Annotated in this window: 55 protein-coding genes (1 of these 55 running past the window's edge); 22 read left to right on the top strand and 33 right to left on the bottom strand. The window is 57.6% G+C overall.

What is annotated here, in order from left to right; all coding sequences use genetic code 11:
* Nucleotides 1-191 precede the first annotated feature (191 nt).
* The 6 genes from AC2FLE_RS11915 to AC2FLE_RS11940 all read right to left on the bottom strand — a co-directional run bounded on the left by AC2FLE_RS11915 (nt 192) and on the right by AC2FLE_RS11940 (nt 3,703).
* Nucleotides 192-854 carry a DUF2461 domain-containing protein gene (locus AC2FLE_RS11915; RefSeq protein WP_496697257.1) on the bottom strand — a complete coding sequence of 221 codons (663 nt, stop codon included), beginning with the start codon at nt 852-854 and terminating at the stop codon, nt 192-194.
* Nucleotides 855-870: 16 nt separating this feature from the next.
* Entirely contained in the window at nt 871-1,215 is a 345-nt protein-coding gene (locus tag AC2FLE_RS11920) for a TfoX/Sxy family protein (RefSeq protein WP_496679459.1), read from the bottom strand.
* On the bottom strand, nt 1,215-1,613 hold the full coding sequence (locus AC2FLE_RS11925; protein WP_496697259.1) for an MAPEG family protein: 399 nt from the start codon (nt 1,611-1,613) through the stop codon (nt 1,215-1,217). The genes AC2FLE_RS11920 and AC2FLE_RS11925 overlap by 1 nt, the downstream gene beginning before the upstream one ends.
* 24 nt (nt 1,614-1,637) lie before the next feature.
* Nucleotides 1,638-2,024: a VOC family protein gene (locus AC2FLE_RS11930; RefSeq protein ID WP_496697260.1), complete on the bottom strand. Its 387-nt coding sequence runs from the start codon at nt 2,022-2,024 to the stop codon at nt 1,638-1,640.
* A 67-nt stretch (nt 2,025-2,091) separates the two neighbouring features.
* Nucleotides 2,092-3,327, bottom strand: a complete 1,236-nt coding sequence (locus AC2FLE_RS11935; protein WP_496697262.1) for an RNA polymerase sigma factor — start codon at nt 3,325-3,327, stop codon at nt 2,092-2,094.
* Between the two features lie 4 nt (nt 3,328-3,331).
* Complete coding sequence (locus AC2FLE_RS11940; RefSeq protein WP_142638441.1) at nt 3,332-3,703, bottom strand: YciI family protein; 372 nt, start codon at nt 3,701-3,703, stop codon at nt 3,332-3,334.
* A 158-nt stretch (nt 3,704-3,861) separates the two neighbouring features.
* Here AC2FLE_RS11940 and AC2FLE_RS11945 point away from each other — a divergent pair, with 158 nt between their 5' ends.
* The 3 genes from AC2FLE_RS11945 to AC2FLE_RS11955 are packed head-to-tail and all read left to right on the top strand — an operon-like array spanning nt 3,862 to nt 6,973.
* A complete protein-coding gene (locus AC2FLE_RS11945; RefSeq protein ID WP_496697263.1) occupies nt 3,862-5,343 on the top strand; it encodes a DUF4153 domain-containing protein in 1,482 nt (493 codons plus the stop codon).
* On the top strand, nt 5,340-6,017 hold the full coding sequence (locus tag AC2FLE_RS11950) for a response regulator transcription factor (protein ID WP_271950973.1): 678 nt from the start codon (nt 5,340-5,342) through the stop codon (nt 6,015-6,017). The genes AC2FLE_RS11945 and AC2FLE_RS11950 overlap by 4 nt, the downstream gene beginning before the upstream one ends.
* On the top strand, nt 6,014-6,973 hold the full coding sequence (locus AC2FLE_RS11955; protein ID WP_496697265.1) for a sensor histidine kinase: 960 nt from the start codon (nt 6,014-6,016) through the stop codon (nt 6,971-6,973). The genes AC2FLE_RS11950 and AC2FLE_RS11955 overlap by 4 nt, the downstream gene beginning before the upstream one ends.
* A 16-nt stretch (nt 6,974-6,989) precedes the next feature.
* On the opposite strand, the gene AC2FLE_RS11960 is transcribed toward AC2FLE_RS11955, so the two are convergent.
* Genes AC2FLE_RS11960 through AC2FLE_RS11975 form a run of 4 tightly spaced genes read right to left on the bottom strand, consistent with a single transcriptional unit; the run spans nt 6,990 to nt 10,213 of the window.
* Entirely contained in the window at nt 6,990-7,280 is a 291-nt protein-coding gene (locus tag AC2FLE_RS11960) for a hypothetical protein (RefSeq protein WP_496697267.1), read from the bottom strand.
* Nucleotides 7,270-8,322 (bottom strand): hypothetical protein, encoded by a 1,053-nt coding sequence (locus AC2FLE_RS11965; RefSeq protein ID WP_496697269.1) that lies wholly within the window; start codon nt 8,320-8,322, stop codon nt 7,270-7,272. The genes AC2FLE_RS11960 and AC2FLE_RS11965 overlap by 11 nt, the downstream gene beginning before the upstream one ends.
* Nucleotides 8,319-8,729, bottom strand: a complete 411-nt coding sequence (locus tag AC2FLE_RS11970; protein WP_496697270.1) for a hypothetical protein — start codon at nt 8,727-8,729, stop codon at nt 8,319-8,321. The genes AC2FLE_RS11965 and AC2FLE_RS11970 overlap by 4 nt, the downstream gene beginning before the upstream one ends.
* Entirely contained in the window at nt 8,726-10,213 is a 1,488-nt protein-coding gene (locus AC2FLE_RS11975; RefSeq protein WP_496697272.1) for an FAD-binding oxidoreductase, read from the bottom strand. Before AC2FLE_RS11975 ends, AC2FLE_RS11970 begins: the two co-directional genes overlap by 4 nt.
* Nucleotides 10,214-10,780: 567 nt before the next feature.
* Between AC2FLE_RS11975 and AC2FLE_RS11980 the strand changes: the two genes are divergently transcribed.
* The 7 genes from AC2FLE_RS11980 (at nt 10,781) to amaB (ending at nt 20,527) form a co-directional block, all read left to right on the top strand.
* On the top strand, nt 10,781-12,361 hold the full coding sequence (locus tag AC2FLE_RS11980) for an ABC transporter substrate-binding protein (protein WP_496697273.1): 1,581 nt from the start codon (nt 10,781-10,783) through the stop codon (nt 12,359-12,361).
* Nucleotides 12,362-12,465: 104 nt separating this feature from the next.
* Nucleotides 12,466-14,031, top strand: coding sequence for an ABC transporter substrate-binding protein (locus tag AC2FLE_RS11985; protein ID WP_496697274.1), 1,566 nt, complete (start codon nt 12,466-12,468; stop codon nt 14,029-14,031).
* 96 nt (nt 14,032-14,127) lie between these two features.
* Entirely contained in the window at nt 14,128-15,105 is a 978-nt protein-coding gene (locus tag AC2FLE_RS11990) for an ABC transporter permease (RefSeq protein ID WP_142638424.1), read from the top strand.
* The gene (locus tag AC2FLE_RS11995) at nt 15,102-16,052 is read left to right on the top strand and encodes an ABC transporter permease (protein WP_271950952.1); all 951 of its coding nucleotides are present in this window, start codon (nt 15,102-15,104) and stop codon (nt 16,050-16,052) included. The genes AC2FLE_RS11990 and AC2FLE_RS11995 overlap by 4 nt, the downstream gene beginning before the upstream one ends.
* A gap of 4 nt (nt 16,053-16,056) precedes the next feature.
* On the top strand, nt 16,057-17,766 hold the full coding sequence (locus tag AC2FLE_RS12000; protein WP_271950949.1) for an ABC transporter ATP-binding protein: 1,710 nt from the start codon (nt 16,057-16,059) through the stop codon (nt 17,764-17,766).
* Between the two features lie 139 nt (nt 17,767-17,905).
* On the top strand, nt 17,906-19,012 hold the full coding sequence (locus AC2FLE_RS12005; RefSeq protein ID WP_496692672.1) for a saccharopine dehydrogenase family protein: 1,107 nt from the start codon (nt 17,906-17,908) through the stop codon (nt 19,010-19,012).
* An 18-nt stretch (nt 19,013-19,030) separates the two neighbouring features.
* A complete protein-coding gene (gene amaB, locus AC2FLE_RS12010; RefSeq protein WP_496697276.1) occupies nt 19,031-20,527 on the top strand; it encodes an L-piperidine-6-carboxylate dehydrogenase in 1,497 nt (498 codons plus the stop codon).
* A 38-nt stretch (nt 20,528-20,565) separates the two neighbouring features.
* Here amaB and AC2FLE_RS12015 read toward each other — a convergent pair whose 3' ends face one another.
* The gene (locus AC2FLE_RS12015; protein ID WP_496697278.1) at nt 20,566-22,143 is read right to left on the bottom strand and encodes a DUF5928 domain-containing protein; all 1,578 of its coding nucleotides are present in this window, start codon (nt 22,141-22,143) and stop codon (nt 20,566-20,568) included.
* A 142-nt stretch (nt 22,144-22,285) separates the two neighbouring features.
* Between AC2FLE_RS12015 and AC2FLE_RS12020 the strand changes: the two genes are divergently transcribed.
* A complete protein-coding gene (locus AC2FLE_RS12020; RefSeq protein WP_142638414.1) occupies nt 22,286-23,104 on the top strand; it encodes a sulfotransferase family protein in 819 nt (272 codons plus the stop codon).
* Nucleotides 23,105-23,289: 185 nt separating this feature from the next.
* On the opposite strand, the gene ilvD is transcribed toward AC2FLE_RS12020, so the two are convergent.
* Nucleotides 23,290-25,122: a dihydroxy-acid dehydratase gene (gene ilvD / locus AC2FLE_RS12025; protein WP_496692675.1), complete on the bottom strand. Its 1,833-nt coding sequence runs from the start codon at nt 25,120-25,122 to the stop codon at nt 23,290-23,292.
* A 107-nt stretch (nt 25,123-25,229) separates the two neighbouring features.
* On the opposite strand from ilvD, the gene AC2FLE_RS12030 reads away from it, so the two are divergent.
* The 4 genes from AC2FLE_RS12030 (at nt 25,230) to AC2FLE_RS12045 (ending at nt 28,178) form a co-directional block, all read left to right on the top strand.
* On the top strand, nt 25,230-25,787 hold the full coding sequence (locus AC2FLE_RS12030; RefSeq protein WP_496697281.1) for a helix-turn-helix domain-containing protein: 558 nt from the start codon (nt 25,230-25,232) through the stop codon (nt 25,785-25,787).
* A gap of 2 nt (nt 25,788-25,789) precedes the next feature.
* Nucleotides 25,790-26,059: a CBU_0592 family membrane protein gene (locus AC2FLE_RS12035; RefSeq protein WP_142638410.1), complete on the top strand. Its 270-nt coding sequence runs from the start codon at nt 25,790-25,792 to the stop codon at nt 26,057-26,059.
* Between the two features lie 80 nt (nt 26,060-26,139).
* Complete coding sequence (sseA, locus tag AC2FLE_RS12040; RefSeq protein ID WP_142638408.1) at nt 26,140-26,994, top strand: 3-mercaptopyruvate sulfurtransferase; 855 nt, start codon at nt 26,140-26,142, stop codon at nt 26,992-26,994.
* The gene (locus AC2FLE_RS12045; RefSeq protein WP_281973850.1) at nt 26,994-28,178 is read left to right on the top strand and encodes an amino acid aminotransferase; all 1,185 of its coding nucleotides are present in this window, start codon (nt 26,994-26,996) and stop codon (nt 28,176-28,178) included. Before sseA ends, AC2FLE_RS12045 begins: the two co-directional genes overlap by 1 nt.
* Before the next feature lie 64 nt (nt 28,179-28,242).
* Here the strand turns inward: AC2FLE_RS12045 and AC2FLE_RS12050 are convergent, their stop codons facing one another.
* Nucleotides 28,243-29,565, bottom strand: a complete 1,323-nt coding sequence (locus AC2FLE_RS12050; protein WP_281973849.1) for an ammonium transporter — start codon at nt 29,563-29,565, stop codon at nt 28,243-28,245.
* A gap of 33 nt (nt 29,566-29,598) precedes the next feature.
* On the bottom strand, nt 29,599-29,937 hold the full coding sequence (locus AC2FLE_RS12055) for a P-II family nitrogen regulator (RefSeq protein ID WP_496694078.1): 339 nt from the start codon (nt 29,935-29,937) through the stop codon (nt 29,599-29,601).
* A gap of 258 nt (nt 29,938-30,195) precedes the next feature.
* On the opposite strand from AC2FLE_RS12055, the gene AC2FLE_RS12060 reads away from it, so the two are divergent.
* Complete coding sequence (locus AC2FLE_RS12060; RefSeq protein ID WP_496697285.1) at nt 30,196-32,379, top strand: transglycosylase domain-containing protein; 2,184 nt, start codon at nt 30,196-30,198, stop codon at nt 32,377-32,379.
* Nucleotides 32,380-32,653: 274 nt separating this feature from the next.
* Here AC2FLE_RS12060 and AC2FLE_RS12065 read toward each other — a convergent pair whose 3' ends face one another.
* From AC2FLE_RS12065 to AC2FLE_RS12100, 8 genes are all read right to left on the bottom strand, one after another.
* A complete protein-coding gene (locus tag AC2FLE_RS12065; RefSeq protein ID WP_496697287.1) occupies nt 32,654-33,586 on the bottom strand; it encodes a DMT family transporter in 933 nt (310 codons plus the stop codon).
* Nucleotides 33,587-33,717: 131 nt separating this feature from the next.
* Entirely contained in the window at nt 33,718-34,476 is a 759-nt protein-coding gene (locus tag AC2FLE_RS12070; protein ID WP_496697289.1) for an alpha/beta fold hydrolase, read from the bottom strand.
* Nucleotides 34,477-34,838: 362 nt separating this feature from the next.
* Complete coding sequence (locus AC2FLE_RS12075) at nt 34,839-35,855, bottom strand: D-cysteine desulfhydrase family protein (RefSeq protein ID WP_496697291.1); 1,017 nt, start codon at nt 35,853-35,855, stop codon at nt 34,839-34,841.
* A 16-nt stretch (nt 35,856-35,871) separates the two neighbouring features.
* Nucleotides 35,872-36,600 carry a TSUP family transporter gene (locus tag AC2FLE_RS12080; protein ID WP_496697293.1) on the bottom strand — a complete coding sequence of 243 codons (729 nt, stop codon included), beginning with the start codon at nt 36,598-36,600 and terminating at the stop codon, nt 35,872-35,874.
* A 100-nt stretch (nt 36,601-36,700) separates the two neighbouring features.
* Complete coding sequence (locus AC2FLE_RS12085; RefSeq protein ID WP_496697294.1) at nt 36,701-37,444, bottom strand: aspartate/glutamate racemase family protein; 744 nt, start codon at nt 37,442-37,444, stop codon at nt 36,701-36,703.
* 28 nt (nt 37,445-37,472) lie between these two features.
* A complete protein-coding gene (locus tag AC2FLE_RS12090) occupies nt 37,473-38,711 on the bottom strand; it encodes an NAD(P)/FAD-dependent oxidoreductase (RefSeq protein ID WP_496697295.1) in 1,239 nt (412 codons plus the stop codon).
* 4 nt (nt 38,712-38,715) lie between these two features.
* Nucleotides 38,716-40,929, bottom strand: a complete 2,214-nt coding sequence (locus tag AC2FLE_RS12095) for a TRAP transporter permease (protein ID WP_496697296.1) — start codon at nt 40,927-40,929, stop codon at nt 38,716-38,718.
* A gap of 80 nt (nt 40,930-41,009) precedes the next feature.
* Nucleotides 41,010-42,017, bottom strand: coding sequence for a TAXI family TRAP transporter solute-binding subunit (locus tag AC2FLE_RS12100; protein ID WP_496697298.1), 1,008 nt, complete (start codon nt 42,015-42,017; stop codon nt 41,010-41,012).
* Between the two features lie 129 nt (nt 42,018-42,146).
* Here AC2FLE_RS12100 and AC2FLE_RS12105 point away from each other — a divergent pair, with 129 nt between their 5' ends.
* Entirely contained in the window at nt 42,147-43,124 is a 978-nt protein-coding gene (locus tag AC2FLE_RS12105; protein WP_496697300.1) for a LysR family transcriptional regulator, read from the top strand.
* Nucleotides 43,125-43,338: 214 nt separating this feature from the next.
* On the opposite strand, the gene leuB is transcribed toward AC2FLE_RS12105, so the two are convergent.
* A complete protein-coding gene (leuB, locus tag AC2FLE_RS12110) occupies nt 43,339-44,442 on the bottom strand; it encodes a 3-isopropylmalate dehydrogenase (protein ID WP_496697302.1) in 1,104 nt (367 codons plus the stop codon).
* A gap of 141 nt (nt 44,443-44,583) precedes the next feature.
* Entirely contained in the window at nt 44,584-45,477 is an 894-nt protein-coding gene (locus AC2FLE_RS12115) for a LysR family transcriptional regulator (protein ID WP_142638394.1), read from the bottom strand.
* Nucleotides 45,478-45,563: 86 nt separating this feature from the next.
* Between AC2FLE_RS12115 and AC2FLE_RS12120 the strand changes: the two genes are divergently transcribed.
* Entirely contained in the window at nt 45,564-46,463 is a 900-nt protein-coding gene (locus AC2FLE_RS12120; RefSeq protein ID WP_496697304.1) for a sugar nucleotide-binding protein, read from the top strand.
* Between the two features lie 6 nt (nt 46,464-46,469).
* Here AC2FLE_RS12120 and AC2FLE_RS12125 read toward each other — a convergent pair whose 3' ends face one another.
* From AC2FLE_RS12125 to AC2FLE_RS12150, 6 genes are all read right to left on the bottom strand, one after another.
* Nucleotides 46,470-47,498 (bottom strand): endonuclease/exonuclease/phosphatase family protein, encoded by a 1,029-nt coding sequence (locus AC2FLE_RS12125; RefSeq protein ID WP_496697306.1) that lies wholly within the window; start codon nt 47,496-47,498, stop codon nt 46,470-46,472.
* Nucleotides 47,495-48,325, bottom strand: a complete 831-nt coding sequence (locus AC2FLE_RS12130; RefSeq protein WP_496692682.1) for a hypothetical protein — start codon at nt 48,323-48,325, stop codon at nt 47,495-47,497. Before AC2FLE_RS12130 ends, AC2FLE_RS12125 begins: the two co-directional genes overlap by 4 nt.
* A 362-nt stretch (nt 48,326-48,687) precedes the next feature.
* Nucleotides 48,688-49,293 carry a 3-isopropylmalate dehydratase small subunit gene (gene leuD, locus AC2FLE_RS12135; protein ID WP_142638386.1) on the bottom strand — a complete coding sequence of 202 codons (606 nt, stop codon included), beginning with the start codon at nt 49,291-49,293 and terminating at the stop codon, nt 48,688-48,690.
* Between the two features lie 42 nt (nt 49,294-49,335).
* Complete coding sequence (locus tag AC2FLE_RS12140) at nt 49,336-49,890, bottom strand: HdeD family acid-resistance protein (RefSeq protein ID WP_271950915.1); 555 nt, start codon at nt 49,888-49,890, stop codon at nt 49,336-49,338.
* A gap of 37 nt (nt 49,891-49,927) precedes the next feature.
* Complete coding sequence (gene leuC / locus AC2FLE_RS12145; RefSeq protein WP_496697309.1) at nt 49,928-51,331, bottom strand: 3-isopropylmalate dehydratase large subunit; 1,404 nt, start codon at nt 51,329-51,331, stop codon at nt 49,928-49,930.
* Between the two features lie 52 nt (nt 51,332-51,383).
* Nucleotides 51,384-51,488 (bottom strand): isopropylmalate isomerase, encoded by a 105-nt coding sequence (locus AC2FLE_RS12150; RefSeq protein ID WP_496697311.1) that lies wholly within the window; start codon nt 51,486-51,488, stop codon nt 51,384-51,386.
* A gap of 96 nt (nt 51,489-51,584) precedes the next feature.
* Between AC2FLE_RS12150 and AC2FLE_RS12155 the strand changes: the two genes are divergently transcribed.
* The 4 genes from AC2FLE_RS12155 (at nt 51,585) to AC2FLE_RS12170 (ending at nt 54,463) form a co-directional block, all read left to right on the top strand.
* Nucleotides 51,585-52,937, top strand: coding sequence for a mechanosensitive ion channel family protein (locus AC2FLE_RS12155; RefSeq protein WP_496697312.1), 1,353 nt, complete (start codon nt 51,585-51,587; stop codon nt 52,935-52,937).
* Nucleotides 52,938-53,098: 161 nt separating this feature from the next.
* On the top strand, nt 53,099-53,461 hold the full coding sequence (gene rsfS / locus AC2FLE_RS12160) for a ribosome silencing factor (protein WP_496692685.1): 363 nt from the start codon (nt 53,099-53,101) through the stop codon (nt 53,459-53,461).
* Between the two features lie 44 nt (nt 53,462-53,505).
* The gene (gene rlmH, locus AC2FLE_RS12165; protein WP_496689876.1) at nt 53,506-53,976 is read left to right on the top strand and encodes a 23S rRNA (pseudouridine(1915)-N(3))-methyltransferase RlmH; all 471 of its coding nucleotides are present in this window, start codon (nt 53,506-53,508) and stop codon (nt 53,974-53,976) included.
* 1 nt (nt 53,977) lies between these two features.
* Nucleotides 53,978-54,463, top strand: coding sequence for a flavodoxin family protein (locus tag AC2FLE_RS12170; RefSeq protein ID WP_496697314.1), 486 nt, complete (start codon nt 53,978-53,980; stop codon nt 54,461-54,463).
* Nucleotides 54,464-54,465: 2 nt separating this feature from the next.
* Here AC2FLE_RS12170 and AC2FLE_RS12175 read toward each other — a convergent pair whose 3' ends face one another.
* From AC2FLE_RS12175 to AC2FLE_RS12185, 3 genes are all read right to left on the bottom strand, one after another.
* Entirely contained in the window at nt 54,466-54,813 is a 348-nt protein-coding gene (locus AC2FLE_RS12175; RefSeq protein ID WP_496697316.1) for a hypothetical protein, read from the bottom strand.
* 237 nt (nt 54,814-55,050) lie between these two features.
* Nucleotides 55,051-56,529, bottom strand: coding sequence for a pyridoxal phosphate-dependent decarboxylase family protein (locus tag AC2FLE_RS12180; RefSeq protein ID WP_496697318.1), 1,479 nt, complete (start codon nt 56,527-56,529; stop codon nt 55,051-55,053).
* Nucleotides 56,529-57,230, bottom strand: partial view of a PLP-dependent cysteine synthase family protein gene (locus tag AC2FLE_RS12185; protein WP_496697320.1) — the 3' portion only. 345 nt of this gene lie beyond the right edge of the window; 702 of the gene's 1,047 nt are visible here — the last part of the coding sequence; its start codon lies off the right edge, out of view — the gene reads right to left on this strand; it ends in the stop codon at nt 56,529-56,531. The genes AC2FLE_RS12180 and AC2FLE_RS12185 overlap by 1 nt, the downstream gene beginning before the upstream one ends.

The raw sequence follows: 57,230 nt of genomic DNA on the forward strand, positions 1-57,230 counted from the left end.
CATCACAACTGGAAGCACTGTGGAAGCAAGCAGTACGAGAAAAACACTGTGACGGACCCGTAACAGATAATGCCAACTCGTAGGATACCGGCAGCAATGTTGGTGACGCACCCTCGCTGCCTGACCCGCTCAATGTGAGACCCTTGGCGTTGAAGAAGGCGAAGGGATACCATGATCCTGTGTTAGATCGGCTAGGTGCCAAGGGACTGCAAGGCCCGAAACACCGGGTGGAAGAGTTGAAATTGATTTAGACATTCTTCCCTAAGACCTGCCTGGGTTACGGTGGGTTGGGCGGTAAGATCCGTCCAAACGGTAAGCCCCTTGCGGCGCAGAAGGTCCAGATGGGGGTGATCACTCGCATAGCCTGACGGTCCGCGCTTCAACTCGGGCTCGCTGATCCTGACATTCCTGGCCGTAAGATCATTGATGATTGCCATGAGATCATTGCCCGCTGGTCCTGCTACGCCGGTCCGATACCTCTCTAGGGCTGCTTTTACATATTGGAAGACGCCGCACCCAAGGGACAGGCAATCCGGGGACAGACCGAAATGCCAAAGCGGGGGCTGATCTCCGCAATCGCCGGGTATGAAAGACATGCGCAGATGAGGATTATAGGGTGACTTGTCGTTTGAGAACCGCACGTCTCGATGAATACGGTAGATCTTGGCCGAATGGGGCATGTGCGTCATCTCGTCCAGCGCCTGTGACATCTGGGCCGCAAATTGTTCTGCGGGCTGTTTGATCGCGGCCTCATAGATCTGTTTGTTGGCGTGAAACCACTCGCGTCGGTTATTGGCCCGCAGATCAGAAAGAAACTGAAGGGCCTCGGGCGAAAAGCAGCGGAACTGATCCATCATCTTCTCCTGATAGTCAACTTTTCGGCGGCAGGCTGGCGGCGTGCGCCAGGCACAGGCTCAGCCAGTCACCCAGCGCAGCCGGATCGCAGTTGGCCTCGTCTACAACGACAAACCCACCGAGCTTTCGCTTTCCGTGGACAATCGGGTTTGCAAACGGATTAGACAGCGCCTCGGTCTCTTTGGCCTTGCCGACACGGAACATGAACCGTCCAAACCCGTCTTTGTCGCGGCGTGCGCCGCACAACATATTGCCGTTCAGAAAAAAGCAGGTGCCACCCATCATCCGCATTTCGGAAATTCCAATATGCGCCTCGAGGGCGAGGCGCATACGTTGGTTCAGGTGTTCATCATTTGGCATCAGACTGATCCCGCCAACTGCCAAAGAATTGACAGGGACAAGACCAGCATCACCAATGTTGTCAGTGCGGCACCGATCACCCGACCTTTGCCGTCGGGGGTGGAACGCAGGCTGACATAATGCACAGCGCGGGCCACCAACAGCACAAGACCGCATCCGCCGACCAGCCAGTCTGAGGCACCGGAAATTTCCGCCCCCGCCAAAGCCAGCAGCGCCAGTGGAACATATTCAGTAAAGTTCCCATGTGCCCGAATCCGCCGCAGCAGTTCGTCGTCATCCCCGTGCAGCAGTAAAACTCCGGTCTGGGATCGTCTGATGCCTACAAGAATTCCCATCGGAATACTCATAAGCACAAAGATTGCTGTCACAAGCAGAGCGATTTGCGGTGTGTGTTCCATGGGAATTCTCCTGTCTGCCCAAGATTAAGACGCCATGCTTTCATAAGTAATCAACGCAAACCGAGCGCCTTGTGGGTCGTTCAGAGTGGCCATCCGGCCGACCCCGGGCATATCTATGGCGGGTTGCAAGACTGAGGCGCCTTGTGCAACTGCGGCTGCTAGGCTGTTATCGACATCAGCAACCGTAAAAAAGATCGTCCAGTTTCCATCCGTCTCGGGCATGGGCGAGAACCCTCCGATTGGCGTTTCACCAACCACCGCGGCGGCATAGCTTGACCCGTCCTGCATCGGCATCTCGTTAATGTTCCAGCCCAGCACATTTTTGTAGAATTGCTTGGCCTTGGTCTGGTCTGGTCCGGAGTGCCCGATCCAGCCCGAGTTTCCAACGGTGGTCATGTCCAGAATGCTCATCTTTATCTCCCTTTGATTGCCCGCTGCATGCGGGACTGAACAAAGGACGCGTGAGGATCGGCCTTTCCTACAACTGGTTCAAATCTTTTTCACAGGCAGCGATTTCTTTCAGGACCGCCACACGTTCCGGTCCCGTCGGGCCGAGGTTCAGAACACGGTTAAGGGACTGGATCGCGGCGGGAAGATCGCCGATCTCTCGCAACATTGCCGCGCGCAAGGCATGGAACCAGCGATAAGACGCCAGATCATTCGCCACGGTATCCAACGCAACAAGCGTGCGGCGTGGGCCATGAACCCTGGACCCGGCGGCGATCTGGTTCAGGCGGATAACCGGCGAGGGCTGGAGGCGATAGAGCGCGGCATAATGCGCCTCGATCAGAGACCAGTCGGTATCTTCTGTCGATTGGGCATGCGCATGAACGGCGGCGATTGCGGCCTGAATACCGTAAACACCCACTTGGTTCAGCCGTTCGGCCTTTTGCATCAGGGCTGTCGCTTCGGCGATGTTGGCCTTGTCCCAAAGGGCCCTGTCCTGATCTTCCAGGGCTACAAGATCACCTTGATCGTCTAGCCGTGCTTCACGACGGGCATGTTGCAGAAGCAACAGGGCCAGCAGTGAAATCTGCTCGGCCATCGTCGGGAACAAGGCTACCAGCAGCCGGGCCAGACGTATCGCCTCATCGCATAGTTTGAGCCGGATTTGCACCGGGCCACCCGAGGTTGACCAGCCTTCGTTGAACATCAGGTAGATCATCAAAGACACTTCGCCCAAACGCGCAGCCCGCTCCTGTGGCGTGGGTGTTTCAAAAGCGACAGAACTTCCTGCGATCCTTTTCTTGGCGCGGGTAATTCGCTGTTCCATTGCCTTTGTACTGACAAGGAAACCACGGGCGATTTCTTCCACACGCAACCCGGCAACAATTTTTAGGGCCAGCGCAATCTGGTCTTGCCGGCTTAGGTCCGGGTGACAACAGATGAACAGCAGGCGCAGAACATCGTCGCGCAGCTCGTCCGGATCTGGTGGGTCATCAGCCATGGAATGAAATTCTTCCCTGTGGCGGGTCAGGATTGCGCTGCGGCGTTGGGATTTGCGCAAACCATCCAGCCCGGCATTACGGGCGGTGGTCAAAAGCCAAGCCAGCGGATCGCGCGGCGCGCCTTGTTTGCGCCATACGGTCAGAGCCTTTAGACAGGCTTCGGCAAATGCATCTTCGGCAAGGTCGATGTCCCGGAAATACCGCGTCAGGGCAGCGATGGCCTGCGGGCGTTGCTGCAAGAACGTGGCCTCTAGCCAATCCGACACGCGGTCAATCCAAGGTCATCGACCCGCCTGCCCAGGCGGCGGGGCGGACCTCAAGCCGGGCAACAGGTGACGAGATCATTCGCGCATGTTCAAGCGCCTCATCCAGATCGTTGAACTCGGCCAGATACAAGCCCAGAAAACTTTCTTTCGTCTCAGCGAACGGGCCGTCGACGATCATAGGTTGCAGAGTCTCGGCAGCCGCGGGTTCGACTGTGACAGCCGTAGTCGGGGGCATCAGTTTGACGGACAGGAAATCTCCGCGCTGCCTGAGTGCATTCTGTAGCACCGTATGTCCTGCCATGACATCGTCCTGACGGTCCTGTGGCAACGCTTCGAACACACCCGCCTGACCATAGATCGAGATTGCATAGATCATTTTTACCTCCGCGATGTTGGTTTCATCCTGCTAGGACGCGCGAGCCTTTGCAAATCCGACACTCATTTCACCGATCTGCACAGTATCTGCAGATCTTCTGCACCCGAGCTTCCCGACCTTTGGGTCAAACCAGTCCCTTAAAACACAAGAGGGAAGAAATGGCGCAGCAACTTATAATATCTGGAGTTCCGAATTCTGTGGCGCTGGACGCTTGGTGGCTGTCGGAAGAGACAGTGATTTCAGGCACCAAGGGCCCGCCGGGTTCAACCCCGGCGTTTGCCACCGATGGTCGCGCATGGCGCGTGATCGGGTTTATGTTGCTGGTCGCGCTGGCGGATTACCTGTTCTGGGGACATCAGGCGGGTGTGTCTCTGGCGGTCTTTGCTGTGGCGGTTTTTTTATGCGGCCTGCCCGCGGATCGGTCTGGCAAAGGGATGCTTATGCCCGCAGCGGTTTTGGTGCTGAGTGTTTTGCCGGTCGTGGATTTCGTTCAACCATTATCGGTCGCGTTTCTTTTGTCCGGGCTCGTCGTTGCGATTGTCTGGGTCAGGCACCCGAAAGGCCAGGTTCTGGAACTGCTTTTGCTGGCGCTGGGGTTTCTGACTGATCTTCCAAAGAACTGGCTTGGCCCGGCCCGCGCGATACCCGGCCTGAAAACCACGATTGTCAGCGATGCCGGAGGCGGCTGGACGCGGGTTCGGCTGTTCCTGCGCAACTGGGGTCTGCCGATTGGCGGGACGATGGTTTTTGTTACCTTGCTGGCCGAGGCGAACCCGGTATTCCAATCCCTTGTCACCCCGGATATCGCCTTTGGCCACTTGCTGCAGCGCGCCCTGTTCTGGGGAGGGATTGCGCTGATCATCTGGCCTTTTGTCGATAACCAACCGCTTCGCGGACTGAACCCGCGACCATTCGCAGGCCCTCAGACAATCCCCGGCCTCAACGGTGGTTCGGTCTTGCGGGCGCTTTGGGTGTTCAATGCACTGATTGGTGTTCAGACTGTGCTGGACCTTTCGATTCTGCTGGGCGGGGCCTCATTGCCCGAGGGGATGAACTATGCATCCTATGCCCATCGCGGCGCATATCCGTTGCTGGTAACGGCGCTGCTGGCCGGTGCATTCGCCCTGGCAGCGCGGCCGTTTCTGGATGAAAATCGGGTGCTGAAACCGCTGATGGTGTTGTGGCTGGCACAAAATGTGGCTCTGTGCGGTGCGGCATTGATGCGTCTGGATTTATATGTCGGCACCTATGGCCTGACCTACCTGCGTATCTATGCGCAGATCTGGATGGGTCTTGTAGCCGCGGGTCTGGCGCTGGTTGGGTGGCAAGTAGCGTTCAGGAAATCCAATAGTTGGTTGATCGCGCGAACCGGCATTCTGAGCGTTCTGGTCCTCTATTGCACCAGTTTTGTGAATTTTGCCCATGTGATCGCGACCCGAAACCTGAAACTGTCCGAACCGGACTATGCCTATCTGTGTTCGTTGGGGCCCATGACCGGGATGCATATCAGCTACGGGTATCCGAATTCGTTGTGCTATTTTGAAGCCGACCCGATCAACAGCTGGCAGGAATGGGGCTTTCGAAAGTGGCGCCTGTCCCGCTATGGTGCCGATCTGAGCAGTATCGGTCCGGGTATATGAATATCTTAGTTGTCGATGATGATCCGCGGTTGCGTGAAGTTGTGCGTCTGGGGCTGGAACGCGCTGGCTACAGCGTTTCGACCGCCGCCAACGGTCAAGAAGCCGTAATCAGCACGTTTCGCGACGAACCGGACCTGATCGTTCTGGATGTTGGCCTGCCCGAACTGGATGGCTTTGCCGTATGTCAGAAAATTCGAACCCGTTCGGACGTCCCGATCCTGTTCCTGACCGCCCGCGATGATGAGGTCGACCGGATTCTGGGGCTGGAGCTTGGGGCCGATGACTACGTGACCAAGCCTTTCAGCCCGCGCGAACTGGTGACGCGGGTCAAGGTGATCCTAAGGCGCACCAATCGCATTGTGGCGGCGCCGGGAAATCTGCGGCACGGCCCCTTGACCTTGGACCGGACCGCAAGGCTCTGTGCTTGCCACGACACGGAAATTGCCCTGACCGGTACTGAGTTTCAGATCATGGTGATGTTGATGGAAACACCGGGTCGTCTTGTTCCCCGCACGGCCCTGATTGCCGAGATTTGGGGCGCGCGCAGCCAGGTCTCGGACAGGACCTTGGACAGCCACCTGCGGAACCTGCGGAACAAATTTGCGCAGGTTGGTTTGTCGGACTCGGTGGAAACCGTACATGGTCAGGGTATCCGGATGAGGAGGCTGGGGTGACCCGGCGCTGGCGGCCTTCCTTGGGATTTGTGCTGGGCGGTGCGCTGGTCGGAACCTTGGGCCTGTCTTTCGCGGGTCTGGTGGCTCTGCGTTATCTGGGGCCAGAATTCGGATTTCGGAACTCTGCTTTGGTTCTGGGCGGGGTGATCTTTCTGGCTACGTCGGGGCTGGGTTGGTTGCTGGTGCGCCTGCTGCTGCGCCCGATCAAAGCCCTGCAGGCCTATGCCGGGGCGCAAGAGGCGGGTACCCAGGCGGCCTCAATCCAGCATTTCGGCACCAAAGAGCTTCACCAGACAGCAACTCAGGTCGTCACCATGGCCGAGGCGCTGCGTGACCGTGAGGCGACCATCCGGTCTTATACCGATCACGTCACGCATGAGTTGAAATCGCCGGTAACCGCAATCCGCGCGGCGGTTGAGATGCTACAGGACACCCCAGATGGCAGCGATGACTCCAAAGCCCTAATCGCGCAGATCGACGGGGCGCGTCAGCAGATCGAAACCCAGCTTGCCGCGCTTCGGGATGCCGCCCGCGCGCGCGAGGCCCGATATGTCGGGGCAAGCACCCTGCGCGATGCGTTGCCAGGGGCGCCTCCGCTTGAGCTAAACCTGTCCGGGGCGGATGAGGTCGCATTTCCGATCTCGGCCGAGGGGTTGCGGATCGTTCTGGGCCATATTCTGCAAAATGCCAAAGATCATGGGGCCAGCGCGGTTGATCTGCGCGCCTCAGAGGCTGGAAACACGGTTATCCTGACCGTGTCCGACAATGGTGCGGGGATATCGCCCGGTAACGCCGACCGCGTGTTCGATCCGTTCTTTACAACCCGCCGGGAAAGCGGCGGCACCGGGATGGGGCTGGCTATTGTCCGCAACATCCTGTCGGCCCATCGCGGAGACATCGCAAACCACCCCGTCCCACAGGGCGCGCGGTTTGATCTGAGTTTTCATCGGCTCTGACCTGCGCAGATAGGCGTTACTGCGCCGGAAGCGGAAGGCATCCGGGCAGCCCCGCTGGCAGGACCAGCCGTGCCCCTTGACGGTAAAGCGATTGGGCAAACCCGCTGCTCTCTGATGTGACCGTCACGCTGATCCCGGATGATCCGATGACCGCCGCGTCATCGGGCAGGTTCTGCATCAGACTTTGCGAGGGAAAGACCACGACATAGGCCGGGGCCTCATCCGTTATGAACGCGACGACCACCAGAACCGACAGCCAGCCAAGCACCAAAAGCGGGATGGCTGTCAGGAGCGATCTAATAGTCATGGATATGCTCAAGCGTCAGCCCGTCCGCTTGGATCTGGCGCAGGCGCTGTGAAAGATCGGGCACCTTGACCAATATCAGATGGCGATAGTCCCCGAACCCTTGTCGTTGGGCGCTGAAGATTGCATCCGGCGCGGTTGGTTGATCCGACAGGGCGGTGAACAGAATGTCGTCATTGCCGGCGATCTCGACAATCTCGACCCCAGCGCCGGCCATTTCCGCCAGTAGGTTGGTCAGGGTGCGGTAGCGCGGCGTTTCGATCTCAACTCCGTTTGGGCCTTGCGCGATAACCTTCACGCCGGGATAGGCAGACAGGCTGTCTGCACTGGCGCCGGTGATGATCATCCGCAGCGTCAGCTCATCAGCGCCGACCTGCGCAACAGCCTGTTCGATCACGCCCGCATAGGCCTGTTTGGCACCGTATTCCAGACCCAGCGCAATCGCTCTTTCGCTGTCGCGCAGGCTGCCGCTGTTTTGTTCGACCAGGCTCTGGGCGTCGTCGGCGAAGGGCCATTTATACCACGGAACCTGTTGTAGGAACGCGGCATATGCGGCGGCCTGCTGTGCCGACACATCATCCAGAGGTGCCCGCTGTGGGCCCCGCAAGGCAGAGGCCAGCCGACCGAGGGTTTCCTCATAGGCAGCCTTCAGCGCCAGCTCGGCGGAAAAGCTGGCACCGATCACATAGACCATCTGTTTGGTGGCCCTATCCACCTCTCCCAAGGCCGAGGCGTTCCGGTTCAGATCGCAGAGCGACCCCCAAAACCCGGTGATACTGCTCCAGAACCCGTAATCATGGGGGTCCTGGGTGCGCAGAACCTCGGCGTAATCCTCGTAGGCGTGGACAATGTGCCATTCGGGATAGGTCATCAGCGTGCGGGTTTCGGCCCGGTGATGTGCCGGGTCGATCAGCGAGGCATAGGCCAGCGGCTGATCCGCGCCACGACAGCTTGTTTCCACATAAAGGATCGGAGCAGCCAGCGCGATCCCGGCAAGGATCAACACCAGAATCAGCCGTTTGGTCCACCACAGCAGGAACCTCATGCGGTGTGTCTCCTGTCCCGCAGCCCGGCCCAGGCGGCAACGCCGCCAAGCGCCAGATGCGGCAGGTTGGCAAACAGGCGGGGCAGCGACAATTCCGGCCCGGCCGATGGGTTTGTAAAGATACCCAGATCAAGATAGCCAAAACCGGTGAAAAACCCGAACACGCCGTCCCCCAGATAAGCCAGCCCGAACAGGATCAGAAAGCTGCGAGCCGCGCGGTGTGACAACAGCCCGGCAATCAGCGCCCAAAGGGCCGAGGCCACGTGCAGCGCATCGTCATAGATATCCAGTGCGAAAATGCCAAAGGCCAGACCATCCTGATCCGTCAGGCCGGGAATATAGTTCAGCGATGCCGCAATCATCAGCGCGACAAAGTAAATCAGACAGAGTTTTTGAAGGTTGCTCATAGACGCCCCAGATAGCTGTCCCAAAGGTTGTTCCGCAGAACCAGTTGCGGATCAAGCTCTCGTTTTGCCTGCGCAAACCCTTCCGCATTGGGGTAGGCTGCAGTCAGTTGATCCAGTGTCGCATGTGGCCTGTACGGCAGGTAATAGGTTCCGCCAATCGCCACGATCCCGTCGATCAGCGCCCGGGTCATCCGCGCCATGTCGGCTTCGCCGCGTTCGGTCAGCTCCTGGCTGAACGACATGACAGCGGCGATCCGCGGTTTGCTTGCATAGGACAGAACGGCCTGATCGTCCTGTGCGACATAGCGCAGCGTTACGTTCAGAAACTCTTGATACGAGGCCGGAATTACCGCGCGACACACTGATAAGAAATCGTCGAATGCATCGAACCCCACGAAATACTCGTGCAGGATGTCGGTCCGGTCCGGATCGCGGTCGTCCAGAGTCACAACCGGTTCGTTGATCAAAGTGTTCCGCGTCGCCTCACCCGAACCCAGCGCTGGGCCCAGCCGTGTTTCATTCCACCAACGGAAGGATTTGAAGGGCTCGCTGCCCAGTTGAGCCCGGTACAGACGGCTGGCCGCATGCGACATCCACCCCGACCCGGACGCTGGTGGCAGGTCCGACTGGTCTGAGCCTTCGCGATATGTCACCAATAGCGCTTTCTCGAAAAACGCATCGCGTTCAACATTCAGGCGGCCATAGGCCATTGTGACCGCCGGGTCGTCAATCGCCGCACGAAAGGCCGAGGCAAACGCTCCTGCTTCCAGAATGTCGAAAACCGGCGTCAGGCGTGAATTTGGAACCATCTCGACCTCAAGGTCCACGATCACGCCGATCAACCCGTACCCGCCCATCGCCAGATTGAACAGCTCGGCGTTCGCGGTGGGCGAACAGGTCACCAACTCACCCGAGGGCAGGATCATGCGCAACGATCGGACCGTCGCCCCCATCGGCCCAAAGGGAACCGGCCAGCCATGTGCATTGACCGAATAAGTGGCGGCGACACCGAAATCATTATTTGACTGCATGACTTTGGGGGACCAGCCTGCGGGATCAAGCGCTAAGATGACCTGTGACCAGCGGGCTCCGGCATGGGTCAGATAGGTCCCGGCTGAACCGTCGATCTGAACCGATCCATTGTCAAAGGTAATCGCTGTACCGTTGCGGGGAATGGCTTGCCCACCCATGGAATGCCGCGCGGCCCCAATGTTGACCGGGCGTCCTTCTGATCTGGCCTCCGAAAGCTCTTGCCGGATGGCGGCGATCAGCGTGTCTCCGGGGTCATCGCTGAGCACCAGATGTTTGTGGATCGGTGTCGGTGACAGTCCGCTGGCGTCATTCATCACTTTGTCGCCGGTTTCCGCAAATGTCCTTCTTGTGCCTTCATAGACAGGTAGGTCCGGTCCCAGCCACCGTGACGCAACCCATCCTGCCAACCCTCCGCCGGCAAACAAGGCCGCCCTTCTGGTAAATGTTTTCATCTTTCGATTTCTCCCGAAGTTAACTGGGACATCTGATCAAGAATGATTTTAAGCGCAGTTTGAAATTTCTGCGGGCCTCAATCCGGGGTATGTGCCTGACCCCTGCCAAGGTGTCCATTTGGGCATCGGGTCAAAGAATGTGCAAGTCCATGGCCTGCTGTACCGGCGCAAAGGTGTCCTAGTTGCCCCAGATCAGGCCGACGGGTACCTGCAGCATGGCGATCCGCCGTGGTCAGCAGATTCGGGCAAGGTCCAAGGACCATTTTTTTGACCGCAAGTGGCTCGAAACTTGGCTTCATTCCCGGAATGATCAACCGGAAGGCATGTTTTGCAAACTGCGGAAATCCGTACTTGTAAGACGGTCAGCGGTCACAGCTTGGCGTAAGCTTTCCGCTACGTAAGTTCATGCGCGCACGGCAGATTTGCGTCGGGGCATCCGCCAAACTGCCGTTTTTATGCTCAATCAGGTGTTGCAACTGTAACGATGATCTGGATGATCAGGACCACCAAGGCCGTAAAAATGGTCTGTCGTCCAAAGGGCGATATTAACAAAAAGGGGAGTTACAAATGATTCTAAGAAACCTGATGATCGCTGCAAGTGCGACGGCGCTGATGGCGGCGGGCGCTTCGGCGGAAACGCTGCGCTGGGCGCGGGCCGGTGATGCGCTGACGCTGGATCCGCATTCGCAGAATGAGGGTCCGACGCACACCGTGCGACACCAGATTTACGAGCCTCTGATCATCCGCGACGTGACCGGTGCATTCGAACCCGCGCTGGCGACCGAGTGGGGCCCCAAGGCCGATGACCCGAATGTTTGGGTCTTCAAGCTGCGCGAAGGCGTGAAATTCCATGACGGTGCGGACTTCAACGCCGAAGATGTGGTGTTCAGCTTTACCCGAGCCAAGCAACCTAATTCCGACATGAAAGAGCTGATCGGTTCGATCGCCGAAGTGCGCGCAGTTGACGATTTCACCGTCGAGATTGTCACAGATGGTCCGAACCCGATCCTGCCGTCGAACCTGACAAACCTGTTCATTCTGGACAAGGGCTGGGCCGAGGCGAATGACACCGTCAATGTTCAGGATTTCGAAGGCGGCGAAATCACCTATGCCACCACCAATGCCAACGGTACGGGCCCCTATGTTCTTCAAAGCCGCGAGCCTGACATCAAGACGGTAATGGTGCGCAACGACAACTATTGGGGCATCGACCAGTTCCCCATGGAAGTGACCGAGATCATCTATACCCCGATCCAGAACGCTGCGACTCGCGTTGCGGCGATGCTGTCGGGTGAGGTGAACTTCCTCCAGGATATGCCGGTGCAGGACATTGAACGCGTCAATGGTGTCGACGGTCTGATGGTCAAGCAAGCCCCGCAGAACCGGGTGATCTTCTTTGGTATGAACCAGGGTGCCGACGACATCGAGGCGGATAACGTGGACGGCAAGAACCCTCTGGCCGATGTGCGGGTGCGTCAAGCGATGTCGATGGCGATTAACCGTGATGCGATCAAGCAGGTCGTGATGCGCGGCCAGTCGCAGCCTGCAGGCATGATCGCACCGCCCTTCGTGAATGGCTGGACCTCTGACATGGACGGCGAATCCTCCACCGATCTGGCCAAGGCCAAGGAACTGATGGCAGAGGCAGGTTATGGCGATGGCTTCTCGCTTCGGCTGGACTGCCCGAATGATCGGTACATCAACGATGAAGCCATCTGTCAGGCGGCTGTTGGGATGCTGGGCCAGATCGGCGTGACCGTGAATTTGGACGCCAAGCCCAAGGCGCAGCATTTCCCGCTGATCACCGATGGCAAGACAGATTTCTACATGCTGGGTTGGGGTGTGCCGACATATGACTCGGAATACATCTTCAACTTCCTTGTGCATGGGCGCGAAGATGACATCGGCACGTGGAACGGCACCGGTTATCAGGACGATGCGCTGGACGGGAAGATCAAGTCGCTTGCCTCGAATACCGATCTTGACGCTCGGAATGCCGACATCGCCGACATCTGGCGGGTTGTGCAGGACGAAGCGCTTTACATCCCCATTCATCACCAGGTTCTGAACTGGGGTATGGCCGACGGTGTGGGCATCGAAGTGGATGCCGAAGATCAGCCTAAGGTCAAATACTTCACTCTGAACTAAGCCATTCAGATCAGTGATTTGGCAGGGCGCGGTTTCGCGCCCTGCCTTTTGCGCTATTGTTAAGCGCAACACCGCATCGCGGGGCAAATAAGGGAGATTTCGCCATGACCCTCAGGAACAGTGCCATTGCTTTGGCCTTGCTGGCCACCACCAGCGTTCAGGCTGCCGAATTCAAATGGGCCTCGACCACGGACCCGCAGACGATGGACCCGCACGCGGTCAACTCGGCCCCGGTTCTGGGGTTTCTGAACAATGTCTACGAAGGCCTTGTACGCCGCGACAAGGACATGAGCGTTCAACCCGCGCTGGCCGTCAGCTGGGAGACGATTGGTGACGGCGAAGGTTGGCGCTTTAAACTGCGTGAGGGCGTGACCTTCCATGACGGCAGCAGCTTTGATGCGCAGGACGTTCTGTTCAGCTATCAGCGCGCCTCGGGCGAGGCGGCGGATACCCGCAGCTGGTTCGCGCCCATCAGCGAGGTGATCGTGGTCGACGACTATACGGTCGATTTCATGACGACTGCGCCGAACCCGTTATTCCCATCCTCAATCGCCAACTGGATGATCATGGATCAGGGCTGGGCCGAGGCCAATGACGCAGCGGTGCCCGACAAAGAGGTCGGGAATTACGCCACCCTGAACGCCAACGGCACAGGCGCCTTCAAACTTGCGGCACGAGAGCCCGGCCTGCGCACGGTTCTTGAGCCCTTTGACGGCTGGTGGGATCAGGCCGACCACAACATCACAAGTGCTGAGTTCACTCCGATCCAAAACCCGGCGACAGCGGTTGCAGCCTTGTTGTCAGGCGATGTGGACATGATCAACCCGGTGCCGATCCAGGACGTGGCACGCTTGAAAGAAAACGGGGATGTCGACGTTATTCAGGGGATCGAGGCCCGCGTCATCATGCTGGGGTTCGATCATCAGGCCGAGGCGCTGAAATACAGCGACGATGCGGGCAAACCGAACCCATTCCGCGACGCGCGCGTCCGCAAGGCGGTAGCGCAGGCGGTGAATGTGGATGCCATTCTGGCGACTATCATGCGGGGCAATGCCGAAGCGGCCTCGCAACTGGTTAGCCCGGCGATGAGCGGCTATTCGGCGGCAAACGCAGACCGCCCCGCCTTTGATGTCGATGCCGCCAAGACGCTGCTGGCCGAGGCGGGCTATGCGGATGGCTTCTCGTTCGGGCTGAAATGCCCCAATGACCGCTATCTGAATGATGAGGCCGTTTGCCAGGCGGTTGTCAGCATGCTGGCCCAGATCGGGATCACTGCGGAACTGGATGCCATGCCGGTCCGTAACTACTGGCCGGAACTCAGGGAAGGCAAATACGATATGTACCTGCTGGGCTGGAGCCCCGGTACATTTGATGCCGAACACCCCGTGCGCTTCCTTGTGGCCACCCCAAACGAAGAGAAAAAGCTGGGCAGCTGGAATTTCGGCGGATTTTCGAACGCGCGGGTGGATGAGCTGCTGCCGATGATCCAGTCCGAGTTGGATGCGGGCAAACGGCAGGCGATGCTGGATGAGGTCACGCAGATCATTCAGGACGAACAGGTCTATGTGCCGATGTATGTGCAACCTCTGGTCTGGGGCACACGCAACAATGTCGAACTGACGCAGCGCCCGGACAACTTCTTTCTGCTGCGCTGGGTAACGGTGAACTGAAACCGGGGCGGGGCCAGAAAACGCTAGCTTGCGTTAGCGGTATCTTGACCACCCCGCCCGGGCCTGCATAGACAGTCCGATCAACGAGGAAAACGAATGTTCGCTTATATTGTCCAAAGGATGTTCCAATCCGTGATCGTGCTGCTGATCGTGGGTCTGGTTGCCTTTTCGATGTTCCGCTTTGTCGGTGATCCGATCGACAACATGCTGGGGCAGGAACGTACGCAGGCCGATATCGACCGGCTGCGGTCCGATCTTGGTCTGGATCAGCCGTTTCCGGTGCAATATTTCAAGTTCCTGCAAGGCGCGGTGCAGGGCAATTTTGGCGTGTCCTACCGGCAAGGCCGACCGGTTTCGACCATCATAGCCGAACGCGCCCCCGCGACATTGGAACTGGCCTTTGTGTCGGGCTTTCTGGCCATCACCCTTGGCATCGCGCTGGGCGTTTTCACAGCGATTCGACGACAGGGGGTGGCGGCGAATATCATCATGACCGTGTCGTTGATCGGGGTTTCCCTGCCAACCTTCCTAATCGGGATATTGCTGATCTATATATTCTCGGTTGAATTGGATCTTTTACCCAGCTTTGGGAGGGGCGAGACCGTTATGATTGGCGGCTGGTCCACGGGGTTCCTGACGACCTCGGGGCTCAAGGCGCTGATCCTCCCGGCGATCACGCTGGGCCTGTATCAGATGACGCTGATCATGCGGCTGGTGCGGTCGGAAATGCTTGAGGTCCTGCGTGCCGACTATGTCCGTTTTGCACGTGCGCGTGGGCTGTCGGACCGGGTGATCAATTTTCGCCACGCGCTGAAAAATACGCTGGTGCCGGTGATCACCATCACCGGGTTGCAGCTGGGCTCGATCATCGCCTTTGCCATCATCACCGAGACGGTGTTTCAGTGGCCCGGTGTGGGCCTGCTGTTCATAAATGCGATCCAGTTTGTCGATATCCCTGTTATGGCCGCCTATCTGATGCTGATCTCGGTCATGTTCGTGTCGATCAATCTGATCGTCGATCTTTTGTACTATGCCATTGACCCGCGCCTGCGTGTCGACGCGAGGGCCACATGACCGATACTTCTGAAACTTCGAGACAAGTGCCCAAATCACGACTGGCCCAGTTCTGGGACAGCGATTTCGCATGGTCCTTCCGTCATTCACCCGTGGCGATGGTTGCCTCATTTGTTGTGGTTCTGCTGGTGCTGGCGGCAATATTGGCCCCGCTGATTGCGCCGCATAACCCGTTTGATCCGGCAACGCTGAACCTGATGAACGGATTTACACCGCCGGGCACGCCGAATGCCTTTACGCAGGACACGTTCCTGCTGGGCACCGACGATCAGGGGCGCGATGTGTTCTCGACCATCCTCTATGGGATGCGCATATCCCTGTTTGTCGGCGCTGCGGCGGTGCTGCTGGCGCTGATCATCGGAGTTGTTCTGGGGCTGGTCGCGGCCTATTTCGGCGGCTGGGTCGAGACGCTGATCATGCGGGTCGCAGATGTGCAGCTGACCTTTCCGGCCATTCTGGTCGCTATGCTGATCTTTGGCATCGCCAAAGGCGTGACCCCACCCGAATATCGTGACGAGATGGCGATCTATGTACTGATCATCGCCATTGCCCTGTCCGACTGGGTGCAGTTTGCCCGGGTCGTCCGCGGTGCTGCGTTGGTGGAAAAGAACAAGGAATACGTGCAGGCCGCCCGCCTGATCGGGCGCGGTTCTTTCCCGATCATGTTCCGCCACATCCTGCCCAATGTACTCAGCCCGGTTCTGGTCATAGCCACGATCTCACTGGCGCTGGCGATCATTGCCGAAGCCACGTTGAGCTTCCTCGGCGTAGGGGCACCACCAACCCAGCCGTCATTGGGCACGCTGATCCGCATCGGGCAGGGCTTCCTGTTCTCGGGTGAGTGGTGGATCTTGTTCTTCCCGGCCTGCACCCTGTTGGCGCTGGCCCTGTCTGTGAACCTGCTGGGCGACTGGCTGCGCGATGCGCTGAACCCCAAGCTGCGGTGATTTCATGAGCCTTCTGACGATCAATGACCTGACGGTCGAATTCCCCACCCGCCGCAAATTGTTCACAGCCGTGGACCATGTGGACCTGTCGGTTGAACCCGGAGAAATCCACGGCTTGGTTGGCGAATCCGGGGCCGGAAAATCCACCATTGGCGCGGCCATCATGGGATTGTTGGACCGCCCCGGCCGTATTGCCAGCGGTACGATCCAGCTGAGCGGTGACCAGATCAGTGGTCTGGATGCCGAGGCGATGCGGGGGCTGCGCGGCAAAAAGATCTCGATGATCTTTCAGGACCCGCTGACCTCGCTGAACCCGTTATTCACCGTGCGCGAACAACTGACCGAGACCATTCAGGCCCATCTGGGCGGCACGGATGCCGAGGCGAACCAACGCGCGCGCGATCTGATTGACCGAGTTGGCATTCCTGATCCGGACACGCGGCTGGACCAGTATCCGCACCAGTTCTCGGGCGGGATGCGGCAGCGTGTGGTCATCGCGCTTGCCTTGTGTACCGAACCGGATGTGATCATCGCGGATGAGCCGACCACGGCGCTGGACGTCTCGGTTCAGGCGCAGATTCTGGACCTGATCAAAGAACTGGCGCGGGAACGTCAGGTGGGCGTCATCCTGATCACCCACGACATGGGTGTGATCGCGGACACGACGGACAAGGTGACGGTGATGTATGCGGGCAAGGTTGTCGAAACCGGCCCGACCGCGCAGGTGATGGGGCAGCCCACCCATGAATACACCAAATCGCTGATCGCTGCCGTGCCGCGCCCGACCCTGAAACTGCATCGCTTTCCCCAGATCAGCTATGGTGGACGCGAGACACGCTTTGCCATCGAAGACATGGCCCGCCACTGGCCCAAGGTGGATAATGACACCAGCAAACCGGTGTTCGAGATCCGCAACCTGACCAAGAAGTTCCTGCAGCGCAAAGGCCTGTTGCCCTGGGACCGCACCTATTTCACCGCCGTTGACGAGGTAAGTTTCGACATCCGCGCAGGCGAGGTGTTTGGCGTTGTGGGTGAATCCGGCTCGGGCAAGTCGACTGTCGCACGGATGATTGCAGGGTTGTACCCTGTGGATGGCGGCACGATTACATTCGACGGGCAGGTGGTGAGCGATCTGACCAATCGGACCGCGCTGGATGCCTATCGCAAGAACATCCAGATGATCTTTCAGGACCCGTATTCCTCGCTCAATCCCCGTATGCGGGTGGATGAGATCGTGGCCGAGCCGATCCGCCATCACAGGTTGATGGAAGGTGCAGATATCAAACGCCGCGTCGATGAGTTGTTGGATCAGGTGGGACTCGGCCATGAGGCCGGGCAGAAATACCCGCATGAATTCTCGGGCGGACAGCGGCAACGTATCTCGATTGCACGTGCGCTGGCCACGCAACCGCGATTCCTGATTTGTGACGAGCCAACCAGCGCGCTGGACGTGTCCATTCAGGCGCAGATTCTGAACATCTTGAAGGACCTGCAGGAACATCTGGGCCTGACCCTGCTGTTCATCAGTCATGACCTGCCGGTGGTACGTCAGATGTGCGACCGAGTGGCAGTGATGAAACAGGGCCAAATTGTCGAGTTGCAGGAAACCAATAACTTATTCGCCAACCCCCAGACGGATTATGCCCGCGAATTGTTGCGCCTGATGCCCAGGCTTGATGACCTGTCGACCGAGGGGTTGGACGCCGAATCCTGAGGCAGTGACGATTCCAGTATTGGCGGTATGACGGAAGGTCCGTCAATATGGCGATAGTTTTGACGTTTTCGTCAAGATTGCCTCTGCAGATTGAACAACTGTGCCTTCATACTTTCTGAAACGAAAGAGGAGGCGCGTTTTGAGCTGGAATATCTGTGTCATCGGAGCAGGCAAGATCGGTCAGATGATCGCGACTTTGCTGCAATCTTCATCCAACTATTCTGTCACGGTTGCCGACCGCGATCTGGCGGCGTTGTCCGTGCTGAATCGGCAGGGAGTTTCGACCCGCCAGATTGATGTCAGCGATGAAACGCAGCTGGCTGAGGGTCTGAACGGTTTCGATGCGGTTATCTCGGCGGCTCCGTTTTTCCTGACCCCACGGATTGCCAAAGCCGCCAAATCGGCCGGCGCGCATTATTTTGACCTGACCGAAGATGTTGCCGCCACCAACGCAGTGCGCGAGTTGGCCGCCGACAGCGAGACGGCGTTTATGCCGCAATGCGGGTTGGCACCGGGTTTTGTCGGCATCGCCGGCGCGGCCTTGGCTGCCGAGTTCGATACGCTGGACAGCCTGCATATGCGGGTCGGGGCGCTGCCGCTCTATCCCACCAACGCATTGAAGTACAATCTGACCTGGTCCACCGATGGGCTGATCAATGAATATTGCAACCCGTGCGATGCCATCGTGAATGGCGAACGGGTCAAGACCGCACCGCTGGAGGATTACGAGCGTTTGGGTCATGACGGGGTGGAATATGAATGCTTCAATACCTCGGGCGGGTTGGGCACGTTGCCAGAAACCCTGGACGGAAAGGCGCGGGACGTGTCGTACCGATCGATCCGCTACCCGGGACACCGTGATATTCTGCGTTTGCTGCTGAATGATCTTGGATTGGAACGTCGTCGCGACCTGATGAAGGAAATCTTCGAGACCGCGCTACCGCGAACCGATCAGGATGTGGTTCTGGTTTTTTGCACTGCAAAAGGCAAGATCGATGGGGCTCTGCGCGAGAAATCCCTGATCAACAAATCTTATGCCCGTACCCTCAATGGTCAGGTCTGGAGCGCCATTCAGGTCACCACTGCTGCCGGTGTTCTGGGTGTGGTTGATCTGATGCGAACGGGTGCTTTGCCCGGCAAAGGGTTCGTGCGGCAAGAGCAGGTGAACCTGTCTGATTTCCTGAACACCGAATTCGGTCAGCTTTATCGCACCGGGGACATAACCAAACAGAACAAGGCGGCCTGAGATATGAAAGACATCGCTATGACAGCCCAAACAACCCTTGCAAATCTGGACCTGACAGCCGCTGAGCTGATGGGCGGCACGCTGGCTGTACGCTCGCCCATTGATGGCGGCATTCTGGCCGAGGTACATGAAACGCCTGCGTCGGGGATGGGCACGGTGTTTGCCAATGCCAAGACGGCATTCAAGGCGTGGCGCACGGTTCCAGCCCCACGCCGGGGCGAGCTGATCCGCCTGCTGGGCGAGGAATTGCGCGCCGCCAAGGACGATCTGGGTGCGCTGGTCAGCTGGGAAGCTGGTAAGATCACCTCGGAAGGTCTGGGTGAAGTGCAGGAGATGATCGACATCTGCGATTTCGCCGTCGGCCTGTCGCGCCAGCTTTATGGTTTGACCATCGCATCTGAGCGCCCGGGCCACCGGATGATGGAAACGTGGCACCCGGCAGGACCGGTGGGCGTGATCTCGGCCTTCAACTTCCCGGTGGCGGTCTGGTCGTGGAATGCCGCGCTGGCGCTGGTCTGCGGTGATCCGGTGATCTGGAAGCCGTCTGAAAAGACGCCTTTGACCGCGATGGCCTGCCAGAAGATCTTTGAACGTGCACTGGCCCGATTTGGTGATGCGCCCGACCACCTGCTGCAGACCCTGATCGGAGGTGCCGCGCTGGGCGAGGCGCTGGTGGCCAGCGAGGACGTGCCGGTCATTTCGGCGACCGGGTCCACACGGATGGGCCGTGCCGTAGCCCCCATCGTGGCGCAGCGGTTCGGGAAATGCATTCTCGAGCTTGGCGGCAATAACGCGATGATCGTGGGCCCTTCGGCCGATCTGGAAATGGCCGTGCGTGCGATTGTCTTTTCTGCTGTCGGCACAGCCGGTCAACGCTGCACCACGCTGCGCCGTCTGATCGTTCACAACTCGATCCGCGAGGAGCTGGTGAGCCGGTTGAAAAAAGCCTATGCCGGTCTGCCCATCGGCAATCCGCTGATCGAAGGCACTTTGATCGGTCCGCTGGTGGACGAAGCCTCGGGCGCGGCCATGACCGCTGCGCTGGACGCTGCAAAGGCCGAAGGCGGCGCAGTCTTTGGTGGCGACCGCGTGACCGAAAACGTCCCCGCCGGTGTCTATATGCAGCCCGCGATTGTCGAGATGCCTGGCCAGACAGCAACCGTAAAGACCGAAACCTTTGCGCCGATCCTCTATGTCATGGGGTACGACGCGTTCGACGAAGCCATCGAATTGCAAAATGACGTACCGCAAGGTCTGTCGTCTTGCGTATTCACTCTGAACTTGCGCGAGGCCGAGCAATTCCTGACCGCAGCGGGATCGGATTGTGGCATTGCCAATGTCAATATCGGGCCATCGGGGGCCGAGATCGGTGGCGCATTTGGTGGCGAGAAGGAAACCGGTGGCGGGCGTGAAAGCGGCTCGGATGCGTGGAAGGCCTATATGCGCCGTCAGACCAACACCGTGAACTACTCAGCCGAGCTGCCGCTGGCGCAAGGCGTCAAGTTCGACATCTGATCGTGCTGTCGGCGGTACCTGATGGTGCCGCCGGCTCATCAATCTGCAAACAAATAATCCAATCGCATGATGGCCTGCGCCTGTTCCTGTGAAACATTCAGAAACCGGACAATGGCGTCTTCGTTTTCTGTCCGGTCGCTGGTTTCCCGCAGGCGTGCATGTCGATCCAGCGCGGTGCCCCGGATCAACTCGGATTCGTATTCCATCGCGTTGTGCAAAGTTGGGACAAGCCGTGCCACGGTTTCGGTCGGGCTGTCCTGACCGGCCAACCCCACACGGCGGGCGTGGCCGATCAGGTAATCGTCGGAATATTCACACACGACTTCAAGCACATGGGTTTTGACCTGATCTGCACAGAAGTCCTGAATGATTTCGATATCTGAGGGATCGATGCATAGAACCAGTCGGTCGGTTTCGAAACTGTCAAACAGCATCCGCACAAGAGCACGCCGGTGGCGGGACCGTTTGAGCAAGGTCGTTTCGATGCCGCCCAGATCGGGCAGAGCCGTATCCTGTTCGTTGAACAGATACTCGACACAAGGGATATCGGTTTCGGACTTAATCTGATCGACCAGACGCTTGGCCACATGCCATTTCTTGCACACGATCAGGAAAACATCGCGGTCCGGTCCCAGCGTATTTCCGGCCTCCCAGAACCTTTGCTTGTGGCGGCGTCCGACGCGCCCTCTTGCGGTTAAGAAACTATGGAGATTGCGACCTTCATCCGAGATGTGAAAATCCACCCCATCCGCAGAATAGAGCTGGCCCAACCGGTCCTTCAGCTCATGTGCCTCGGGGCTGATTTTGCGGGCGAACAGAAAATCCTGCCCTAACAGCATGTCGTAATGGTCGTTATAGAATGTCACGGGCATTCCGTAGTCCGAGAACATCAGGAATGTGAGCGTTCGGTTGTCGATCTCTTCACGGGGAACAAGGTGGCGGACAAGCGTTTGAAAGAAGGTCTCATCCGGTATCCAGGTGGTCGAGAAAAAGCGGATTACATCCGGGCGCTGGGCCAGGAATTCAAAGATCATTTCAACAGTATGACGGCGCAGACACCACCACTGACTGCCGATCATGACCTGGATGTCAGCCGGAACCTCGCGGGTCAGACCAAGTTTTTTCTGTACGTCATAGGATGTATAGAATCGTCTGCTCTGGGTGCGTTCATTGAAGAAATGGCGATAGATCAGCCGGTCTTCTTTCATGCCGGTCTTGATCCAGTTACTGGCAAAAAAGTCGTGGCTTTCGACAAAATCCCTGTCGTTGTCGTTCAGGAACTGATGCGCGTATTCCGCTGTTTTGATCGCCATACAATCCCCTGACAGCATGTAGAAATGCGTCGCGCGGGGAAAGGCCTCGAGGGCGGCTTGCACTGCGTTCAATGTGGCCTGTACCAAAGACCACTCGCCCCAACCGCATTTGATGCGTTTGGTTGCAAAAGTGACATTCGAATTGGCCTGAAGAGCGCCCTGAATGCGTGCATAGGCCTCGCGACTTGCGCGGGCGTCAAAATGTATGGCCATGCAATCGCCAGCGGCGGTTAGCTGCTCGGCCTGCGCAATGATTGCGTCAGGGTCCTTGTGGCACAACAAAATGTAGGCAATTTTTGCCATTTCAGTTCTTTGTTATCCGTTTCTGCCCGGTTCCCTCTGTGATACTGAGGATGAGCGATTGAATAAACAGATTATTTTTGGTTCTGTAGATACAAAAGCAGGCGCGAATAGTGAGTTACGACCTGTTGAGGAGGCGCAGCAAATGGGTTTTCCCGGTACATGGATGACCGAGAGCGAGAGCATGGTTTACCGTGTTGTCCCGAAATGTGCATGCTCAACCATCGGGCAAATCATGTATTTTTCGGATCATGGCCGGTTTTTTGACGGCGATATCCACGATGCCAAGGACGGGATGCATAAGTGGGCGTTCGGTCCCAGCCAGGAGCCGATTTCGACAAATGTCCGAAATCACAACTCCTTTTCTTTCACCTGCGTGCGGAACCCGTACACGCGAATTCTCAGTTCGTTCTTTGACAAGATCTGTGGAATTCAGCGCAACGGCAAACGGTATCGCGGCAATCTGGTGCCGACGCTGATCTACAATTACGGCATCGAGGTTGGCGGAGAGGACGGTCAGGGTGATTTCGACCAGGTCGCCAGTTTCCGCAGATTCCTGTTATTTGCTCGTGACACGATCAGGTGGCGCCGGCCCATGGATCCGGATATCCACTGGTCCGCCATGTCTGGCCATGTGTCGACCTTTATTGCAAATGGCGGACGATATGATCGCATCTTCTGGACCGAGAAGTTCAACGATGGGATGCAAGGTGTTCTGAGCAACCTGGACACGCCACACAAGGTGGCCCTGTCCGAAATCCCGCGGTTCAACGAATCCGAAGGCCACGGACCCAAACGAAAGCATCCTGTCGAGGACTATTTCGACGACCTGTCGATGCATCTTGTCTACGAGATCTACAAACAAGATTTCGATCTGTTCAAATACGATTTTGAAGATCCGGCCAACAAGATGCCGATCGCCGAGATTGATCTGGATGAAGTCCACGCCAAGCTTGGGGATTGAGCTGGAAATCACCTTCTCCCGCCCATCGGCAATGTATCTTGCGAAACATCTCCTCTGGTTGGGCCTGGCGCCGCGCTATGCGCCGCGCCAGGCCCAAGACCGAAGCCGATAGCGCCAGAAGGCGCGGGAGCGCTTTGGGAATTGATTGGGCCGGATCACTTGATTTGGTGTCCGGCCCTTATGTCTTAGACCTCCCGCACGGCCCCTTTTGCCGCGCTGGTTGTCAGTTTGGCATAGGCTTTGAGCGCGGTTGAGACTTTGCGCTTGCGGGGCGCTGCCGGTATCCAGCCTTTTGCATCCTGCTCCTGGCGTCGTTCGGCAAGCACTTCATCTGAGACTGCCAGATGGATCGAGCGGTTGGGGATGTCGATCTCAATACGGTCACCCTGGCGCACCAGTCCGATCTCGCCACCTTCGGCCGCCTCGGGTGAGACATGGCCGATCGACAGGCCGGAGGTTCCACCCGAGAACCGTCCATCCGTCAGCAAAGCACAGGCTTTTCCCAGACCTTTGGATTTCAGGTAAGACGTCGGGTACAGCATTTCCTGCATCCCCGGACCGCCGCGCGGGCCTTCATAGCGGATGACCACCACGTCGCCCTCTTTGACCTTGCTGGTCAGAATGTCGTTCACAGCCTGATCCTGGCTTTCGCAGACATAGGCCGACCCGGTGAAGGTCAGGCTGGCCGGATCGACACCGGCTGTTTTCACGATACAGCCGTCGCGGGCAATATTGCCGAACAGAACCGCCAGACCGCCATCCTGGCTGAACGCATGTTCTTTCGACCGGATCACGCCGCCTTCGCGGTCGGTGTCCAGCTCTTTGTACCGGTTTGACTGGCTGAAGGCCTGCGTGGTGCGCACACCGCCCGGCGCGGCCTTGAACAAGTCTTGCGCCTTGGGGTTGTTGGCCACCTTGATGTCCCAATTGGCAATCGCCTCACCCATCGTGCCGGAATGGACCGTGCTGCAATCCTCGTGCAGCAGCCCGGCGCGGCTGAGTTCCCCGAGAATTGAGAAGATGCCACCGGCGCGGTGGACGTCTTCCATATGCACATTTTCGGTATTGGGTGCGACTTTGCACAGGCAGGGCACCTGACGGCTGAGACGGTCCATGTCGGTCATGGTGAAATCCACCTCGCCCTCATGCGCGATGGCCAGCAGATGCAGCACCGTGTTGGTCGATCCGCCCATGGCGATATCCAGGCTCATTGCGTTTTCGAACGCATCGAACGTGGCGATTTCGCGCGGGAGGAAGCCTTTCTCGTCCAGATCATAGTGCCGTTTGGTGATCTCGACGATCCGGCGACCGGCTTCAAGGAACAGCTCTTTGCGGTCCGCATGTGTGGCCAGAGTCGAGCCGTTGCCCGGCAGCGCCAGACCCAGCGCCTCGGCCAGACAGTTCATCGAGTTGGCGGTGAACATGCCCGAGCACGACCCGCAAGTCGGGCAGGCGTTTTCCTCGATATGCTGAACCTGCTCATCGGTGAACTTGTCGTCAGCGGCGGCCACCATAGCGTCCACGAGGTCGATCTTTTTGGCGTCCAGATCGGCGATGTCGATCTTGCCCGCCTCCATTGGCCCACCCGAGACGAAAATGGCGGGGATGTTCAGGCGCATCGCGGCCATCAGCATGCCGGGCGTGATCTTGTCACAGTTCGAGATGCAGACCATCGCATCAGCACAGTGCGCGTTGACCATATATTCAACAGAATCCGCGATTACCTCACGCGAGGGCAGCGAATACAACATCCCGTCATGGCCCATGGCGATACCGTCATCCACCGCGATGGTGTTGAATTCCTTGGCAACACCACCCGCGGCCTCGACCTCGCGCGCGACCATCTGGCCCAGATCCTTCAGGTGGACATGGCCCGGCACGAACTGGGTGAACGAGTTGACGATGGCGATGATCGGCTTGCCGAAGTCATCATCCCCCATGCCGGTCGCGCGCCACAGGCCACGGGCACCGGCCATGTTGCGGCCATGGGTTGAGGTTCTGGATCGGTACAAAGGCATGATGCTGTTTCCCTATTGCCTCGGGTTGCATGTCTTGGGGTTTGTGCGTTATAGCGCACGTACCACATGTGCGCTATAACGCACAAGAGGATTCGAAAGACATCATCATGGCACCGGACGAGATCACGCTGAAATTACGGGACATGCGGGCCGCATCTGGGCTGAGCCTGTCCAAAGTCGCCGAGATGACCGGCGTCAGCAAAGCCATGCTGGGTCAGATCGAGCGTGGCGAATCCAGCCCGACCATTGCAACGCTGTGGAAGATCGCCAAAGGGTTTCAACTGCCGCTGAGCGCGCTGATTGAAACGGCGAATGGCGATCCATCGGTGTTTCAGACCGTGACCTTTCCGGGCAGTATCGAAGTCAAGATCGTCTTTCCCTTTGATCCCGCGCTGGGGGCCGAGACCTTTCACGTCAGCCTGACCCCGAACCAAAGCCACGAGTCGCCTGCCCATGCGGCGGGCGTCACCGAAGAGGTCTTTGTCCTTTCCGGAACGCTTGAAATCCTGCGTGGAGAGGCCTGGGTGCCGCTGAACGCCGGGCAGGGGCTGCGCTTTGCCGCCGACTTGCCGCATGGCTATCGCGCGGGCGCGCAGGGGACTGCGTTTTTGAACATGCACCATTATGGGCAGCACAGCGAGTTTCCTGAAAACGGCAAGGGCTGATCATGACTGCGTTTCTTGACACTTTGACCATCGCGGATGGAATTGGCTCAATCGGCGCGATGATCGTGGTCGCTGCGTATTTCGCCACGCAGATGCGGATGATGAATTCCGACGACCTGGCCTTTCCAGTGGTAAACCTGTTGGGGTCGATTCTGATCGTCTATTCGCTGTTTGAGAACTTCAATTTGGCCTCGATGCTGATCGAATCCTTCTGGATTTTGATCAGTCTGATCGGGATCGCTCAGTTTTTCCGCCTCAGGCGGGCCCGTTAGCGGTACAGGCCGCCATCCAGCCTTGAACAGACATGCGCGCGCGTATAGGGACAAACCAAGCGCGCATAGGGGAGGCATTGATGCAGGACGATCCCAAAACCCTCGTTTCAACCGAATGGCTTGCGGCCCATCTCAAGGATCCGGACCTGCGGGTCCTGGACGGATCATGGTATCTGCCGCAACACGGACGCGACGCCAAAGCGGAATATGACGCGACCCATATCCCCGGCGCGCGATTCTTTGACATTGATGATATTGCCGATCTTCGGTCGGACCTGCCGCATATGGTGCCTCCGGTCGAGAAATTCATGTCGCGCCTGCGGGCGATGGGCGTGGGGGATGGCCATCAGGTGGTGGTCTACGACGGCTCGGGGTTGTCCTCGGCCGCGCGGGTCTGGTGGATGTTCCGCCTGATGGGGCAGGACAACATTGCCGTGCTGGACGGTGGCTTGCCGAAATGGCTTGCCGAGGGGCGAGAGGTTGAAGACCTGCCGCCTGTTATCCGCGACCGCCACATGACCGTGCGGGTTCAGAACCATCTGGTGCGTGATGTCACGCAGGTATCTGCCGCAGCCAAGCTGGGGGATCACGAGATCATCGACGCACGCGCAGCCGGTCGCTTCGCGGGTACCGATCCCGAGCCGCGCGAAGGGCTGCGGTCTGGTCGTATTCCCGGATCACGAAACGTCCCCTTCGGCACCTTGCTGAACAAGAATCACACGATGAAATCGCCCGAGGAATGCCGCGCCATTTTCGAGGCCGCTGGCGTCGACCTGTCGAAACCGGCGATTACCTCATGCGGGTCGGGTGTGACCGCCGCGATCCTCAGCCTTGCGCTCGAGCGCATGGGCAAGAAAGACCACTCGCTTTATGACGGCTCCTGGGCTGAATGGGGTGCCTTCCCGACCCTGCCCGTCGCAACCGGAGAGACCTGATGTTTGAACATCTCAAACCGCAACCTGCCGACAAGATTCTAGCGCTGATGCAGATGTACCGCGAAGACCCGCGCGATCAGAAGATCGACCTGGGTGTTGGCGTCTACAAGAATGCCGAAGGTATCACGCCAGTGATGCGCGCGGTCAAGGCCGCCGAAAAGCGCATTCTGGAAGAGCAGGAAAGCAAGGCCTATACCGGTCTGGCTGGTGATCCGGCCTATGCGGATGCGATGATTGACCTGATCCTGCGCACATCGGTGCCGCGTGGCAACATTGCCGCTGTGGCTACGCCCGGCGGAACCGGTGCTTGCCGTCAGGCATTTGAGATGATCCGCATGGCCAACCCCTCGGCCCGCGTGTTCGTCTCGAACCCGACCTGGCCAAACCATCTGTCGATCCTGAATTACCTGGGGATCGAAGCGGTTCCATACCGCTATTTCGATGGCGAGACTCGTGGCGTCGATTTCGACGGCATGGTTGCCGATCTGAAAACCGCCAAGTCGGGCGACGTGGTGTTGTTGCACGGCTGTTGCCACAACCCGACCGGGGCCAACCTGAACCTGGTGCAGTGGCAGGAAGTGGTGAACATCATCAACGAGCTTGGCCTCGTGGCGATGATCGACATTGCCTATCAGGGTTTTGGCGACGGTCTGGAAGAGGATGCGCAGGCGACTCGCCTTGTTGCGTCTTCGGTCAAGGAATGCCTGATCGCGGCGTCGTGTTCCAAGAATTTCGGCGTCTACCGTGAACGCACGGGCCTATTGATGGCAATCAGCGCAGATGCGGGACAGACCGCGTTGAACCAGAGCACGCTGGCCTTTCTGAACCGCCAGAACTATTCATTCCCGCCCGACCACGGCGCGCGCGTGGTCACCACGATCCTGACCGACCCCGTCCTGCGGGCCGACTGGGAGGCCGAGCTGGAAGAGATCCGCTTGTCCATGCTGGGGCTGCGCCAGCAACTGGCCGATGAGCTGCAACGCCACAGCGGCTCCGACCGGTTCGGCTTTGTCGCCCAGCATCGCGGCATGTTCTCGCGCTTGGGCGCGGCACCGGAACTGGTGGAACAACTGCGCGCTGATCACGGCATCTACATGGTCGGCGACAGCCGTCTGAACATTGCCGGGCTGAATGCCAACACGGTTCCGATTCTGGCCAAAGCGATTATCGACGTCGGAGTTTAAATCTGCGGAAAAAAAAGAAACCCGGGCGACACCGCCCGGGTTTTTTGTTGGATTGGGTTGGATATCAGCCCTTTGAGAACTCTGGGTACGCTTCCATGCCCAGTTCCGCCATGTCCAGGCCGTTGATCTCATCCTCTTCGCTGACTCGAATGCCGACGGTGGCCTTCAGGATCGACCACAGGATCAAAGCGCCGACAAAGGTGAACAGACCGTAGGCGAGGATACCCAAAAGCTGCGTACCCAGGCTGGCTTCGCCGTAAAAGATCACGGCGATGGTGCCCCAGATCCCGGCGAACAGGTGAACCGGGATGGCACCGACAACGTCGTCGATCTTGAACTTGTCCAGCATTGGAACCGCAAAGACCACGATGATACCGCCTACGGCACCGATCCAAAGCGCGCCGAACAGCGTCGGGGCCAGCGGTTCCGCAGTGATCGACACCAGGCCGGCCAGCGCGCCGTTCAGCACCATGGTCAGATCAGGCTTTTTGTACAGCAGCTGTGTCAGGATCAGGGCTGCCACTGCGCCTGCCGCTGCGGCCATGTTGGTGTTAGCAAAGATCCGCGACACGTCGGATACGTCACCCACGGTTCCCATCGCCAGCTGCGAGCCGCCGTTGAAGCCGAACCACCCCAGCCACAGGATGAATGTCCCCAAAGTGGCCAGCGCCAGGTTCGAACCGGGCATCGGATGAACCTTGCCGTCTTTGTACTTGCCAATCCGCGGACCCAGGATCAGGGCACCTGCCAGAGCCGCCCAGCCGCCAACCGAATGCACGATGGTCGAGCCGGCAAAATCCGAGAAACCAGCCTCGGACAACCAGCCGCCGCCCCACTGCCACGAGCCTGAGATCGGGTACATGACGCCGGTCAGAACAATCACGAAAACCAGGAAGGGCCACAGTTTGATACGTTCAGCTACAGCACCCGATACGATCGACGCGGTTGCAGCCACAAACACCAGCTGGAAGAAGAAGTCCGAACCAACCGAAGCATAATCCAATGCCGCGGCGTCAGCACCCACGCCCACCGGATCCAGGACCGTGGTTTTGAAGAACGGTCCAACCCACCCCGCGATGGTCCAGCCGTCGCCGGGGTACATCAGGTTGAAGCCGATCAGCCAGTACATGATCGCGGCAAAGGAAAACAGCGCCACGTTCTTGATCATCTGCATGGCCACGTTTTTCGACCGCACCAGCCCGCCTTCGAGCATGGCAAAGCCGGCGGCCATGAAGAACACCAGGAACCCTGCCATCAGAAACAGCAGCGTTGTGAAGATGTATTGTGTGTGCAGCGCGGCTTCGCCGGTGGCGGCCTCCTGCGCTAGGCCAATCTGCGGCAGCGCGACTATCGCGGCGGCAGGGATGAGAGATTTCATCAGGTTCATTGTCAGTCCTCGAATAGTGTTGAGTGGGGGCGCTTAAAGCGCCTCTTCGTTCGTTTCCCCGGTCCGCACGCGCAGGGCCTGCTCAACGTCGAGGACGAAAATCTTGCCGTCGCCGATCTTGCCGGTCTTGGCGGATTTGGTGATGGTTTCTACGATCTGGTCGGCCATCATGGCGGGCACCACGATCTCAAGCTTGATCTTGGGTACAAAGTTCACCGCGTATTCGGCGCCGCGATAGATTTCCGTGTGCCCCGATTGCGAGCCGAAGCCCTTGATCTCGGTTACCATCATGCCGCGTATGCCCGCGTCGGTCAGTGCCTCGCGCACCTCCTCGAGCTTGAACGGTTTGATTGTTGCAATAATCAGTTTCACGCTGTTCCCCTCTGCTTCCCCGGTCTGTCCGGCGTGTTTGCACCTGCAGAAAAAGAGCGTGCCGAAGCTGTGTAAGGAACGGTTCAGTGGTCAAATTCGGGAGGAATTGGTGAGTGAGTGCACAATTTTTGCACAGATTCTGCATATCGACTAAATTATAGGCGAGTTAGAGAGGGTGTATTCCGGAAATTCAGACCTCTACTTCATCGGTATAGCAGGGTATGGTGCCTCAAAACGATAACCGGGCAGAGTTTGAGCATGACTGAGTCCAGGCGCCGCAAGGCACCGCTTGTGGCGGACAAAAGATACGCGTCGAAGGGGCGAAAACCCACGGCGACCAAAGGCACTGCGAAACCCGCAGGCAAAAAGGCTGCGGCGCGCAAAACGACAACCCGCAAAAGCACACGGAGAAAGACACGCCGGAAATCCGGCGGTGGTGGTGGCTTTTTTCGCCGGTTGTTTCGCTGGGTCTGGCGCCTGATCTGGGGGGTAAGCTGGCGCGTGGGCGCTGTGGCCGCTCTGTTGCTGGCGCTGGCTGTCGGGGTTGTCTATACCTCTTTGCCTGATGTCGATGCTTTGCTAGACGGGCGCGCGCGCGGGTCGGTCACGTTGTTGGATCGGGATGGCAAAGTCTTTGCCTGGCGTGGGGATCAGTTCGGCGGGGTAATCACCGCGGACACGGTTTCTCCGTATCTGAAAAACGCAGTGGTCGCCACCGAGGACAAGCGATTCTACCGCCATTTCGGCGTCAGTCCTCGGGGTGTCGCTAGCGCTGTGCGTATCAACCTGCGCGAAGGACGCGGGCCTTTGTCTGGCCATGGCGGGTCGACGATCACCCAGCAGACGGCCAAGCTGTTGTGTCTGGGCGTGCCTTATGTGCCCAGCGAATGGGAGTCTGAGGCCGCCTATGAGGCTGATTGCCGTCAGGGATCCCTGTGGCGCAAGGGCAAAGAGGCTGTCTATGCGATCGCGATGGAGGTCAAATACTCCAAGGATGAAATCCTGACCATCTATCTGAACCGTGCCTTCCTCGGGTCCGGTGCGCGCGGATTCGAGGCCGCAAGCCAGCGCTATTTCGGGATTTCTGCCGCCGAGGTCAGCCCCTCGCAGGCGGCGATGCTGGCTGGTCTGCTGGTGGCGCCGACGCGGTATGCGCCGACAAATAACCTGCAACGCTCGCAGGATAGGGCGCAGTTGGTGATTGGGCTGATGGAGGCGCAGGGCTATCTGACCACTGCTCAGGCCAGCGGTGCCCGCAGCAGCCCGGCGCAACTGTCCGAGGCTGCGGCTGCACGCGCCGGTGGGTATTTTGCCGATTGGGTCATCACGGAACTGCCCAGCTTTTTTGGGTCCGACACCACCGATGATGTGGTGATCCGAACCACGCTGGACCAGCGCCTGCAGAAATCCGCAGAAGAGGCATTGCAATATATCTTCAAGGAAAAGGTGCGCGAAGGGTCCAAGGCGCAGGCCGCGATTGTGGTGATGTCCGCAGATGGGGCCGTGCGCGCCATGGTCGGCGGGCGCAAGACCCGCGTATCGGGCGCCTTCAACCGGGCCACACAGGCGCTGAGGCAAACCGGATCATCCTTCAAACCCTTCGTTTATGCCACCGCGCTGGAACTGGGCTATTCGCCTCTGGATACGGTGGTGGACGAGCCCTATTGCATCAATATCGCCGGTTCGGGGCAATGGTGCCCCAAGAACTACACCAACAAGCATTATGGGCGCGTCACGCTTGCTGATGCTCTCAAGAACTCGTTGAACATCCCGGCCGTGAAAGTGGCCGAGGTTGCCGGTCTGGAAAATGTCCGTACCGTCGCGAGTGAGTTCGGCATAGAAAGCAATCTGGCCGAGGGCCCTGCGCTGGCGCTGGGCGCGTCAGAAAGCACGTTGATCGAGATGACGGGGGCCTATGCCGGTATCCTGAACGGCGGTTCTGCAGTTGAGCCCTATGGGTTGACCGAGCTGAAGCTGCTGGGGGACGACGCCCCTCTGATGGCGACGAGCACCGGCATCGGTGAGCGGGTGATCAACGATAAGGCAGCCAAGCAACTGACCTGGATGATGGAACGTGTCGTGTCCGAAGGCACGGGCGGGCGCGCGAAACTGCCCGGCTGGCAGGTGGCAGGTAAGACCGGCACCACGCAGGCGGTGCGGGATGCCTGGTTCATCGGGTTCACGGCTGATTATGTGACCGGAGTCTGGATGGGTTATGACGACAACACCCCCCTGTCCGGCGTGACCGGCGGCGGGTTGCCAGCCGAGATTTGGAAAGAGACGATGGTGCGCGTGACCGAGGGGATGACGCCCACACCGCTGCCAATGCTGGCCCCCGATCCGCCCGTCCGGCAAGAGCAACCCAGACGTCAGCGCCGCAATCAGGGCAATGGGTTCGAAAATGCGATCAACAACCTGCTGAACAACATCTTTGGCAACTGATGTAGGCAAGGAAAAGTCGGCGCGCAGGGTCAGCCAATGACAGCATATGGTGCAGAATGCCCGATTTGCATCCGTATCAAGGTGAATTCCACGTCTGAACTGCTCTGCCGCTGCCAACATGGCAACTTCCGATATGCGGGACTTTCCGGCCATTCGGTTGCCCCTGCTGAATGTCCGCTACTCAAAAATAGACCCGACGCTTGGCCGGGTCAGTTGGTGACGACGAGGATCGTCACTCCTTAATGTGGTGGTCAATAGTATTCCAGAAAGCGCCTCATTCTGCTTGTTGGGACTTGCGCCTGACAAAGCGGGAAAAAAGCCGGCCGTCGGTTACAGCAAAGCCAAGGGCAATGATGGCGAACCCGACCCAAGCCTCTGGCTCCATCTTTTCACCCAGGAATGAAACGCCAAGGCCGATAGCGAACGGTGGAATCAGTAAGGTTACCAAAAGAAGGTTGGCAGCACCTGCGCGCGCAAGGATTGCGAAATAGAGAACATAGGCCAGTGCTGTTGATAGTGCGGCCATCCCAAGAAGCGCAGCCCATACGCCAGAAGACAGAGCCAAGTTTGGGGGGCCATCCATCACGAGAACAATCGGGATCATAAGCACTGTGCTGCCGATCAGCATACCAAGCGCATTCACCAGCGGTGGTTGACCCGAAAGAGCAGTCCTGCCCCATACACCGGCAAATGCATAGGAGAGCGTCGCCCCAAGAATAGCCAGCTGTGCCAGATTGCTCGGATTGAACTCGGTCAATGCGCTTGGCCCCATAATGAAGGCCACACCCAAAATACCCAGTGCAGCACCTGCTATCTTCTTCGGAGTAAAGGGCTCGTCCTTAAGAAGCAAACCCGCCACGACCGCTGCAAACATTGCTGTCGTAGCATTTAGGATTGAAGCCAGCCCGCTGTCGATTTGCGTTTGCCCCCAGAAGATCAGCGAGAACGGAATGGCGTTATTGAGCGCCCCCATTACGAGATAGGCGCCCCATACCCGAGGGGTGCGTGGAACACTCAGTCCTTTGAATATGACGATTAGCGCAAGAATAGGAACCGCCCAAAAAACCCTGTGCAATGTAATTGTAAGTGGTGGCACCTCTGACAGGGCTACCTCACCAAAAAAGAACGACCCGCCCCAAACCGCGGCGAGCAAAAGCAGCATGACGCCGGCTGTTAAATCCATTGCTGGCATGGGTTGGTTTGTCATGTCTTCTGAATCCGTCACTAACTATTACCTAACGGATTAGCTTACGTGACCGCGACACCGCGACCCGTTTCTTGCGGAAATCCAATACAAAGCCAACTTTCATCTATCCAATTGTGAACGGCTGCGTTCGCCTATCGGTGGAGTGCCTCAGCAATCATTTCTGCAAGCCTTTCGGGCTGATCAACGCTCGCCCAGTGAGTGGCGTTTTCGAGAATAATCCGATCCATCTTGTTTTCTTCCAGCCACCGGACGGTGCTGTCCGGACAGTTGTCAGGATTGTAGAGATAAATCACATTTGCCGCGCTTTGCAAAAGCTCGCCGGGCACGCAGCCTGCTGAAAAATACCGTGCGTCGGTGCCGAGTTGCCACAGCGCCAGAGTATCGGCCTTCAATACTTCATTACGATACCGTCGGATGATTGGTGCCGTTTTCGCCATTTCATCAAGCCGCTCAAGAAACGCTGCACGAAACGCAACCGGATCATTGTAGTCCGCGGCAGTTCCAGAAAAATAGGCATCTTCGGCGGTGATATTACCCTCTAGAGAAATAATGGTTGTCAAAGGACAGTCGGCCCTTTTGGCGGCCAGGGAGGCTATGATTGAAGCAACCGAATGAGCGACAATGATCTCAGCTCCGTGCTTGATCGCTTTGTCGGCGACGGTTTGTGCAAGTGCTTCAAGAGTTGTTGCCTTTGCCAGAGGCTGAGCGCCAAACCCCGGAAGATTGATGGGTAGCAAACGATAGCTGTTGGCGAGGTGGGTGTCAGCCAAATCGTCATACATGCTCGCATTGTCACCAAAGCCTGCAGCACAGAGAATGGTGGGTCTTTCATCGTTCATTTGACTGGGGTGTTTGGTCATTTCGGCTTCCAGAGCATCGTTTGCAGACATTAACACTGCTCCGCAGCATTCGACAATTTGGGCTCGTTACGGTCATCGACAGGCAGTACAACTTCACCTTTTTCAGACGAAAACCTGACCGTCGCGCACGGCCCGAAGGAGACATTCATCGTAAGTGCCGCCGCCGCAATGCGGCTTCGGCCTCTCGCTGCGCTCGCAAGATCGTTCGTCATGCGAATTCACAGATCGCGCAACAATCCTGCCGTTCCCAGCGAAGAACTCAGTTGCCACTCGCGAACCAAAGCTGACCTTGCGTATTCGCAAATCGAGCCGGAACGGGCTAAAAAAAAATCGTTTGGGTACTAAAAGTACAGCCAAGCAGGGTCCTGATCCGGATTTGTGCTTTGGACACCTCAAGCCGGGTTGCCTACTAGCTCTTTTTGATACCCGAAAAGTGCGGGCAACCCGCCCGTGTGCAGCAAAACGACTTTCTCACCTGGTTTTATCTTTCCACGTTCGATCAGGTCCAGCAAACCGGCGAATGTTTTGGCAGAATAGACCGGGTCTAGAAAAACCCCTTCGGTTCGGGCCATTTTCTCCAAAGCAGCGCGTGTTTTGGCATTCACTTTGCCATAGCCTGGCGGCAAGGCTTCATCCCAAACATCAATCCTATCCTGTAGAAAACCTGCGTCGATTTCCAGCAAGTCCGCAAGATTCTGGAGAACGGTTTTCATTCGAGCCTTTTGCTTTTCGCGATCCCGGCGCACGCAAATCCCAAACACCGAGGCAATGCTTTCTTCCAGCGCCAATCCGGTTACCAAACCGCCATGTGTTGCGCCGCTGCCTGACGGGACAACGACCGCATCGAAATCTGGCATCTGCCGGTACAATTCCTGCCCAGCGACGACATAACCCAGGGCTCCTAGGGGCGGATGATGCAGGCCAAGGTGAATAACGTAAGGTGTGCAACCTTGGGCTTTCAATTCGTCGGCGCGTGCATGCAATGCCGCGTCCGCTCCGGATTCGTCTTCGCCCTCGGGGTAACTCATTTGCTCGGCACCCAGGATTTGTGCCAGGAGTACATTTCCGGACGCATAATACTCTGATCCCATGTCCGGCACACGCTCTTCCAACTGAAGCACCGATTGCATACCCAGTTTGGCCGCTGCGGCGGCTGCAGATCGCACAAAATTGGATTGAACGGCGCCCGTGATCAGAATGGTATCAGCACCTTTTTGCTGCGCATCTCCAAGATAAAATTCAAGCTGCCGTGTTTTGTTACCGCCAAAACTAAGCCCGGTCAGATCATCACGTTTCAGCCAGAGATCGATATCCAGCTCGGCCGATAGGTTGTCCAGGTGCTCCAAAGGTGTTGGGCCAGACATGAGTTGGGCACGTGGAAATCTGTGCAGATTTTCGTTTCGTATCATCGTGTGACCTTTGAGATTAAGCCGTCATATAGGCGCGATAGAACAGAACACAGCAAGCGATCAGTGAAACCACGCGGATCGCTGCTATGACGACCGCCTGTGGCAAGTAGGAACCTGTCGCACGGCCAAGTAAACTTCCGATCAAGGTTATGGCGAGGAACCCCCATACTGACGACCCATACGAGATTGATTGTGCCCCGGACAGATTGTGCAACAAAAATGCGATGCCATATGCCACCAGCGCTATTGGTTGAACCAGCTTTGCCACCTCTTTGGCGGACCGACCCTTTGCAATCAAACCGAACACCATAAGTGGACCCGGGGTTGCCGCCCATACAGTTGCAAGTCCGGACAATCCGGTAACAGCTGAAAACCCGACGTTTCCAATTGAGCCACGCAAGGGGAGCAAGGTTGTAATCAAGCCGATTAACAACAGGCAGGCCGTCAGGGCGAGAACAAACGCCTCGCTCAAAAGGGGATAAACAATGCGGCCAGCAGCCACTCCAACGCAGCATCCAATGACCGCAGTGACGATTATCCGCCGATTGTTTTTCAGAACATGCCGGTCCGTTGCCACCGCTGACACAACGGTGTTTAGCAGAAGCAAAATGGGAACCGCCGTCGGCGTGCCAAGCATAATCATCATGGGTGGCCCCGCAATGATGCTAAATCCGATGCCAACCCCGACTTGCAGCATAGCGCCAACGCAAATAGCGGTCATCAGGATGTACAGTTCAACGGGCACTCAAACTCCTATGGATCGGGGGATTGTTGCAGGGCCACAGGTACCTTGATTGACCAGCTGAGGTCTACTTCAATTCCAACCCACCTACGGCACGGCGCGGTCAGCGCTGCCACGGCATCATTCCAGAGTAAGGTATCCGAGCGGCTACAGAATGCGCCATATGCGCCAGTGTCGTAAGGTCAAAAATGGGAAGCCGCAGTTCTTCCTGAAGGCGCGTGGCATATGGCGGCAGATCTGTACACTCCAATACCAATGACCGAATATCCGGAGCTTCAAGCATAAGACTGCGAGCGGCATCCAAGACCTCGGCTTCGATCAGATCAGTATCCATCCTCGTTCGTGCGTTCCGCAAGATCACCTCGGCGAATTCTGATGTACCTTCCAAGCCCTTCACTGCCACAGGAACACCGGCTGCACCGACACCTTCAAAATGCTGGGGCGTCAGTGCCGATGCATCCGCAGTCAGCACGCCCACTGGGGCGCTGGCCCCGGTCATGTGATAAGCCAGCGGCACCTGGATCAGGCTGGATGCAAAAACAGGAACGGAAACCGCCGCTGCCAATTCCTTTTGAAACAGGGCCAGGAAGCCACAGCTGCCGGTGATGGCACGAACGCCCTCAGCCTCAAGCCGCTTGGCTCCTTCAATGAAGGGGGTCAGTAATTCGGGCGTAGGGTTGTTCAGCAAGGTTGGGACCGTCACGCCATCGATCATCTCATACAGGACCGGAAATGGCAGGCTGGATGGGTTCTTGATATGGCCCGGCGGTTTTGGAAAATAACTTTCAAGGCACAGAACACCGATCGACGCGCCGCATATATTCTGACCGCCTTGGTAAATTGGCATTGTTATTAGACCTTTCTGACTTGAGTGTTCAAAACCTGGCCAACGAAAACGGGGCCATATCGACGTTCGGGCTGCGACCGGACACAAGATCCGCCACAAGCTCACCGGTTTTCGGGGCCATCATCAGCCCGTAATGTGAATGTCCGAACGCGGCATACAGCCCGTCTGAGCCGTTGATCGGCCCGATTGCAGGCAAACTGTCCGGAAATGATGGCCGTCGACCCATCCAGAATCGTGCCTCGCTTGTTTCGAGGTCTGGCAACATCGCCTTTGCCTGTTCGGTCAGGATTTCTTTCTTGCGCGGATCAGCGGGCGCATCGACGCTGCCAAATTCGGCCGTGCCGGCGACTCTCAGGCCGCCCAGCATCGAGCTTGCGACGACCTTTGCGTCCACATCCATGACCGAGTTGTTCAATTGGACTGAACGGTTCGGGAATTCAACGTGGTAGCCGCGCTCGGCAACAAGGGGCACTGGCAGCCCAAACGGTTTCAGCAGGTCGGCGGACCACACCCCAGCCGCAAGTATGAGCCTGGGGGCGTGCAGCGTATCCTGTGATGTTGTAATCTGCCAACTTCCATCTTGGGTCTGGATCAACTTGGAGACTTCGGTTTGTACGATCTCGGCCCCTTGCATGCGTGCTTTTTCTGCCAGAACTGCCCCCAGACGTCCTGGTGAGGTTACGCGTGCCTGACCTTTGATCACGATCGCGGCTTTGAATTCTTCTGACAGTGCAGGTTCCAGGCGATGCAATTCAGCACCATCGACAAGCTCCAGATCGCCTCCTTTTTCCTGGCGGATCAGATATCCAAGCCCATTCAGATCAGCCTGCTTCCGATGGCGAAATGCGTGAATATAGTAGCTGTCAGTGATCAGGTTTTGGTGCCCGGTGCCTTGAAGATGACGACGATACAGGTCGATAGAAGGGCGGCACAAAAGCTCCATCGCGTCCGAGATTTCGCGCACTGACCTTTCGCCGGAATTTCCCAAAAACCGCAGCCCCCAGGGGATCATTTTTGGCCAGAAACTGGTTCTGACCGAAAGCGCGCTTTTAGGATCCAGTAGCATCTGGGGAAGTGATTTCCATATGCCCGGCATCGCTTGCGGAATGATTGACCACGGCGACACTACACCTGCATTCCCGAAAGAGGTTTCCTGCCCTGGTTGACCGCGGTCAATCAGCCGAACCGGAATGTTGCGCTCTTGTAGCGACAAAGCGCAACAAATGCCGACGATCCCTGCGCCGATGATGGTCACTTGTTCAGTCATGGTTTCACGCCGGAGAGTGACTGCGGTTGCGGGCGATCAGTTGGGTGACGATGACAGGTGACGCCACGGCCAGCGCGATCAGATCAGCAGTCAGGCTGGGCGCGACAAAGATAATCCCAGCGATGGCCAACAGAATGCGCGATGCGATATTCAGCGGGCTCAACCAATACCCAACCACAGCCGCCGACAGGGCAATGACCCCGGCGATGCAACTGGTCGCGGTATAGGTGAATTCCCACAGGTTAAACCCGGTTGACGACACGAATAGCAGCACCGGCGCATAGACAAAGGCCATGGGCGCGACAACCTTCCCTAAGCCAAGGGTAAAGGCAGACAATCCTGTTCGGAACGGGTTTGAATTGGCAATCGCCGCAGCAGCGTAGGCTGAGGTACAGACCGGTGGCGTAATCTCTGACACAACACCGTAGTAAAGCACGAACAGGTGACTGGCGATGGGTGGTACGCCCAACTGCGCCAGTGCGGGCTGCGCGACGGATACCAACATGATGTAGAGCGCCGTTGTAGGGATGCCCGCGCCCATCAGAATGCAAACGATGGCAATGAAAACCAGCGAGATGAACAATTGAAGATCTTCCATGGCAAAAAACTGGAAACTGCCAAGCGAAATCATATTGTACAGATCCGACGCCAGATTTCCCGCGCCTTGCGTCACCATGAAACCGATGCGAAACCCGATACCAGTTGTGTTGATAACTCCAACCACGATTCCCACGGCTGCGGCCGCCGCGCCAACGGCCAGCGAGTATTTAACGCCCAACTCGACCGCTTGCAGCATCGCGGGCACTTCGATGCGTTTCTGCGGGTTCAGCGTCGCGACTACTGTCAAACCGCACAGGATTGCCGTCATGGTCAGGTCAAAGCCACCATCTGAGAATTTCCACAACACAAAGGCCAGAAACGCTGCTGCGTAAATCAGTGTCGGTGGGTGCTTCAGTCGCGACATGCCAGCGATCACGGCAAGCGAGATTCCACAAAAGGCCGACATGAAGGGCGTATATCCAGTGAACAAGACCACCAACAATCCGATCAGCGGCACTATATTGGCCCAGCCTTCGGCCCAAACCGCCTTGAACTGAGGTAGCTGCTCTTTGGTCAGACCTTTCAAGTTCAGCTTGCGCGCCATCAGGTGCACCACGGCAAAGACGCCAACATAGTGCAGAAGGGCCGGAAAGATCGCTGCAATCACGATCGTGGTATATGGAACCTCGAGGAATTCGGCCATGATGAAGGCGGCTGCCCCCATGATTGGCGGCGTGATCTGTCCCCCAGCCGAAGATGCGGCCTCGACACCGCCCGCAAAGTGGCCGGGGTATCCTAGACGCTTCATGTTGGGAATTGTCAGCGCGCCGGTTGATACGGTGTTGGCCACCGAAGAACCTGAGATCGTGCCGAAGAAGGCCGAGGATACCACCGACACTTTTGCCGGACCGCCGGTATAACGGCCCGCTAAAATAGTTGCATTGTCGATGAACAGCTGCCCCAGCCCCGTACGCTGCGCGATCACGCCAAACAGCACAAAATGAAACACGATGGTCGAAACAACCCAAAGGGTGACGCCATAGATGCCTTCCTGCGGGAAATACATCGACGACACGAAGGTTTTGAAGTTCACGCCGGGATGTTGCAGCAATCCGGGGAAATACGGCCCCAGCAGGGCATATGAGATAAACACACAGATGATCAGGGGCAGCACCCAACCCAAGGTGCGGCGCGCGATGTCCAGCACAAGCAGGATAATGATAACGCCCAAGATCACGTCATAGCTATTGGGGTTACCCATGCGGAACGTCTGTTCCTCGATACCCAGAAAAGGAATGCCGCGCCAGGCGACGCCAACATACAGCGCTGCGATGATCCCCAGCACCATGAAGACCAAGTCGTATAGTGGGATGTTGCCTATGCGAAACCGGCTTACTTTAAGCGCATACAGGCTTTTGGCCCCGATAATCGGGATTGTCGCGTAGACCAGAATGAACAACAGGGCCAGATAAATGCCCATGTGCCAGTGATCGGCAGGCAGGCCAAACCCGGCTGTGAAAAATTCGTAGAATGCAAAGATCAGGGCGACGACGCGCAGAACAATTCCGGTTGTCGGAGTTACCTGCCGGACGGCGGCGCCTTCGTCGAATTGTTCTTCGATTGCAGCCAGTTCCTCGGCTGTCAGCTCGTGGTCATCAAGCTTTTGTGTCACGGACATGATGGCCCCCTGATTGCGCGTATTTTGAGTACCCGGTGCTCAGATCTGAGCACCGGACATTTAAGTTTCGTGAGACAGAATTACTGAAGAAGCCCGGCTTCTTTGTAGAACTTCTCGGCACCCGGATGCAGCGGAACACCCAGCGCCTCCACGCCGTCCAACGCCGTGTCCGGTGTGATCTGCTTGCCCTTGGCATGGCCGTTATCCAGCAGCTTGCGAGTATTGTCATTCCACAGAGCTTTGGTCATCTGATAGACCAGATCATCGGACAGGTCCGAGGATACAACCAGCATCGCGCTTACTGCGGGGGTCTTCGTATCAGCGTCAATACCTTCATAGACACCGCCAGGGATGGCCGAAGGGATATAAGCCGGAATGATCTCATTGATTTTGGCCAGATCCTCATCGCTGAACGAGTGCAGATTCATACCTTTGGTCGAAGACAGCTGCACCATCGCTGCAACCGGCCAGCCTGCGGCATAGAAATAGGCATCAAGCTGACCATCGGCCAGACGTTCGGCGCTCTGACTATTGTTCAGCTCGGCCTCATCCATGTTGTCACGGTTAACGCCCCAAGCATCCAGCATCTGCAAAACGGCAACCTGCGTGCCAGAACCAGCTTGCGCGATACCAACGCGCTTGCCTTCCAAATCACTCAGATCGTTGATCGTCGAGTCGGCCGGCAGAACAAGGTGCAGGTCTTCGGGGAACAGGTTGGCCACGATGCGCAGTTTCGGATGCGGTTTGCCTTCGAATTTGCCTTCGCCCATATACATCGAACGCGTGACGTCAGCTGCAGCAAGACCCGCCTCAAGCTCACCGTTTTCAACGGCAGCGTTGTTGAAGACCGATGCAGTGGTGGATTGCGCAATTGCGATCAGCCCCGGAACACCGCACTGGCCACCTTCTTCACACGGGCGAGAGCCCGGAGGTGCTGAGATACCATTGGCGATGGTGCCACCGATGGGGAAGTAGGTGCCGCCAGCACCACCGGTGCCGATACGGAAAAAGGTCGGATCCTGCGCCAGCGCAGGTGCGGCCAGCGCGCCCGCCAATGCTAGACCAGTCAAGCATTTTACAATTTTCATTGTCATCTCCCTTGTTGGAATTTCGGTTTCGGTTTTCCCAAACTTCGATCCTGCAAGCGTAGAGACAAATTGCATAAATACAAATTTGTTATATTTCACTAAACTAAATTTTTACTTATACTTAAATATATGAACCTGACCCAGCTAACTGTATTTCGTGAGGTGATGGAGACCGGCTCCATCTCTCAAACAGCCAAGAAACTGAATCGGACGCAGCCTGCAATCAGTCTTGCGTTGAAAAACCTTGAAAAATCTCTGGGCCTGATGCTGTTCGAACGTAAAGGACGGCGTTTGGTGCCGGTTCCCGAAGCGCATTATCTTTTGGCAGAAACGACAGGCATTCTTGACCGCCTCGCGTCGATCTCCAACACCATGGAAGGTCTCATCAAAGGGCATGCCGGAAGCTTGAATATTGCAACGATGCCTGGTCCATCTGCCTTTTTGTTCCCGCGTTTCATAAGCCAGTCAGTTGGCGAAAACCCCGAAATTCGCATAACACTTTCCACTCGCAGCTCACCTCAGATTATGGAGCTTGCGGGATCACAAAACATCGACTTCGGCTTTGCTGACTTCGAGCATTCAACCGGTAAAGAACCCCAATACTCCGCCGAGCTTATCCAGGCAGATTGCTTCTGTGCCCTTGATCGCGATCATCCGCTATCATCGCGCCAGAGCTTGGCCTTATCAGACCTGGATAGAACGCCAATGGGCGGCCTGCATCCTTCACACCCGTTTCAACGAAAAATCCGGCAGGAGTTTGAAAATGTTGCCGCTGAATACAACCCAACGGTAACTTGCCAGTACTTTCTGCCATTAATCCCCTTTGTGAGTTCAGGACAGTGTTGCAGCATCGTAGATCCGCTGACAGTTGCGACTGAGCGTGAACTTAACTTCTCGAATGGCAAAGTGGTTTTCTTACCCTTCACGAAACCGCTCAGATATGAGTATGCCATCCTCGAACCAAACCACCGACCACCGTCCCAATTGGCACTACAGACCAAAGCGGGATGGAAGGCAGAAGTATTGAGGATGTTGGATGGTGTGAAGGCAAACCCCCTTTCCTTTTGGGTAGATGAAGCAGGGACAGAGCATAATAGATCACAATAGACCAAACGATCTGAAAACCAATTCTTGTGTTTGGCTACTGCGTGACCAAAAGCCGGCATTCATGCATGTTGCAGCATTCGTGACTTTGGGCTCAAAACAGACTAGCGACGTCCGCGGCAAGAGCCCGAGCAGACTACGTGCCAGTGATCCACGCCATCGGCTATAGTTGGGCGGCGCATCTGGCGCCGCCTCTATTTTCGGGTGTGACCTCTGATCAGAGGCTGTCGTCCAACGCCGCCAGAATCGCGTCGCCCATTTCCGTGGTGGAAACCGGCGTGACCCCTTCGTCGGCCAGCAGGTCGCCGGTGCGGACACCATCGGCCAGGACTTTTTCGATCGCGGCTTCCAGACGGTCAGCCTCGGCCCCCTTATCGAAGCTGTAGCGCAGTGCCATGGCAAAGCTCAGGATACAGGCGATGGGGTTGGCCTTGCCTTGACCGGCGATATCGGGAGCGGAACCGTGGACCGGCTCGTACATCGCCTTGGGGCGGCCATTGGCCATTGGTGAGCCCAGGGAGGCGGACGGCAGCATACCCAGTGAACCGGTCAGCATCGCGGCACAGTCGGACAAGATGTCGCCAAACAGGTTGTCGGTGACGATCACATCAAACTGTTTGGGCGCACGCACCAGCTGCATCGCGCCATTGTCGGCATACATGTGGCTCAGCTCGACCTCGGGATAGTCCTGAGCGACCCGGTTTACGACTTCGCGCCATAGAATGCCGGATTCCATGACATTGGCCTTTTCCATCGAGCACAGTTTCTTGTTCCGGCGCATCGCCAGTTCAAAGGCCGAGCGTGCGGCGCGTTCGATCTCGGATTCGGTATAGCGCTGGGTGTTGATGCCGACGCGTTCATTGCCTTCCTCGAAGATGCCGCGCGGCTCACCGAAATAGACGCCCGAGGTCAGCTCGCGCACGATCATGATATCCAGACCGGCAACGATGTCTTTCTTCAGCGACGAGAAATCCGCCAGCGCGTCAAAGCATTGTGCCGGGCGCAGGTTCGAATACAGGTCCATCTCTTTGCGCAGCCGCAGCAAGCCGCGCTCGGGCTTGAGACTGAAATCCAGATCGTCGTATTTGGGTCCACCAACAGCACCCAGCAGAACTGCGTCCGCCTCCTGCGCCTTGGCCATGGTTTCGTCCGACAGCGGTTTGCCATGGGCGTCATAGGCGGCACCGCCGACCAGATCCTCGCTCACGTCGAATTCCAGGCCGCGCTTGGCACCGAACCAGTCGATGATACGGCGCACTTCGGCCATGACTTCGGGGCCAATTCCGTCTCCGGGCAGGATGAGGAGCGAGGGGTTGGACATGAAGGATCTCCTTGCGTTTGACAGCAAAGGCCCTAGCGCCTGCGCCGCATCGGGTCAATGAGACGAACCGGCCTAAACGCAGGTTCTGCACGGGAAATCGGGTTTCCGTGCCCTTGCTACGTCACGGATAGTGTGAATCAGTCAGAGATCGGCCTTTATCCCTTCGGCCAACATATCCCAGACTCGTCGGATTCGTGTCGTTTGCCGCATCGCCTGCGGTGCGGCAAGCCAAACCGGCAGCGCAGGGATTTCGACGTTTATGTCCAAAACCTCTACCTCTGGGTCGGCCTCGGCAACTCTCACGGCGCTAAAACCGATACCGCAGCCCGCGCGGACCAGTTCCCAATAGGCAGTCTGAAAGTCGCAGCGTGTGGCAAAGCTGTCCCGGTTCACCGGCCAGCCCATTTCGCGCATGCCGATAATGATCTGCTCGTTCGCATCAAACCCGACAAGGTCATGGCTCAACAGATCGTCGGGAGAATTGGGGCGGCCGGCACGATCCAGATAGGACCGGCTTGCGCAAAAGCACAGTCTGATTTCCCCCAGATGTTTCGTGATGATGTCCATCTGTTCCGGCCGAAACATCCGCACTGCGATATCGGCCTCGCGGTAGAGCAGGTTCTCGGTGGCATCGGTGGCGACCAGTTCCAGTTGTATCGCGGGTTCTGCTGCCCGTATTTGGGCCAGAATCGGCGGCAGCAGGTGATGAGAGGCAAAGACCGACGCGGTGATGCGCACCGACCCTTCCAATTCCTGAGACTGGCCTGCGGCCGTCAGGCTGAACGCGTTCATGGCTACGTGCATCTGTTGCGCCATCGGGAAAAGCTGCGCTCCGACTTCACTTAGCTTCAAGCCCCGCGCATGCCTGTCAAACAGCGAGACGCCAAGCTCATCCTCAAGTGCGTGGATCTGGCGACCCAGGGTGGGCTGGCTGCGGTTCAACTGCCGGGCAGCGGCAGACAAAGATCCGGTTTCCGCTACGGCCAGAAAGCTTTGGATCAGAGACCAGTCAGAGTGGGTGATAGATTTGTCCATTCAAAAATGAATACACGTTCTGCGTTTGGCGGCAATTCCTGAATTGAACTGAATGGCTCATATTAGATGGACAAGAGGAGGCTTATATGACGGGAACAGTCCTTATTCTGGGTGCGACGGGTCGGTTTGGACGCAATGCCGCAATAGCTTTTCGCGAGGCGGGCTGGACCGTACACTGCTTTGATCGCAAGACGCAGGACCTGAAGCGATCTGTCGAAGGGGTGGATGTTGTCGTCAATGCCTGGAATCCGGCCTATCCGGACTGGGCGCGACAAGTCCCCGAACTGCATCGTGACGTGATCAATGCGGCAGCGGATCACGGTGCAACTGTGATCCTTCCCGGCAATGTCTATGTTTTTGGCGCGCAAACGCCGGGGCCATGGTCGGGTGCAACACCGCATGCGGCGCAAAATCCCCTGGGCAGGATCCGGGTTGAGATGGAAGAAGCCTATCGAAAATCCTCGGTAAGAACGATTCTTCTCAGGGCAGGTGATTTTATTGACACTTGCGCCTCGGGGAACTGGTTCGATCAGGTTATGATCAAGCCTTTGGCACGCGGCAAGATGGTTTATCCCGGTCGCCCGGATATCCCACACGCCTGGGCCTATCTGCCCGACCTGACCCGAGCGGCCGTTGCGTTGGCTGATATCCGCCAGGACCTTCCCCGTTTCTGCGAGGTTCCTTATGCCGGGTTTACCCTGACCGGCCGGGATATTGCGCAATCTTTGTCGCGGGTAACCGGTGCCGAAATAGCTGTCAGCCCAATGAAATGGTGGCCGATTCAGGCACTGCGGCCCTTCTGGAAGTTGGCGCCACATCTGGTTGAGATGCGCTATCTATGGGATCTGCCGCATAGTTTGGACGGCGCATTCTTTGGCGACCTTATCCCTGGATTTCAGACGACCGACTTGGACACGGCGATGGCTTCTGCGATCCCGAAAACAGCCAAGCAGAACGCGACCTTGGTCAGAACTGCCCGGGCCTGACCAGCGTTAGCGATGTCCCAGGTCCACCCAGACAAGCCGGTGCCGGCTGGCCTGTTCGGCGATTGCGCGCAGGTCTGCGCCCGTGTCGGGCCAAAAGATGCCCGCATCCACAACGCGTAGATCTGCCGAGGGCAGAACGTAATCTACCCGCATTTCTCCGACGGCTTTCCACTCAACCGTGGCCAATGCCCCCGAGGGGGTGGCAGGCCTTGCATCCTGCAACCGCGGGTCTGCCAGCAAGCCCTGGATAGCCTCTTTCCGGCCTTCCCCGCGCGTGGGATCCAGATTTGCATCCCCAGCAATCACGAAAGGCCCGAGTGGGGCAGGGCCTAGAGCACCGTCCAGCACAGCGTTCCACAAGCGAATTTCGTCACGATTGCGCAACCCGTTCCGGTCCTCGGGTCCGTCGAAAACGGGCGGGGTCGCGTGAAATGTCATCAGGTTCAGGTGGCCGATCGGGGACTCGATTGGTACGATCCAATGTGCCACCGAGGACAGTCGCTGAATGCGCTGGGCGGCTTCAGAGGGAAATGGCGTGCCATCGACCGTCGGCAGATCAGCCCCCGGCAGGTCGCGCCACAATACTCCCGAGAAATCCTGCATGTCGTCATGGCCTATGGGAAACCGGGACAGAATGGCCAGCCCGCCCTGACCGGTGAACTCGCCATAGCCTTGGGAATCTCTTGGTCCATTGGCCTGCCCGTCCCCGTCCAGATCCAGACTGGTTTCCATTCCTGAATTAGGCTTGGCGGTAAAGCGATAGGGATAGTCCAGCCCCTCGTCGCGCAGCGCCTCACCGAATGCGGTCAGCGTTTCGCCATTGAGATCCCAGTCGATGCCCTGCAAGGCAACGATATCGGGTTGGGTTTCCAACAACACCCGCATCACAGCACGAACCTGCGCATCCTCGCGCCGGATATCGCGCAGCAGAATGCCCGGTCCTTTACGGCTGAGTTCGGTGTTGAAGGTGGCTATGCGTATCGTCTCTGCCTGTGCCGCGAATGGCAGCAAAAGCAGCAGAAAAACACGAATCATGCGGTCTGTGTTGTTTCAGTCGTAGAATAGGCGCGGCGTTTTTCGACAATCAGGTTTGCAATGCGCAGTGTCGCCATTCCCCGCATGATCATGCTAGCAGGCAGAAAGGCCCAAGCGCTCAACGTCCAGATCAGCGTCTGGGGGCTGTTCAGCGAGATCGGGCTCACATAATCGGTCAGGATCTTGATCAGAGCCGGGATTACAAACGGCAGCAGGACGCCGATCGAGATGTTCAACCGTCCATCACGCTGCAGACGGGTCACGACATCGCCACCCTTGGTCGGATCGAACAGCGGCAGATTGGTCCAGACGTTGAAGGCTCCGTTTCCGGTGGGCCAACCACGTATTTTCACCGCGTAGTAGAAACTGGCGATTGTGACCATAGCTGCGACATAGGCCACACTGGCAGCGATACGAACAAGTTCGATCAGCGGCGCGCTTGCGTTGACAGGCAGCATCAACACGATCAGACGCACGGGTGAATAGGGGAAATCGACCACATTGGCGACGCCCAACCCGATCACATAAAAACCTGAGGTCAATTCTGTCGGCGAATAGGCGTTTTTGCAGATCAGCGTCAGGAAAGCGACCATCGAAACCAGCCCAACAAAGCGCAGGCGGTTCACCGGTGGTGCGTCGCGAAATTCAATAAAGCTTGGGAAGGCCGAATTATATTCGGCGAAGGTCAGGAAAAACGCGAGAATGGCGAGAAAGACGACAATCTCGGTCCCATTCGTTGATGATACGGGCAAGTACAACGCGGGTGTCAGCACTAAAAGTGCAACCAATATTCCCCGAATTGCCGCCCCTGTTGTGCGCGCAATCACTATCCGAACCCTTTCAAACTGGATTAGCCGATTCTTTGCCGACTTCATTCCAACTTGTGCCTGCCACGTTACCGTTGCAGCAGATGTCATCTCTCACCAATGTTTTGCCATGGTGGGTGCCTGTACCCGCCGACATTGGCGATAAGCGACATTTCGCTCAAGCCAGGTGGCAGAAAACACTCAATTTTGGGCAAAATGATGGCGCAACTGGTGCGGGATTGCATCATTTTTGACGCAAATCCGACGTGTGTTTCAAGTCGAGACCTATATGTAGTGGTTTCGCCGTTCAGAACCCCAAGAAGGCGAATGGGGACGCCGTGGCGTCCCCATAAAGTTGAGTATCAACAGATTCGTTCCCAGAATCACACCCAGGGGCGTGCCTGGCCCGCATGATCCTCGAACTTCTCGATGTGATGGTCTTTTTCCATCGTCAGGCCAATATCGTCCAGACCGTTCAGCAGGCAGTGCTTACGATGAGAATCCACCTCGAATTCGATCACGACACCATCGGATGTGGTGATCTGCTGATCTTCCAGATGCACGGTCATGCGGGCGTTTTCGCCTCTATGCGCGTCTTCCATCAGAACCGCATGATGTTCTTCCTCGACCACGATGGGCAGGATGCCGTTCTTGAAGCAGTTGTTGAAGAAGATGTCGGCAAAGCTGGTCGAGATCACAACCTTGATGCCGAAATCCTTGATCGCCCAGGGCGCGTGTTCGCGCGATGAGCCGCAGCCGAAATTGTCGCCGGCCACCAGAATCTCGGTTTGCCGATAGGCGGGTTTGTTCAGAATGAACTCTTCATTCTCACCGCCGTGATCGTGATAGCGCATCTCGTCAAACAGTACGACGCCAAGGCCGGATCGTTTGATCGTTTTCAGGTGCACTTTCGGAATGATCATATCGGTGTCGATATTGATCAATGGCATCGGGGCGGCCACCCCGTGGACTTTGTCAAACTTTTCCATGTCTACACTCCTGCGGGGGAGGGCCGCGCCCATGCCCCGCGTTTAAGCTTGTTTCGCTTCAGTTGTTTCGCCTTTGGGTGCGTCTTTGATGAAGAGCGCCATGAAGACCAGCCCCAGACCGTTGAACACCATTTCGATCCCCAACAGGATGCCGAGCAGTTGCAACAGCACGACGGGATCGGTTGCTGCGAACCGCCAGATGAGCATCGCCAGAACAATCGACATCACGCCCGAGATCAGTGTCGCCCAGAAATACTGCGTACCTTTCATCTGGAACGACAAAATGACCCGCGCGATACCGCCTGCCATAAACAGGATCAGGCAGACCGTCGCCAGCGTCACGGTGCCCTGCAGCGGGTGATCCAGGAAGGACCAGCCCAGAAACAGCATCACCGCACCCATAATAAGCGACAGGATCTTGTTGCCGGTGCCCTCGACGGTGAACCCGCCGACCACCTGCAATGCCCCTGAAATCAGCAGCAGTACGCCGGTCACCACCGTTACGGCAATCGACGCCACTGCAGGCGCGCCCAGCACAAAAAGGCCGAACACTATGGACAGAAGCCCCATCAGGAGCCATTTGATCCAGTCACTCATGTCTTAAATCCCTCAAATATCCAGTTATGAGGGCAGCTTACATCAACTCGCGGACGTCTGTCAGCCGTCCTGTGATTGCCGCTGCGGCAGCCATTGCGGGGCTTAGCAGGTGGGTGCGCCCGCCGCGGCCCTGACGGCCTTCGAAGTTGCGGTTCGAGGTCGCGGCGCAGCGCTCGCCCGGTTGCAACTGATCGGGGTTCATCGCAAGGCACATGGAACATCCCGCCAGACGCCATTCGAACCCGGCCTCTTTGAAGATCTCGGCCAGACCTTCTTCCTCGGCCTGCGCGCGGACAAGGCCTGAACCGGGCACAACCATCGCCCGCATCCCGTCCTTGATCTTTTTGCCCTTCAGAATCTCGGCAGCGGCGCGCAGGTCCTCGATGCGGCCGTTGGTGCAGGACCCGATAAAGACGGTGTCGATTTCAACGTCGCTGAGCTTCTGACCGGCTTCCAGACCCATATATTCGATCGACCGGCGGGCCGCATCGACTTTGCCGCCTTCGAAATCCTCGGGGTGAGGCACGGATGCAGTGATCGGCAGCACGTCCTCGGGGCTGGTGCCCCAGGTGACGACCGGCGCGATGTCTTCGCCGCGCAGGGTGATGACCTTGTCGAAATGCGCGTCTTCGTCGGTGAACAGCGTTTTCCACCAGTCCATCGCCGCTTCCCACTGGGCCCCTTTCGGTGCGTGTGGGCGGCCTTTGACATATTCGAACGTGGTCTCATCCGGGGCGATCAGGCCGGCGCGGGCGCCGCCTTCGATGGCCATGTTGCAGACGGTCATGCGGCCTTCCATCGACAGATTGCGGATGGCTTCGCCGCAATATTCGATGACATAGCCGGTGCCACCAGCAGTGCCGGTCTCGCCGATCACGGCCAGAGTGATATCCTTGGCGGTCACGCCCGGCTGCAGTGTGCCGGTGATTTCCACCTTCATGTTCTTCGATTTCTTCTGGATCAGGGTCTGCGTGGCCAGAACGTGTTCAACCTCGGACGTGCCGATGCCATGGGCCAGCGCGCCAAAGGCACCGTGCGTTGCGGTGTGGCTGTCGCCGCAAACAACAGTCATGCCGGGCAGGGTCCAACCCTGTTCGGGTCCGACGATATGCACGATGCCCTGGCGAACGTCATTCACCGGGTAATAGTGAATGCCGAAATCCTTGGCGTTCTTGTCCAGTGCCTCGACCTGAATGCGCGATTCGGGGTTTTCGATGCCGTTCACGCGATCCGGCGTGGTGGGCACGTTGTGATCCGGTACCGCGATGGTCTTTTCCGGTGCGCGCACCGGGCGGCCGGCCATGCGCAGCCCTTCAAAGGCCTGCGGACTGGTCACTTCGTGAACCAGATGGCGGTCGATATACAGCAGGCATGTGCCATCATCGGCTTCGTGCGCGACATGGGCATCCCAGATCTTGTCATAGAGTGTTTTGGGGGACATCGGTCCTCTCCCGTATGTATTGAGATTTAGCTGGCGAGTGGCTGGACGCCGCTTATAGGCGGGCCAGAACCGTGCGGGCGGCCCCAAAGAACCGTTCACGCAGTCGCGTGCGGTCTTGCAACGTAGGTGCTGGGGTCAGATTGAGTCTCATGCGCATCAGATATATCGCGTCAGTCCGTCAATCAAGGCGCAATCCGGCGACGGGCTTGCATCATGCGCCAACGCTGTCCAAGCTGGCAAGCAGGAGACGTGCATGAACCCAGACCTGATACCCAGTTCGCTGTCTGATCTGTATCAGACCATGATCGAGGCCTTTTCCCTGCAATTCGATAGACTGGTCGATCTGGTCATTACACCGGGCTGGCGCCAACATCAGCTGGTCATCATCCTGGGTCTCTGGGCGCTGGCCTATGTGTTGAAGCTGGTTACGCAGGGCCGATGGGAGGCCTGGGCCCGTGCCCGTTCTGGTTGGCCCAAATGGCGGTTGCGTACGCTGATCCAGCTGATGCAACGTCTGACGCTTGTCTATTTCGTCACGCTGTCCTGGATGCTGTATCTGGTGATGCAGCAGATCACCTGGCCATCGCGCAGCTATATCATCGGGGTGGTGGCAACATTGGCGACCGCCTGGCTGGCGATTGCGCTAGTGGCCCGTCTGGTCCGAAACCGGACGTTGCGGCGAATTTTCAAATGGGCAATGTGGGCTTATGCGACGCTGATTGCGCTAAACTTGACCGATGACGTCGCTGGGTTTCTGGATGGGGTGGCGATCTCGATCGGGGATCTGCACCTCTCGGCGTTGGGTATTCTCAAGGCGCTTTTGCTGATTGGCGTGTTGTTGACGCTGGCCCGTCTTGGCACCGGTGCTGCTGAACGTGGCCTCAAACGCAATGACGATATCTCGCCGTCAATGCAGGTCTTGTTGGCCAAGGGATTACAGGTCGTCATCTATGGCGCCGTCTTCATGGCCGCCATTCGGACGCTGGGCTTTGATTTGACGGGTATTGCGCTGTTGTCGGGGGCAATTGGTGTCGGCATCGGCTTTGGTTTGCAGAAAGTGGTGTCGAATCTGATCTCGGGCATCATCATCCTGATGGATCGGTCGATTAAACCGGGCGATGTGATTTCGCTGGGCGACACGTTCGGCTGGATCAACGCGCTGGGCGCGCGCTATGTCTCGGTCGTCACGCGGGATGGGCGGGAATACCTGATCCCGAACGAGGATCTGATCACCAATCAGGTGGTGAACTGGTCGCATTCCGACCGCTTCGTGCGGCTGGACCTGACATTCGGCACAAGCTACGCGGACGATCCCCACCAAGTGCGCGCAACCGCCATTCGTGCGGTGAAATCCGTCGACCGTGTGCTCAGTGGCAGCGGACATGACGCGGTCTGCCACATTACGGGGTTCGGCGACAGCAGCGTGGATTACGTGCTGCGATTCTGGATCAGCGATCCAACCAAGGGGCTGACCAATATACGGGGCAATGTCTATCTGGCGCTGTGGGACGCATTCAAGTCTGAAGGCATCTCGATCCCGTTCCCGCAGCGAGAGGTGCGCGTGCTGAATGACGACACCGATGCGCAACAGCTTGCCACCGACTAAGCAATCGTTGCGACCCTTTGGTCTGTGTTCATTGAAATGTTGCAATCTCCTTGCTACCTTATTAGTACCCCGGCGCCGGGATATCATGGCGCGCAGCAAAGGAGGACTATGTCCTGTCTCTACACACTCAGGCGGGTTTGCCCGCCGAAGATGGGGCCAATATGATGGCCCACTCTCAGTCAATCAGCGACAAGCTGCTTGAACGTATCCTTTCCTCACTTTCCGATGACAAGGCCGAAGACGTCGTGCAGATCAACCTGCAGGGCAAGTCGTCCGTCGCGGATCACATGGTTATTGCCTCGGGTCGATCGACCCGTCAGGTCTCGGCCATGGCGGAAAAGCTGACGGATCGCATCAAGCAGGAATTCGGATTCACCTCGAAGGTCGAAGGCAAGGATGCCGGCGACTGGGTGCTGATCGATACGGGCGATGTGGTCGTTCATATCTTCCGCCCCGAAGTGCGTGAATTCTATCAGCTGGAAAAGATGTGGCAGCCTGCGGGCAGCAGCGCCTCGGCGAACTGAGGCGCTATCCCGGCCTGCATTAACGGGCCGGAGGCGAGAGAGATATGCGGATCAGCATAGTTGCGGTCGGGCGATTGCGCGCCGGACCCGAGAAATCCCTGCTTGATGATTACCTGACCCGATTTGATCGGACCGGCCGCGCGCTGGGCCTTGGGCCTGCGCGGGTGATCGAGGTTGAAGACAAGAAAAACGCAGGGATGGGGGCCGAGGCCACATTGCTGCGCAAGGCGCTGCCCAAAGGCACCGTAATCTGCACGCTGGATGAACGGGGGCGGGTGATGTCCTCGCCCGATTTTGCCCAAAAGCTGGGCGGTTGGCGCGATGCGGGGCGGCAGGATCTGGCGCTGATCATTGGCGGTGCCGACGGAATAGATCCTGATCTGCGCGCCGAGGCGGATTTCTCCATCTCTTTCGGGTCCATGGTCTGGCCCCACATGCTGGTCCGTGTGATGCTGGCCGAGCAACTTTATCGGGCCGCAACCATCCTGTCGGGCGGTCCCTATCACCGGGTCTGACATGGCGCAGCTATTGATCGTTTACCATTCACGCACCGGCGGCGCCCGGCAGATGGCCGAAGCTGCTGCCGAAGGTGCGCACGATGAGGCCGACACCGTTTTGAAACCCGCAGAGCGGGCCGGACCCCAAGATCTGCAGGCCGCAGATGGTTATATCTTCTGCGCACCCGAAAACCTGGCGGCGATTTCGGGCGTGATGAAAGAGTTTTACGACCGCTGTTATTATCCGGTTCTTGGTCGCATCGAAGGTCGCCCCTTTGCCCAGATGATCTGTGCCGGGTCCGACGGGCAGAATGCGGCACGACAGACGGCCCGAATTGCAACCGGATGGCGGCTGAAAGAAGTTCAGTCGCCGCTGATTATCTGCACCCATGCACAAACGCCCGAGGCGATCCTGGCCGAAAAACGCATCCCTGAAGAGGCGCTGCAGACATGCCGCGACTTGGGGCAGGCGATGGCCGCAGGGCTGGCGTTGGGCGTATTCTGAGGTCAGTTCAGCGGCACAACAATGGTTTCGTCTGCCCAGCCATCCACGCTGCAACGGGCCTGTATTTGGACCTGAGATGTACCATCAGGAATTGCCACCCCGCCCAGCGAGCGGGTAAATGGCTGTTCCGTCTCATGCGGGTGATGCAACACACGCATCCCCAGCTCATTCCTATCCATATCCAGCACACGCCAGCCATCGGCATAGTGATCCCATCCGGTGTCCGGATGCCGGATCGTCACATCGAAACGCCAACTGCCACCGCTGGACGAGGCGTTGACCTGCTCGATCGTTGGCGGATCGGCAAGGGCGGGGCTGGCCAGAAAGGTGCAGAGAATCACATATCGCATGTTTCGATCCTAAACTCTTGGCGGGCCCCACAAAGGTTTTCTTTTTGGCTGCATAGCGTTTCGCGCGGGTAGATCCGACTCCAAACGGAGGGCTGGGGAATTGTCCACGGCAGCAAACCGACATCCTAGTGCTGCCAGACCGTCAACAGCACGTGGGCAACTTCTATGCAACCAGTTGCAATCACTATGGTATCAGAGCATCACATGAAACGTATTTTGCTCGCACAACCAATACCTTCAGTATGGTTCGTTATCGAGCAAGGTCGATCTGCATGTCGGGATCAATTCCTCTATTTGCTCCACAAGTATGTCAAGATCACTCAGTTGCGTTCGGTGATTGGAAATGGCGCAGCGCAGCGCATAGGTCGACCCAACTCTCGTGTCAGAGAGCGCCGCAACCCCATCTTCCTGCAGTCGCAGCATGACTTCTCGGTTGAGGGCTTCGAGATTGGATTCCGTCAAATTGGGCAGGCAAACGCGAAAGCATACGATGTCCAACATAGGATCGGCCAATAGTTCGATATCCTTTGCCACTCGGATGCGATCCGCCAGATACTCTGCTTGGTTGATGTTCTGGTCGATCAGCCGACCAAATTTTTCGACACCATGTTCCTTCAGGCTCATCCAAACCTTAAGCGCCCGGAACCCGCGCGATGTCTGAATGCCAAAATCATGTAGCCAATCGGCAGCGGCCACGCCGCGTGGTTCCTTCTCCAAATATGACTGGCTAAGCGCGAAAGTATCAACATGTTGCGATTTGTCTTTGACCACGCAACAGCCAACTTCAAACGGTGCATGCAGCCATTTATGTGGATCCAGCGCAACAGAGTCAGCTTTGTCCAAACCTTTTAGTTTATCTCCGTTTTTAGGAGCGATAGCGGCTAGCGCTCCGATGCAACCGTCCACGTGAAGCCAGAGACCTTCGCGCCGGGACACATCTGCGAGTGCGGGCAAATCGTCAATTGCGCCGGTGTTGATAGTTCCAGCTGTTGCGATAATGGCGACTGGCTGGATGCCATGCGCGCGGTCTTCGGCAATCTGTGCACGCAAGGCTGTAACGTCGATCGTATAGTCTGATCGGGATGGCAGGCACCGCAGGGAATTTGATCCAAGGCCCAGCACTTCCATTGCAGTCAGATGGCAGCCATGAACCTGATCGGACGCATAAAACGCTAGCCTAGCACCGCCGACCCCATGTTCCCTGATGGTTTGCTGGCCGAGCGCTGTGTTGCGCGCAACCGTGAGGCCTATCAGGTTGGCTACGGAGCCACCACTGGTCAAGGTTCCACTAGCACCAACCGGGAACCCGACCATGGTCTTGAGCCAGTCCACCACTTGCTGGTCCATAAGAGCTGCGGCGTGATTTCCGCCGCCGAGGTTTGACCCCAGAATGGCAGCTATAAAGTCGCCGAGAGCGCCGGTAAAATTGCTGGCACCCATATACCACATCCAAAACCTGGGATGGATGTTACCCATTGGATAGGGCAGCAAGTTGGTTTTCATCTCTTCAAAGACTGTATCAAGTGGCATTCCCGATCTCGGTAGCGCTTCTTTGTATGTCGTGCGCACACTGTCTGGCATGTTTTGCCAAACAGGAGATTCGCGCACATTGGAAAGCCGAGACACAGCTTCATCCACCATGCGGTACGCCGTGGCACGCATGGCTTCCCAGTCTTCCGGGTCGAGTGTTTCTTCCTGATGCAGCATTCTGTCCATTACTCGCCCGCCATTTGCGAACTTGGTGTGGACAGGGAAATCGCGCGTTCCTCGTCGGTCATCTCGGCCTCGATGTCGTCAAACAAAGGCGTCGAAAGATAGCGTTCAGCCGTATCTGGCAACATCGCCAAAATAACGGATCCTTCAGGGGCGGTCTTAGCAACTTGCAGTGCTGCCAGAACCGTGCCGCCACCAGATACCCCCGTCAGAATGCCCTCTTTCTGGGCAAGCTGCAGTGCCATATTGATCGCGCCAGGACCGACGACGGGCATCAGTTCGTCAAATGATCCGTTGTCCAAAGCTTCTTGCAACACAGCCGGGATAAAGTCAGGCGACCAACCTTGAAACGGGTGCGGTTGCCAAGCTGAATGACCGGCGGCAGGGCTTCCATCAGAATTGCGATCCTGCGCAATCCCACTTCCTACGAGTCCGGCATTCTCGGGTTCGGTCAGAATAATCCGGGTATCGGGTGACTCGCGACGCAGCACGCGCGCGACTCCGGTCAATGTGCCTCCTGTGCCAAATCCCGTTACAAAATGCGTCAGCCGCTTATCCTTGAAATCTGCGATAATTTCAGGACCTGTTGTCATTTCATGAACTTTTGCATTCGCGTCCGTTTCAAATTGACGGGCCAGAAACCAACCGTTGGCCTCGGCCAGCTCTACCGCCTTGTTGTACATTCCCATCGCCTTTTCGGCCCG

It is taken from the genome of Ruegeria sp. CDSA077, assembly GCF_059612265.1.

Bases quoted from the DNA above. Each gene is read 5' to 3' on its own strand.
- sseA (WP_142638408.1), top strand. From the start codon at position 26,140: ATGCAGGACGATCCCAAAACCCTCGTTTCAACCGAATGGCTTGCGGCC.
- AC2FLE_RS12035 (WP_142638410.1), top strand. From the start codon at position 25,790: ATGACTGCGTTTCTTGACACTTTGACCATCGCGGATGGAATTGGCTCA.
- AC2FLE_RS12150 (WP_496697311.1), bottom strand. From the start codon at position 51,488: ATGCGCATGAGACTCAATCTGACCCCAGCACCTACGTTGCAAGACCGC.
- AC2FLE_RS12030 (WP_496697281.1), top strand. From the start codon at position 25,230: ATGGCACCGGACGAGATCACGCTGAAATTACGGGACATGCGGGCCGCA.
- AC2FLE_RS12155 (WP_496697312.1), top strand. From the start codon at position 51,585: ATGAACCCAGACCTGATACCCAGTTCGCTGTCTGATCTGTATCAGACC.
- AC2FLE_RS12120 (WP_496697304.1), top strand. From the start codon at position 45,564: ATGACGGGAACAGTCCTTATTCTGGGTGCGACGGGTCGGTTTGGACGC.
- leuC (WP_496697309.1), bottom strand. From the start codon at position 51,331: ATGTCCCCCAAAACACTCTATGACAAGATCTGGGATGCCCATGTCGCG.
- AC2FLE_RS11975 (WP_496697272.1), bottom strand. From the start codon at position 10,213: ATGAAAACATTTACCAGAAGGGCGGCCTTGTTTGCCGGCGGAGGGTTG.
- AC2FLE_RS12015 (WP_496697278.1), bottom strand. From the start codon at position 22,143: ATGGCAAAAATTGCCTACATTTTGTTGTGCCACAAGGACCCTGACGCA.
- AC2FLE_RS11945 (WP_496697263.1), top strand. From the start codon at position 3,862: ATGGCGCAGCAACTTATAATATCTGGAGTTCCGAATTCTGTGGCGCTG.
- AC2FLE_RS12115 (WP_142638394.1), bottom strand. From the start codon at position 45,477: ATGGACAAATCTATCACCCACTCTGACTGGTCTCTGATCCAAAGCTTT.
- AC2FLE_RS12175 (WP_496697316.1), bottom strand. From the start codon at position 54,813: ATGCGATATGTGATTCTCTGCACCTTTCTGGCCAGCCCCGCCCTTGCC.
- amaB (WP_496697276.1), top strand. From the start codon at position 19,031: ATGACAGCCCAAACAACCCTTGCAAATCTGGACCTGACAGCCGCTGAG.
- AC2FLE_RS12140 (WP_271950915.1), bottom strand. From the start codon at position 49,890: ATGAGTGACTGGATCAAATGGCTCCTGATGGGGCTTCTGTCCATAGTG.
- AC2FLE_RS11990 (WP_142638424.1), top strand. From the start codon at position 14,128: ATGTTCGCTTATATTGTCCAAAGGATGTTCCAATCCGTGATCGTGCTG.
- AC2FLE_RS11920 (WP_496679459.1), bottom strand. From the start codon at position 1,215: ATGCCAAATGATGAACACCTGAACCAACGTATGCGCCTCGCCCTCGAG.
- AC2FLE_RS12020 (WP_142638414.1), top strand. From the start codon at position 22,286: ATGGGTTTTCCCGGTACATGGATGACCGAGAGCGAGAGCATGGTTTAC.
- rsfS (WP_496692685.1), top strand. From the start codon at position 53,099: ATGATGGCCCACTCTCAGTCAATCAGCGACAAGCTGCTTGAACGTATC.
- AC2FLE_RS11980 (WP_496697273.1), top strand. From the start codon at position 10,781: ATGATTCTAAGAAACCTGATGATCGCTGCAAGTGCGACGGCGCTGATG.
- AC2FLE_RS12180 (WP_496697318.1), bottom strand. From the start codon at position 56,529: ATGGACAGAATGCTGCATCAGGAAGAAACACTCGACCCGGAAGACTGG.
- AC2FLE_RS12100 (WP_496697298.1), bottom strand. From the start codon at position 42,017: ATGAAAATTGTAAAATGCTTGACTGGTCTAGCATTGGCGGGCGCGCTG.
- AC2FLE_RS11960 (WP_496697267.1), bottom strand. From the start codon at position 7,280: ATGACTATTAGATCGCTCCTGACAGCCATCCCGCTTTTGGTGCTTGGC.
- AC2FLE_RS11995 (WP_271950952.1), top strand. From the start codon at position 15,102: ATGACCGATACTTCTGAAACTTCGAGACAAGTGCCCAAATCACGACTG.
- AC2FLE_RS12065 (WP_496697287.1), bottom strand. From the start codon at position 33,586: ATGACAAACCAACCCATGCCAGCAATGGATTTAACAGCCGGCGTCATG.
- AC2FLE_RS11915 (WP_496697257.1), bottom strand. From the start codon at position 854: ATGGATCAGTTCCGCTGCTTTTCGCCCGAGGCCCTTCAGTTTCTTTCT.
- AC2FLE_RS11940 (WP_142638441.1), bottom strand. From the start codon at position 3,703: ATGATCTATGCAATCTCGATCTATGGTCAGGCGGGTGTGTTCGAAGCG.
- AC2FLE_RS12075 (WP_496697291.1), bottom strand. From the start codon at position 35,855: ATGATACGAAACGAAAATCTGCACAGATTTCCACGTGCCCAACTCATG.
- AC2FLE_RS12060 (WP_496697285.1), top strand. From the start codon at position 30,196: ATGACTGAGTCCAGGCGCCGCAAGGCACCGCTTGTGGCGGACAAAAGA.
- AC2FLE_RS12170 (WP_496697314.1), top strand. From the start codon at position 53,978: ATGGCGCAGCTATTGATCGTTTACCATTCACGCACCGGCGGCGCCCGG.
- AC2FLE_RS12000 (WP_271950949.1), top strand. From the start codon at position 16,057: ATGAGCCTTCTGACGATCAATGACCTGACGGTCGAATTCCCCACCCGC.
- AC2FLE_RS11965 (WP_496697269.1), bottom strand. From the start codon at position 8,322: ATGAGGTTCCTGCTGTGGTGGACCAAACGGCTGATTCTGGTGTTGATC.
- ilvD (WP_496692675.1), bottom strand. From the start codon at position 25,122: ATGCCTTTGTACCGATCCAGAACCTCAACCCATGGCCGCAACATGGCC.
- AC2FLE_RS12105 (WP_496697300.1), top strand. From the start codon at position 42,147: ATGAACCTGACCCAGCTAACTGTATTTCGTGAGGTGATGGAGACCGGC.
- AC2FLE_RS11925 (WP_496697259.1), bottom strand. From the start codon at position 1,613: ATGGAACACACACCGCAAATCGCTCTGCTTGTGACAGCAATCTTTGTG.
- AC2FLE_RS12045 (WP_281973850.1), top strand. From the start codon at position 26,994: ATGTTTGAACATCTCAAACCGCAACCTGCCGACAAGATTCTAGCGCTG.
- AC2FLE_RS11970 (WP_496697270.1), bottom strand. From the start codon at position 8,729: ATGAGCAACCTTCAAAAACTCTGTCTGATTTACTTTGTCGCGCTGATG.
- AC2FLE_RS12090 (WP_496697295.1), bottom strand. From the start codon at position 38,711: ATGACTGAACAAGTGACCATCATCGGCGCAGGGATCGTCGGCATTTGT.
- AC2FLE_RS11950 (WP_271950973.1), top strand. From the start codon at position 5,340: ATGAATATCTTAGTTGTCGATGATGATCCGCGGTTGCGTGAAGTTGTG.
- AC2FLE_RS12125 (WP_496697306.1), bottom strand. From the start codon at position 47,498: ATGATTCGTGTTTTTCTGCTGCTTTTGCTGCCATTCGCGGCACAGGCA.
- AC2FLE_RS12095 (WP_496697296.1), bottom strand. From the start codon at position 40,929: ATGTCCGTGACACAAAAGCTTGATGACCACGAGCTGACAGCCGAGGAA.
- leuB (WP_496697302.1), bottom strand. From the start codon at position 44,442: ATGTCCAACCCCTCGCTCCTCATCCTGCCCGGAGACGGAATTGGCCCC.
- AC2FLE_RS12085 (WP_496697294.1), bottom strand. From the start codon at position 37,444: ATGCCAATTTACCAAGGCGGTCAGAATATATGCGGCGCGTCGATCGGT.
- rlmH (WP_496689876.1), top strand. From the start codon at position 53,506: ATGCGGATCAGCATAGTTGCGGTCGGGCGATTGCGCGCCGGACCCGAG.
- AC2FLE_RS12050 (WP_281973849.1), bottom strand. From the start codon at position 29,565: ATGAACCTGATGAAATCTCTCATCCCTGCCGCCGCGATAGTCGCGCTG.
- AC2FLE_RS12070 (WP_496697289.1), bottom strand. From the start codon at position 34,476: ATGTCTGCAAACGATGCTCTGGAAGCCGAAATGACCAAACACCCCAGT.
- AC2FLE_RS11930 (WP_496697260.1), bottom strand. From the start codon at position 2,024: ATGAGCATTCTGGACATGACCACCGTTGGAAACTCGGGCTGGATCGGG.
- AC2FLE_RS11985 (WP_496697274.1), top strand. From the start codon at position 12,466: ATGACCCTCAGGAACAGTGCCATTGCTTTGGCCTTGCTGGCCACCACC.
- leuD (WP_142638386.1), bottom strand. From the start codon at position 49,293: ATGGAAAAGTTTGACAAAGTCCACGGGGTGGCCGCCCCGATGCCATTG.